The organism is Streptomyces sp. NPDC031379 (genome assembly GCF_055569615.1).
On the sequence record NZ_JBVIIT010000012.1, the window covers coordinates 115,343 to 165,240 of the forward strand.

The 49,898-nt window shown below is 71.4% G+C and carries 45 protein-coding genes and 2 pseudogenes (1 of these 47 cut by a window edge); 20 read left to right on the plus strand and 27 right to left on the minus strand.

The genetic code is table 11. The features are described from left to right. From ACZ5CW_RS19175 to ACZ5CW_RS19185, 3 genes are all read right to left on the minus strand, one after another. Positions 1-270: the 5' end (the start) of a MerR family transcriptional regulator gene (locus ACZ5CW_RS19175; RefSeq protein WP_468602742.1), read on the minus strand. 669 nt of this gene lie to the left of the window's left edge; the window shows 270 of its 939 coding nt (coding positions 1-270); its start codon is at positions 268-270; the stop codon falls past the left edge of the window. Positions 271-592: 322 nt separating this feature from the next. Further along, entirely contained in the window at positions 593-1,852 is a 1,260-nt protein-coding gene (locus tag ACZ5CW_RS19180) for an MFS transporter (RefSeq protein WP_468602744.1), read from the minus strand. Between the two features lie 68 nt (positions 1,853-1,920). Beyond that, positions 1,921-2,679, minus strand: a complete 759-nt coding sequence (locus tag ACZ5CW_RS19185) for a GntR family transcriptional regulator (protein ID WP_468602746.1) — start codon at positions 2,677-2,679, stop codon at positions 1,921-1,923. Positions 2,680-3,091: 412 nt separating this feature from the next. Between ACZ5CW_RS19185 and ACZ5CW_RS19190 the strand changes: the two genes are divergently transcribed. Beyond that, positions 3,092-3,637 carry an AAA family ATPase gene (locus ACZ5CW_RS19190; protein WP_468602748.1) on the plus strand — a complete coding sequence of 182 codons (546 nt, stop codon included), beginning with the start codon at positions 3,092-3,094 and terminating at the stop codon, positions 3,635-3,637. Between the two features lie 96 nt (positions 3,638-3,733). Here the strand turns inward: ACZ5CW_RS19190 and ACZ5CW_RS19195 are convergent, their stop codons facing one another. Next, the gene (locus tag ACZ5CW_RS19195) at positions 3,734-4,078 is read right to left on the minus strand and encodes a hypothetical protein (protein WP_468602750.1); all 345 of its coding nucleotides are present in this window, start codon (positions 4,076-4,078) and stop codon (positions 3,734-3,736) included. 579 nt (positions 4,079-4,657) lie between these two features. Here ACZ5CW_RS19195 and ACZ5CW_RS19200 point away from each other — a divergent pair. Further along, positions 4,658-4,948 carry a DUF6355 family natural product biosynthesis protein gene (locus ACZ5CW_RS19200; RefSeq protein ID WP_468602751.1) on the plus strand — a complete coding sequence of 97 codons (291 nt, stop codon included), beginning with the start codon at positions 4,658-4,660 and terminating at the stop codon, positions 4,946-4,948. Positions 4,949-5,039: 91 nt separating this feature from the next. On the opposite strand, the pseudogene ACZ5CW_RS19205 reads toward ACZ5CW_RS19200, so the two are convergent. Continuing rightward, positions 5,040-6,108: pseudogene (locus tag ACZ5CW_RS19205) on the minus strand (glycoside hydrolase family 43 protein). Positions 6,109-6,643: 535 nt separating this feature from the next. Here ACZ5CW_RS19205 and ACZ5CW_RS19210 point away from each other — a divergent pair. The 3 genes from ACZ5CW_RS19210 (at position 6,644) to ACZ5CW_RS19220 (ending at position 10,873) form a co-directional block, all read left to right on the plus strand. Continuing rightward, a complete protein-coding gene (locus ACZ5CW_RS19210) occupies positions 6,644-9,919 on the plus strand; it encodes a LamG-like jellyroll fold domain-containing protein (RefSeq protein WP_468602753.1) in 3,276 nt (1,091 codons plus the stop codon). 525 nt (positions 9,920-10,444) lie between these two features. Continuing rightward, positions 10,445-10,612: a hypothetical protein gene (locus ACZ5CW_RS19215; RefSeq protein WP_468602755.1), complete on the plus strand. Its 168-nt coding sequence runs from the start codon at positions 10,445-10,447 to the stop codon at positions 10,610-10,612. 45 nt (positions 10,613-10,657) lie between these two features. Then, positions 10,658-10,873, plus strand: coding sequence for a substrate-binding domain-containing protein (locus ACZ5CW_RS19220; protein ID WP_468602757.1), 216 nt, complete (start codon positions 10,658-10,660; stop codon positions 10,871-10,873). A gap of 134 nt (positions 10,874-11,007) precedes the next feature. Here the strand turns inward: ACZ5CW_RS19220 and ACZ5CW_RS19225 are convergent, their stop codons facing one another. The 9 genes from ACZ5CW_RS19225 to ACZ5CW_RS19265 all read right to left on the minus strand — a co-directional run bounded on the left by ACZ5CW_RS19225 (position 11,008) and on the right by ACZ5CW_RS19265 (position 22,318). Next, complete coding sequence (locus tag ACZ5CW_RS19225; protein ID WP_468602759.1) at positions 11,008-11,715, minus strand: lysoplasmalogenase family protein; 708 nt, start codon at positions 11,713-11,715, stop codon at positions 11,008-11,010. Between the two features lies 1 nt (position 11,716). After that, positions 11,717-12,538 carry a sterol desaturase family protein gene (locus tag ACZ5CW_RS19230; protein ID WP_468602761.1) on the minus strand — a complete coding sequence of 274 codons (822 nt, stop codon included), beginning with the start codon at positions 12,536-12,538 and terminating at the stop codon, positions 11,717-11,719. A gap of 13 nt (positions 12,539-12,551) precedes the next feature. Continuing rightward, on the minus strand, positions 12,552-13,265 hold the full coding sequence (locus ACZ5CW_RS19235) for a FadR/GntR family transcriptional regulator (RefSeq protein ID WP_468602763.1): 714 nt from the start codon (positions 13,263-13,265) through the stop codon (positions 12,552-12,554). A 214-nt stretch (positions 13,266-13,479) separates the two neighbouring features. Continuing rightward, positions 13,480-15,843 (minus strand): AbfB domain-containing protein, encoded by a 2,364-nt coding sequence (locus ACZ5CW_RS19240; protein ID WP_468602765.1) that lies wholly within the window; start codon positions 15,841-15,843, stop codon positions 13,480-13,482. Positions 15,844-15,981: 138 nt separating this feature from the next. After that, positions 15,982-17,016 (minus strand): ABC transporter permease, encoded by a 1,035-nt coding sequence (locus tag ACZ5CW_RS19245; protein ID WP_468602767.1) that lies wholly within the window; start codon positions 17,014-17,016, stop codon positions 15,982-15,984. Then, positions 17,013-17,975 (minus strand): ABC transporter permease, encoded by a 963-nt coding sequence (locus tag ACZ5CW_RS19250; RefSeq protein WP_468602769.1) that lies wholly within the window; start codon positions 17,973-17,975, stop codon positions 17,013-17,015. Before ACZ5CW_RS19250 ends, ACZ5CW_RS19245 begins: the two co-directional genes overlap by 4 nt. Continuing rightward, positions 17,968-19,527 (minus strand): sugar ABC transporter ATP-binding protein, encoded by a 1,560-nt coding sequence (locus ACZ5CW_RS19255; protein WP_468602770.1) that lies wholly within the window; start codon positions 19,525-19,527, stop codon positions 17,968-17,970. Before ACZ5CW_RS19255 ends, ACZ5CW_RS19250 begins: the two co-directional genes overlap by 8 nt. A 66-nt stretch (positions 19,528-19,593) precedes the next feature. Continuing rightward, complete coding sequence (locus tag ACZ5CW_RS19260; protein WP_468602772.1) at positions 19,594-20,691, minus strand: ABC transporter substrate-binding protein; 1,098 nt, start codon at positions 20,689-20,691, stop codon at positions 19,594-19,596. A gap of 604 nt (positions 20,692-21,295) precedes the next feature. Next, on the minus strand, positions 21,296-22,318 hold the full coding sequence (locus ACZ5CW_RS19265) for a LacI family DNA-binding transcriptional regulator (RefSeq protein WP_468602774.1): 1,023 nt from the start codon (positions 22,316-22,318) through the stop codon (positions 21,296-21,298). 493 nt (positions 22,319-22,811) lie between these two features. Here ACZ5CW_RS19265 and ACZ5CW_RS19270 point away from each other — a divergent pair, with 493 nt between their 5' ends. Then, complete coding sequence (locus tag ACZ5CW_RS19270; RefSeq protein WP_468602776.1) at positions 22,812-23,786, plus strand: ArsR/SmtB family transcription factor; 975 nt, start codon at positions 22,812-22,814, stop codon at positions 23,784-23,786. Between the two features lie 106 nt (positions 23,787-23,892). Continuing rightward, entirely contained in the window at positions 23,893-24,393 is a 501-nt protein-coding gene (locus tag ACZ5CW_RS19275; RefSeq protein ID WP_468602778.1) for a DUF6174 domain-containing protein, read from the plus strand. A gap of 227 nt (positions 24,394-24,620) precedes the next feature. On the opposite strand, the gene ACZ5CW_RS19280 is transcribed toward ACZ5CW_RS19275, so the two are convergent. Both ACZ5CW_RS19280 and ACZ5CW_RS19285 read right to left on the minus strand, forming a co-directional pair. Beyond that, positions 24,621-25,169, minus strand: a complete 549-nt coding sequence (locus tag ACZ5CW_RS19280; RefSeq protein WP_468602780.1) for a DUF1062 domain-containing protein — start codon at positions 25,167-25,169, stop codon at positions 24,621-24,623. 89 nt (positions 25,170-25,258) lie between these two features. Further along, complete coding sequence (locus ACZ5CW_RS19285) at positions 25,259-25,669, minus strand: hypothetical protein (RefSeq protein WP_468602782.1); 411 nt, start codon at positions 25,667-25,669, stop codon at positions 25,259-25,261. 81 nt (positions 25,670-25,750) lie between these two features. Here ACZ5CW_RS19285 and ACZ5CW_RS19290 point away from each other — a divergent pair, with 81 nt between their 5' ends. Continuing rightward, positions 25,751-26,194 carry a CBS domain-containing protein gene (locus ACZ5CW_RS19290; protein ID WP_468602784.1) on the plus strand — a complete coding sequence of 148 codons (444 nt, stop codon included), beginning with the start codon at positions 25,751-25,753 and terminating at the stop codon, positions 26,192-26,194. A 154-nt stretch (positions 26,195-26,348) separates the two neighbouring features. On the opposite strand, the gene ACZ5CW_RS19295 is transcribed toward ACZ5CW_RS19290, so the two are convergent. Next, positions 26,349-26,636, minus strand: coding sequence for an SHOCT domain-containing protein (locus tag ACZ5CW_RS19295; RefSeq protein WP_468602786.1), 288 nt, complete (start codon positions 26,634-26,636; stop codon positions 26,349-26,351). Between the two features lie 248 nt (positions 26,637-26,884). Between ACZ5CW_RS19295 and ACZ5CW_RS19300 the strand changes: the two genes are divergently transcribed. Together ACZ5CW_RS19300 and ACZ5CW_RS19305 are read left to right on the plus strand one after the other, a co-directional pair. Beyond that, a complete protein-coding gene (locus ACZ5CW_RS19300) occupies positions 26,885-27,343 on the plus strand; it encodes a cyclic nucleotide-binding domain-containing protein (RefSeq protein ID WP_468602788.1) in 459 nt (152 codons plus the stop codon). Between the two features lie 74 nt (positions 27,344-27,417). After that, the gene (locus ACZ5CW_RS19305; protein ID WP_468602790.1) at positions 27,418-28,038 is read left to right on the plus strand and encodes a CBS domain-containing protein; all 621 of its coding nucleotides are present in this window, start codon (positions 27,418-27,420) and stop codon (positions 28,036-28,038) included. Between the two features lie 72 nt (positions 28,039-28,110). Here ACZ5CW_RS19305 and ACZ5CW_RS19310 read toward each other — a convergent pair whose 3' ends face one another. Then, the gene (locus tag ACZ5CW_RS19310) at positions 28,111-28,809 is read right to left on the minus strand and encodes a CBS domain-containing protein (protein WP_468602792.1); all 699 of its coding nucleotides are present in this window, start codon (positions 28,807-28,809) and stop codon (positions 28,111-28,113) included. Between the two features lie 265 nt (positions 28,810-29,074). On the opposite strand from ACZ5CW_RS19310, the pseudogene ACZ5CW_RS19315 reads away from it, so the two are divergent. Beyond that, positions 29,075-30,471: pseudogene (locus ACZ5CW_RS19315) on the plus strand (PEP/pyruvate-binding domain-containing protein). Positions 30,472-30,644: 173 nt separating this feature from the next. Then, positions 30,645-31,109 (plus strand): pyridoxamine 5'-phosphate oxidase family protein, encoded by a 465-nt coding sequence (locus tag ACZ5CW_RS19320; RefSeq protein WP_468602794.1) that lies wholly within the window; start codon positions 30,645-30,647, stop codon positions 31,107-31,109. A 98-nt stretch (positions 31,110-31,207) separates the two neighbouring features. Here the strand turns inward: ACZ5CW_RS19320 and ACZ5CW_RS19325 are convergent, their stop codons facing one another. Next, on the minus strand, positions 31,208-31,882 hold the full coding sequence (locus tag ACZ5CW_RS19325) for a helix-turn-helix domain-containing protein (protein ID WP_468602796.1): 675 nt from the start codon (positions 31,880-31,882) through the stop codon (positions 31,208-31,210). 21 nt (positions 31,883-31,903) lie between these two features. Further along, positions 31,904-32,974 (minus strand): zinc-dependent alcohol dehydrogenase family protein, encoded by a 1,071-nt coding sequence (locus tag ACZ5CW_RS19330; RefSeq protein ID WP_468602798.1) that lies wholly within the window; start codon positions 32,972-32,974, stop codon positions 31,904-31,906. A gap of 307 nt (positions 32,975-33,281) precedes the next feature. Between ACZ5CW_RS19330 and ACZ5CW_RS19335 the strand changes: the two genes are divergently transcribed. Next, the gene (locus ACZ5CW_RS19335; protein WP_468602800.1) at positions 33,282-33,854 is read left to right on the plus strand and encodes an Rv1733c family protein; all 573 of its coding nucleotides are present in this window, start codon (positions 33,282-33,284) and stop codon (positions 33,852-33,854) included. A gap of 163 nt (positions 33,855-34,017) precedes the next feature. On the opposite strand, the gene ACZ5CW_RS19340 is transcribed toward ACZ5CW_RS19335, so the two are convergent. Further along, entirely contained in the window at positions 34,018-34,926 is a 909-nt protein-coding gene (locus ACZ5CW_RS19340; RefSeq protein WP_468602802.1) for a universal stress protein, read from the minus strand. 24 nt (positions 34,927-34,950) lie between these two features. Beyond that, on the minus strand, positions 34,951-35,850 hold the full coding sequence (locus tag ACZ5CW_RS19345) for a universal stress protein (RefSeq protein ID WP_468602804.1): 900 nt from the start codon (positions 35,848-35,850) through the stop codon (positions 34,951-34,953). A 218-nt stretch (positions 35,851-36,068) separates the two neighbouring features. Here ACZ5CW_RS19345 and ACZ5CW_RS19350 point away from each other — a divergent pair, with 218 nt between their 5' ends. The 3 genes from ACZ5CW_RS19350 to ACZ5CW_RS19360 all read left to right on the plus strand — a co-directional run bounded on the left by ACZ5CW_RS19350 (position 36,069) and on the right by ACZ5CW_RS19360 (position 38,849). Further along, entirely contained in the window at positions 36,069-36,725 is a 657-nt protein-coding gene (locus ACZ5CW_RS19350; RefSeq protein WP_468602806.1) for a CBS domain-containing protein, read from the plus strand. 204 nt (positions 36,726-36,929) lie between these two features. After that, positions 36,930-37,829, plus strand: coding sequence for a universal stress protein (locus tag ACZ5CW_RS19355; RefSeq protein WP_468602808.1), 900 nt, complete (start codon positions 36,930-36,932; stop codon positions 37,827-37,829). Between the two features lie 30 nt (positions 37,830-37,859). Further along, a complete protein-coding gene (locus ACZ5CW_RS19360; RefSeq protein WP_468602810.1) occupies positions 37,860-38,849 on the plus strand; it encodes an Acg family FMN-binding oxidoreductase in 990 nt (329 codons plus the stop codon). A 33-nt stretch (positions 38,850-38,882) separates the two neighbouring features. On the opposite strand, the gene ACZ5CW_RS19365 is transcribed toward ACZ5CW_RS19360, so the two are convergent. The 3 genes from ACZ5CW_RS19365 to ACZ5CW_RS19375 form a co-directional block, all read right to left on the minus strand. Further along, the gene (locus tag ACZ5CW_RS19365) at positions 38,883-39,767 is read right to left on the minus strand and encodes a universal stress protein (RefSeq protein WP_468602812.1); all 885 of its coding nucleotides are present in this window, start codon (positions 39,765-39,767) and stop codon (positions 38,883-38,885) included. Between the two features lie 972 nt (positions 39,768-40,739). Continuing rightward, the gene (locus ACZ5CW_RS19370; protein ID WP_468602814.1) at positions 40,740-41,768 is read right to left on the minus strand and encodes an alcohol dehydrogenase catalytic domain-containing protein; all 1,029 of its coding nucleotides are present in this window, start codon (positions 41,766-41,768) and stop codon (positions 40,740-40,742) included. Positions 41,769-41,842: 74 nt separating this feature from the next. Continuing rightward, a complete protein-coding gene (locus tag ACZ5CW_RS19375) occupies positions 41,843-43,318 on the minus strand; it encodes a bifunctional aminoglycoside phosphotransferase/ATP-binding protein (protein ID WP_468602971.1) in 1,476 nt (491 codons plus the stop codon). Between the two features lie 422 nt (positions 43,319-43,740). On the opposite strand from ACZ5CW_RS19375, the gene ACZ5CW_RS19380 reads away from it, so the two are divergent. Further along, a complete protein-coding gene (locus tag ACZ5CW_RS19380; protein ID WP_468602816.1) occupies positions 43,741-44,661 on the plus strand; it encodes a pyridoxamine 5'-phosphate oxidase family protein in 921 nt (306 codons plus the stop codon). 124 nt (positions 44,662-44,785) lie between these two features. Here the strand turns inward: ACZ5CW_RS19380 and ACZ5CW_RS19385 are convergent, their stop codons facing one another. Then, the gene (locus ACZ5CW_RS19385) at positions 44,786-45,541 is read right to left on the minus strand and encodes a metallophosphoesterase (RefSeq protein ID WP_468602818.1); all 756 of its coding nucleotides are present in this window, start codon (positions 45,539-45,541) and stop codon (positions 44,786-44,788) included. 84 nt (positions 45,542-45,625) lie between these two features. Here ACZ5CW_RS19385 and pdxR point away from each other — a divergent pair, with 84 nt between their 5' ends. After that, a complete protein-coding gene (gene pdxR, locus ACZ5CW_RS19390) occupies positions 45,626-47,041 on the plus strand; it encodes a MocR-like pyridoxine biosynthesis transcription factor PdxR (RefSeq protein ID WP_468602820.1) in 1,416 nt (471 codons plus the stop codon). A gap of 301 nt (positions 47,042-47,342) precedes the next feature. Continuing rightward, positions 47,343-47,696 carry a hypothetical protein gene (locus tag ACZ5CW_RS19395; RefSeq protein WP_468602822.1) on the plus strand — a complete coding sequence of 118 codons (354 nt, stop codon included), beginning with the start codon at positions 47,343-47,345 and terminating at the stop codon, positions 47,694-47,696. A 187-nt stretch (positions 47,697-47,883) separates the two neighbouring features. Here ACZ5CW_RS19395 and ACZ5CW_RS19400 read toward each other — a convergent pair whose 3' ends face one another. Continuing rightward, positions 47,884-48,819 carry a LysR family transcriptional regulator gene (locus ACZ5CW_RS19400; protein WP_468602824.1) on the minus strand — a complete coding sequence of 312 codons (936 nt, stop codon included), beginning with the start codon at positions 48,817-48,819 and terminating at the stop codon, positions 47,884-47,886. Between the two features lie 71 nt (positions 48,820-48,890). On the opposite strand from ACZ5CW_RS19400, the gene ACZ5CW_RS19405 reads away from it, so the two are divergent. After that, positions 48,891-49,778 (plus strand): SDR family NAD(P)-dependent oxidoreductase, encoded by an 888-nt coding sequence (locus ACZ5CW_RS19405; RefSeq protein ID WP_468602826.1) that lies wholly within the window; start codon positions 48,891-48,893, stop codon positions 49,776-49,778. Positions 49,779-49,898 lie beyond the last annotated feature (120 nt).

The window sequence follows — 49,898 nt, forward strand, 5'->3', positions numbered from 1 at the left end:
CAGCGCTTCGGCGTGCGCCGCGGCGGCCTCCGGAAGCGAGAGTTCCCGGTCCATGATCTTGCGGATCGCAGGAAGGTCGATTCCCAGTTCGCGCAGAGTCCGCACGAGTTCAAGGCGCGCGAGGGCGGCAGTGTCGTAGAGCCGGTAGCCGGCCGGGCTGCGTTCTGTCGGCGCCACGATTCCGCGGTCGGAGTAGAACCGAATGGTCTTGACCGTGAGACCGGTTCGCCGAGCGAGTTCACCGATCGAGTAGAGCGTGTCGCCGTCCATGCCTCCACCTTTGCGTCTCCCCCTACTGGAGACTCAACCCACGATGCCTGCCGGTAGCAACCACCCCCTCGCCCACAAACCTGAAGCGCGTCCACTTCCTGGCCCCAGGAGCGCGTCGTGTCCGGGCACCGCCGTCGCGGTGCGGTGTACTCGACGGGCATGCCCGACCCCGGTGGCGCCCCAACTGCGTTCGGCCGCGAGCGCGAGCATCGCTGGGACCAGGGTCGCGAGCAGCGCCGCGTGCGTGGATGTCCGTCAGACCGGCGGCCACGGTGATCCGCCGGGTGGCGGACAACTGGGTCAAGACCTGATCGCCCTAGCCTCAGTGCGCGAAGTCGGGAGCCTTCTCTGTGGGCAGCGTGCGCATTGATCGAAGCGGTGACAGCAAGTTGGGGAGGACGCTCAGCGTCATACCGGCGGCACCGATCCACAAGGTGCCCGTCGCTCCGAGCGCAGAGCCCGAGGCTCCCCCCAAAAGGCCACCGAGGGGAATGCCACCCCAGGCCACGAACCGAGCCGTTGCACTCATCCGGCCCAGAAGCCGGTCCGGTGTCAGGGCCTGTTGGACGCTTGACTGAGCCACAACGCGGACGACTCCGCCCAGCGAAAGAGCCGCGAGCCCGATCGCAGCCACGTACACGCTCCAGCCTGGTCGCGCCAGCGGCATGAGGGCGGTCAGCGGGCAGGTGACCAGGGAGGCGAGCCACATGACCGGGCCTTGCCCGACCCGTTTCGAGAATGCTGTTGCCGACAGAGCGCCCAGCAAGGCACCACATCCCATTCCTGACAGAATGAGGCCGATACCAGAGGGCTCAAGACCTATCTCCCGCTCAAGGAAGACCAGCAACATGGTCTGATACATGACCAGGAAGAGATTGAATACGGCGTCTCCCAGCATGATGGCACGCAGGGTGGGGTGTGTGAGGACGAACTGCAATCCATCCTTTATTTCGCGTCCCAGCTGCGGACGTTCACTCGATTCCGGCTTGTGTTCGCGTGTGCGGATCGTGCTCGCGAGCAGCCCCGACATAGCCATCCCGACCGAACTCGCCACAAGCGTCGCAGGCGCTCCGACCAGGCCGACCAGCGGCCCTGCCACCGTCGGCCCGCTGATACTGGTCACCGAGCGTATCGCCGACAGTTTTGAGTTCCCCTCCACGAGATTGCCGCGCCCCACCAGGTGTGGAAGACAGCTGACGTACGCGACGTCGAAGAAAACCGTCAACACTCCGTGGGCCAAGGCGACTGCGTAGAGCCACCAGATGGTGAGAAAGTCTCCCCACCACGCCGTTGGTATCGTCAAGAGGACCAGTGCGCGAGCGAGATCAGTGCTGATCATCACCGATCGCTTCCGCATGCGGTCCACCCACGCCCCTGCCGGCAGCCCGACCAAGAGGGATCCTGCCGTAGTCATCGCGGCCAGCAATCCGACCTGGAACTCGTCGGCGTGCAATGCCGTGAGGGCGACCAGAGGCAGCGCCAGAAAAATGATGCGGTCGCCCAGCTGGCCGAGCGCGGTGGCGGCAAACAGTCGCCCGAAGTCTCGATCGCGCAAGAGGCCGAGCCGGAATAACTTTGACATTCGACACCTACAGTAAATTACAGTCGATTACGGTCGAATTTGCGATGACCTTCTGACGACTTCAACGACTACGGACGGTCGACTCCGAACTCGTAGACCACTTCCCGGCACGCGTCCGGAATGACCATGTCAGCCGTTTCCACCGGACGTCCGTTCGTGTCGTAGATTGTCCGCTCGATCTGAAGCACCAGGTCCCCCGCGTTGATCCCCAGGAGATTCGCCTGTGCCTGGGTGGCACGAGCCGGACGTGGCACCTCCACCACACGGGAGACGACCACACCGATGGAGCGCATGCGCTCGACCACACCCTTTCCCGCCAGGGGACCCATCTCGGGAAGCACGATCGGTGTTCCGTCCGTGATAGCCATCGGCTCCCAGGATTCGGACAGCTGGACGGGCTGCCCGTCGGCGAGAAACTCGTAATGCGTAGTGACACAGAGGTCCTGCGGACGGATGGCAAGCCGCTCGGCGACGGCCTCGGGGGCGGGAACGCGCACCTGACTGTGTGCATCCCAGGCGTCGGCCCTGCCCCGCTCCCTCCGGTCCGACCAGGGAAGAGAGCCTTCCCGGCGTTCGCGATGCCGTGAGCGGACCAGCCGCAGGCGCTCACGTGGCGTGCGGACGTAGGTACCCGAGCCGGCGCGTCCTTCGAGAAGACCGTCGATGATCAGACGATCCATGGCCCTTTGCACGACGTTGCGCCCGACCCCGTAGTCCTCGGCGAGCCGTGCCCGGGACGGCAGGCGCTGCCCGACCCCCCACTCCCCCGCGAGAATCCGTGCGCGCAGCGCGTCGGCCACGGCGAGGTACGGAGCCTCTCGGGGCATGGGTGATCCTCCGGTTGTCCTGCTCTGCGGCAGCTGGTCGTTCACAGGGGGCGTTGGCAAGTTACTGCACCCGAGAAAATCTGCTGGAGTAGAAATACGCTGCGCGCTCATGCGCCTGCGCAAAACCGTGGCGCCTGACCGCACAGCTGTCTGTCGGAACTGAAGACGGGGTGGCTCTGCCGGGGCCATCCCCGGACGCGCGGGGAGCACCTGGGCTCCGACGGTCCACCGACCAGGACTCGCCCGGCCGGATGGCGCAGCCGGGCGGCGCGGCGTCCCAAGCGACGAGCGGAAGATCGCCGCGCACGGCCGGTGAGCGGCGAGCAAGGAACTCGACGACGTGGCGCGGGACGTCGAGCGTGGCAGCATTGGTCATCAGCTTGAAGCCACTGGTGGTTATGGACGTGATCTTGTGCAGGATCTCGATTCGGCAGTCGTACTCGTCACGGGTGTCATGGCATCCGGGAAGTCCACCGTCGCACAACTGCTGGCCGAGCGTCTCCCGCGCTCCGTGCACCTGCGCGGCGACGGGTTCCGGCGGATGATCGTGTCCGGTCGTGAGGAGTTCACGCCGCAGCCGACCGCTGAGGCCACGGCGCAGTTGCGACTGCGCTACCGGGCCACAGCGGCAGTAGCAGACCTGTACGCGCAGGCGGGATGGACCGTTGTCGTCCAAGACGTCGTCCTCGGCGGGCACCTCGCCCCCTACCTCGACGCCGTTACGACCAGGCCCCTGTACCTGGTCGTCCTTGCCCCCGCACCCGAAGCGGTCGCGGCACGTGAGGCCGACCGCCCCAAGAACGGCTATAGCGACCCCTGGACAGTCGACATCCTCGACGACGCCCTACGCCAGGGGACCCCGCGCCGCGGGCTGTGGCTGGACACGTCGCACCAGACGCCGGACCAAACCGTGGACCAGATCCTCGCCGGCCTCACCACAGCCCGCATCGCCGGCTGAGACAACCCATAAGAAGATCGCTGAGAATCTCGCGGTGGACCGCCAACGCCGGTTCCCCGGGCCGGGCTTCTGCTGCTCCTCGACTCGACGATCACTTCAGTCGGCTTCCAGAGCATCAGCGCGCCGCGTCAGCTCTGCTGCGATGTCGTCCCAGTCCGGTCCGTGCAGCCACAGGTTTTGCGCAGCCTCACGCAGGATCGCCGGCTCGTCCGGCCGCTGCAGAAGCACGAGACGGTAGGCGAGGTTGCGGATCCACACCGGGAGCCGGCCGTCGACCACGTGCGGGCAAAGCTCACGCAGCATCGAGAGGATCGCGTCCGCATCAGCGAACGTCAGCTCTTCGACGAAATAGTGCTCGCGGTGCTCCTGACCGCACTCCGGCGTCGGACGGTACTCATCCCCGTACAGACACCGGGCGTGCTCGGTCAGCGTGTCGTGCATGCGCTGCAGCCTATGGCGTCATGATGCGCCGGACAGGCCCTGGGAGCGACGGCGGCATGTCACCAAGGGATCGCGTGCGCTCGCGGAAAAGAGATCATGAACCAGACGACCAGGGGGAGAAGAACGAGCAGGACGATCCCTGCCAGGACTTTCGCCCACGCGGCGGTCTTACCTCTGCTCTCGGTCGGCATGGCCATGAACCCCGTCTACGGCGCGATAGATGCTCGAGTGTATGCCCTGGTACCCGAGACGGCAGCGGAGCAGTGACGTCGAGTGGGCGGTGGCCCTGGGAACTGACGGCTCACCAGGCTTCATCGCCGGCCGCGAGCCGGGCTGAGGGCGCGCCTGGAGCGGTGCGGGTCCGATCCGGTCGCCGGCCCCTCCGCGGGCTTCGCCCCCGGTGATGAGGAAGTCATCCGGTTGGCGTAGCGAGGGAACGATTCGACGGGTGACATCGACGGGCAGGCGGCGGATGAGACCTCCACGACCCGTGATCATGGGCGCGCGGCCGGGCGACCGACCTTCCCGGCAGCAGTCTTCCTTTCCCGGCTTTCCCCGGCCCTCCACGAGGAGTTCGTCGTGCGTGTCCGTCCTCTGCTGACCAGTACCTTCACCTCCGCCGCCCTCGCACTCGCCTTCATCGGTGCCGGCGCCGTCACCGCGACCCCGGCGGCCGCCGATCCGTGCGGCTTCTACGAGACCGGATCCGACGCCTTCTACCACCACTGCACCAGCGACGGCTCCAACGTGGTGATCAAGGTCGAGGTGGCCTGGGGGCCGGACTACGAGCGGTGCGTGGGCCCGGGCAGGTCCTGGCTGGGTGGCGCCGACAGGATCCAAGGCGCCCACTACACGGGCCGTACCTGCTGACGGGTATCGCTGCTCACTCCCGTGATCGACCGGGGGCGCCCCCGTCGTCGGGGACGGCCCCGGTCCGCGGCAGTCGCCTGGCAGCAGGCGCCTACTCGAAGAACTTGAGGCTCCAGCCGGTGTCGGTGTTGGGGCCGGGGGCGTTGGCGCGGCTGTAGGTCGTGTTGCCCCACCAGCAGAACGAGCCGGTGTACCAGTACCGGTTCTCCCATGAGTACGGCGTCCCCTTGGGTACCGCGTGGAACATCAGGCGGGACTTCGGGCCGGCGGGCGGGCTGGTGCCGATGTCGCCGTCGAGCAGCACGAAGCTGTGGTGGCCGGGGCCGTCGACGTACAGCGTCGGGTCCCAGCCGGCCATCGCGGTGGCGCGGTTGGAGCCGAAGAGGCAGCCGTTGGACTGGTACCAGTCCCATACGTACGTCGGGTCGCCGCCGGGTCGGAGTCTGAGGTCGGCCAGGCAGTACCGGTCGCTCCAGCTGCCGTTGGCGGAGTACACGATGTGCAGTCGGCCGTTGGGGCCTTGATGGCCTCGGGAGCCTCGTTGATGAACGGGTTGCCGACCACCCGCTCCCGGCTCTCGCGTGGTGGGGAGATGATGTACCGCGCGCCGTCGGCGTGGTCGGGCTGCTCATCCGGGCCATGTAGAGGTTCTGCTCGACGTTGGTGTCGCCGGCCCAGCCGGACCAGACGAACCAGCGCTGCCCGTTGAAGGTGAACAGCGTGCCGTCGATGGCCCACTTGTCGTCCGGGAGGGCCAGCTTCGTCTCGGCGGTGTATCCGCTGTCCGGGCCGGCGGAGCTGATCTCGTACATCCGGTGTGCGGATCCGCGGCCCGCCGAGAAGTAGATGTGGTAGCGGCCGCCGTCCCGCACGATCTCCGGGGCCCAGACCTCGCCGAGGTTGCGGGTGTCCGACCAGACCTGCCGGGCGGGCGCCGAGGCCAGAGCCGCCGTCGACGCGGCCTGCCGCACGGCGATGCCTCCCCCGGTCGACTGCACCGAGAGGTACGTGCCGCCGACGCGGAGCACGCTCGGGTCGGCGGCTCTGAGGCCGGTCTGCTCCGCCTGAGCGGGTTCGGCGGACGACAAGGAGAGCACCGCTGCGAGGACGCCCGACAGCGCGCAGGCGGCGGCACCGGTGAGCCGACGAGCAAGCTTCATGGTCCCGTCCGTGGTCGGCCTCCGCTTCGGCGCCCGGCCGACGGAGGGGATGGCGTCCCGACTTCCACGCCACGCTTTTACATCGATGCAAGAACGTACCCACTCAGCATCGTGAGCAGCCCGGGACATGTCAATGTCAGGGAGCGAAGACATGCCGAACCGCCCGCACGGGCCAGGCCGTTCGCGGGCGCCGTGGCGCCGCGGCCATAGGGATCCGCCTCGCCACTCCCCCACGACGGTTCGGTCCAAGAGCGTGCGCGAGGTCTGGACAGTCGGCGAGCGGCGTGTTGTCATGCCGCTGCGCACAAGATTTCCAACGTTGGAAGAACCGGTTTCTTCGGAATCCGGTTTCCCCTGCCCACCGACGTACCGCCCTGAGCCGAGCAGACGGCATGACGCATCGCCCGGCGCCACTGGCTGCGTCCACCGGCTGCGTCGGGACGCACGCGGCATCCGCCGCGGGCACCCGGACCGACGCAGCCCGACTGGTCCCATCGCCCTCTGCGCAAGGAAGGATCCGATGACAAGCAGAAGGATGACGAGACGGCGTACCCGCCCACGAACGAGGGTGTGGACGCTGCTGACCGCCGCTGTTCTGATGCTGCCCACGAGTGGGCTGCTGTCCACGGCCTCGGCCGCGGAACAGGCCGGCGGCACGGTCTCCCGCGCCGCCGACAAGGCCGCGGTCGAGGTGCACGGCCTGAAGGGCGAGTACTTCAGCATGTCGGCGCCCGGTGCCCGGGACTTCGCCCGACTCGGCGGCACGCTGCTCGATCCGCAGATCAACTTCTCCGGGCTGACCAGCACCTTCCAGGAACTGACCGGCAAGACGGAACACACGACGGCTCGCTGGACCGGCCGTATCGAGGCACCGGCGACCGGTGACTACACCTTCTACGCCATCGGCGACAACGGCTTCCGGCTCTTCATCGACGGCAAGCCGGTCATCGACCACTGGGTGGGCGACTGGGACTCGGAGCAGACCAGCGCCGCGGTCCGGCTCACCGCCGGCGAGAAGCACGACTTCCGCCTGGAGATGTTCCAGGACACCGGCGGGGCCAACATGTTCCTGCGCTGGTCGACCCCGACGATGCCCAAGCAGCTCGTGCCGGAGTCGGCGTTCACACCGCCGGACGGCTTCGAGGTCTACCCGGTCGAGCTGACCGTCCCCGCGGACGGGCGACGGCTGCGGGCCCGGTTCGAGGACCGGGTGAGCGACTACGCGGCGGTCGAGGAGCACCTGAAGATCGAGGCGGACACGACCGCCATGCCGATCACATCGGTCGCGGTCGACCCGGGTGACCGCAACTCCCTGCTCGTCACCCTGGCGGAGCCGGTCCAAAAGGGTCAGCAGGTCCGGGTCACCTACGACGGTGAAGGCGGCCTCAAGGCCGGAACCGAGACCGTTCCGAAGATCGTCCGGTCCGCGCAGAACAGCTCCGGCCACCGGCTCACCACCAAGTGGGGCGACCAGCTCGACAAGAGCCACCCGCTGCCGGAATACCCCCGCCCGCAGCAGGTGCGGGCCACGTGGAAGAACCTCAACGGCCCCTGGCAGTTCAGTGCCGCCCAGGCGGGTGAGCAGCCTCGGTTCGGCAAGGATCTCGACCAGAAGATCATCGTGCCGTTCCCGGTCGAGTCCCAGCTCTCCGGGCTGGAGCGGCACGAGGACCACATGTTCTACCGCAAGCTCGTCGAGGTGCCGAAGAACTGGAAGGTCGGCCGGGACGGCAAGGGCAACCGGCTGAAGCTCAACTTCGGCGCCGTCGACTACCAGGCCCGGGTCTGGGTCAACGGCAAGCAGGTCACCGAACACACCGGCGGCTACACCGGTTTCACCGCCGACATCACCGACGCGCTCAAGGGCACCGGCCCGCAGGAGATCGTGGTCGCGGTCACCGACACCGGCGGCGCGAACCAGCCTATGGGCAAGCAGTCCACCAATCCGGGCGGCATCTTCTACACCCAGTCGTCGGGCATCTGGCAGACGGTGTGGATGGAGCCGGTCGCCGCCGCGTCCATCGATAACGTTGTCAGCACGCCGGACATCGACACGGGCAGCCTGGCGGTGACCGTCGAGTCCGACGACGCCTCTTCGAAGGCCCGGGTCGAGGCGGTCGCCCGTGACGCCCGCGGCAAGGTCGTCGGCACGGTCAGCGGGCCGGCCAACAAGCAACTGCGCCTGCCCGTGGCGAAGCAGCACCTGTGGAGTCCGGACGATCCCTACCTCTACGACCTCGACGTCAAGCTCACCGACGGCAGGTCGAGCGACAAGGTCGGCAGCTACTTCGGCATGCGGAAGGTGGGCATCGAGAAGATCGGGGGCTTCCCGAAGCTGGTGCTCAACGGAAAGCCGATCTTCTCCCTCGCCACCCTGGACCAGGGCTTCTGGCCCGACGGGCTGTACACCGCGCCCAGCGACGAGGCTCTCGCGTTCGATCTGAAGGCGCACAAGAAGCTGGGCTTCAACGCCGTCCGCAAGCACATCAAGGTGGAGTCGCCGCGCTGGTTCTACCACGCGGACCGGCTCGGTCTGCTGGTCTGGCAGGACTTCGTCTCCGGCAACATCACCGACGGGACCGGGCAGAAGGCCTTCGTCGACCAGGGCAGGGAGATGATGCGTCAGCATCACGACTCGCCCTCCGTGATCGGCTGGATCGTCTTCAACGAAGGCTGGGGCGAGTGGGACCGCGAGGCGACCGGCCGTATCGCCGAGTCCGTCAAGGCCACCGACCCCTCCCGTGTCGTCAACGCCCACACCGGTGTCAACTGCTGCAACTCCAAGGGCGACTCCGGCAAGGGCGACATCGTCGACCACCACGACTACGCCAACACCGACCCGGCCTTCCCCGACGGGAACCGGGCCGCCATGGACGGCGAACACGGAGGCTTCACCCTGCGCACCCCGGGCCACATGTGGCCGGGCGCCCCGACGGTGATCTACAGCGGTGTCGCCGACAAGGAGGCACTGACCCGCAAGTACGTCGAGAACACCGAGAAGTACTACCTCGACCAGGCCGGCGCCGAACTCTCCGGTTCGGTGTACACGCAGATCACCGACCTGGAGAACGAACTCAACGGGCTCTACACCTACGACCGCCGGGAGATCAAGGTCGACCCGGTCAAGGTCCGCGAGATCAACGAGAAGGTCATCGCAGCCGGTGCCGCCGCGGGCGAACGGAGCGACCTGCAAGGCGGCGGGCACTGGGCCCTCGACGAGGGTACGGGCAGCACCGCGAAGGACGACGGCCCGAACGGCAGGCCTCTGACCCTCGCCGAGGGCACGACCTGGGCGCCGGGTGTCAGCGGCAGCGCGCTGAAGTTCGACGGTCAGGGACAGTACGCCGAGACCGCCGGCCCGGTGCTCGACACCACCGGCAGCTACTCCGTCTCCGCCTGGGTGACACTCGACTCGCTTCCCGGCAACTACGCCACCGCGGTCAGCCAGGACACCCGGCGCCAGGCCAGCCCGTTCTATCTGCAGTACGGGCACGGCGCGTTCGCCTTCAGCACCCCCGGCGAGAAGCGCGCCCGGGTGGAGGTCACGCCCGAACCGGGCCGCTGGTACCACCTCGTCGGTGTGCGTGACGGTGCCGGCAACGAGATCAGGCTGTATGTCGACGGCGAGTTGGCCGCGACCTCGGCGGGCGGGCCCGCCTACGGGAGCACCGGTTCGCTGGCCGTCGGCCGCGCCCGGTGGGACGGCGTGAACACCGACTTCTGGGACGGCGCGGTGGACGAGGTCCACGCCTACGACAAGGCGCTCACCGCCGAGGAGGTGAGCAGCCTCTACAGCGAGGAGCGGCCGTAGCACGCGGTGACGTCGACGGTCCCGGCGGGAGGGGAAGGACATCCCGCCGGGACCGCGTTCTTGTCCGGGCTCGGTCAGGCCCGGCATCCGGTGGTGAAGCCGCTCACGGTCAGCCCGGCAGAACGCGCTGCGGGCGTCCGTGTACCGGGACAGCCTGCCGTCCGCGAACCACGTCGAGCCGGGCGGGAAGTCGAAGGTTCCGTCGGTGATGCCGTCCCAGCCGTAGCGGAAGTCGAGGTCGATGTAGGTGACGGTGGTGATGACGCCGGACAGGTCGTAGGTGCCGGACATGTCGGGGATCGGTCCCCGGTAGCCGAGCGGCCCGAAGAGCCGCTGGTTCCACAGGGCGCCGCGGACCGGTTCGAGGCCGCTGGTGTCGCCGCCGTCGGCGGTGAAGTTCACTGGGCAAGGTGCCCTCGCCGCCACCGAGTACCTCATCCAGCTCGGGCACCGCCGCATCGCCCACCTCGCCGGCCCCCGCCAGTTGCCGTGCAGCCGCGCCCGCGCGGACGGTTCCGCGCGACGATGGAGGCCGCCGGGTGCCGGTGCCCGAAGGGGCGGTCCGGTACGGACTTCAGCGACACCTCGGGCCACGCCGAGATGGGGGCGCTGCTGGACGAGGCGCGGCGGTCCGGCGGTGCGCTGCCCACGGCCGTCTTCGCCGCAAGCGACCTCCAGGCCTTCGGGGCCTAGGGTGCCCTGCGCGAGCGCGGACTGCGCATCCCGGACGACATCAGCGTGGTCGGTTTCGACGACGTACCGGTGACCCGCTGGAGCGACCCGGCGCTCACCACGGTCCGCCAGCCGCTGCAGGAGACGGCCGCGATGGCGGCCGGCACGCTCCTGCGGCTCATCGACGGGCAGGACGTGAACCCGCCCCGCGTCGAACTCGCCACCCGGCTGGTGGTCCGGGGCAGCACGGCGGCGCCGGTGGAGGCCACGGGCGCCGGGTGAGGCTGCTGCCGCAGTGGTCCGGGCCGTGTGCGCCGGGCAGGCCGGGCCACGGTCGCCGAGCGGTCCCGGCCCGAGTCGTCGGGCAGGCCGGGCCATGGTCGCCGGGTGGCGGGCGCGCCGCCCGGCCCCTCAGGTCACCGCGCGGGGCTCACCACCGATGGCGGGCTTCCCTCGGACCCGGGGGCGGTCCGCTCCGCCCCGTGCGAAGCACCGTCCGCCCGTCCCGGCCCTTCGGTGGTGAAGGCGGTGGCGAGCAGGGCGAGGGCGACCGTGTACGTCATCATGACCAGCACGCCGCGCCCGGTGAAGTCGAGCCCAGCGGCTCCCAGTCCGACGAGCAGGTCGGAGACGAGGAACACCAGCCCGCCCCAGGTCGCCCCGCGCCCCAGCACCCGCACGGTCAGCGCCATGGTGACGAGGGCCGCCGCGTAGACGGCCACCGCGGCCCCGAGGACCGGCCCCAGCGCGGGAGCGAGAGCCGCGACGGCGGCGGCCCACAGGGCGAGGTGGACGGCGCACAGCGGACGGCGGCGGCGCAGGTGGCGCAGGGCGCCCGCGCGGAGGAAGGCCGCCGTCCAGCACAGTTGGGCGCCCAGGAAGAATCCGAGTCCGACGGCGAAGGCCACCCGGCCGGGCAGCATCAGGGCCACGTCCCCGGCCGTGGCGAGGCCGAGACCCGCCAGGACGGGAACGTGCCGCGTGCCGGTCCGGCGCCACAGGTACGCGGCCAGCACGGGCGCCAGCAGAGGCTTGGCGATCCACTCCAGAGGCGGCCATCCGGCCGCCACACCGGCCACGTCGAGAACGGCCAGCGCCGCGAAGGCGACGATCAGCGGCGGCACGTCAGCCCTCCGCCCCGGGCGTCCAGCCGGGCGGCCCGAACAGGTAACCGGCACGGTCCCGCCAGCGCCGGGCCGCGCGGACGTCGCGCCAGGCGGCGGCGAACTCATGGAAGGCGACCCGCACCGGATGGTAGGTGCCGATGTTCTTCGTCAGGCCGTACTCCACGCGCTCGCCCTCGGGTTCGAAGGTACGGAAGAGCCGGTCCCACACGATGAGGATGCCGCCGTAATTGCGGTCCAGGTACACGTAGTTGGAGCCGTGGTGGACGCGGTGGTGGGAGGGCGTGTTGAAGACCCATTCCACCGGCCGCCACAGCTTGTCCACGCGCTCGGTGTGCAGGAAGAACTGGTAGACGAGGCTGACGGCCTGCTGGATGAGGATCATCCACGGCGGGATGCCGAGCAGTGCCAGGGGCAGCCAGAACGGCAGGCCCGTCATCGGCGTCCAGCTCTGGCGCAGGGCGGTGGAGAGGTTGAAGCGGACGCTGGAGTGGTGGACCACATGGCTCGCCCAGAGCACCCGCACCCGGTGGTGGGCGCGGTGGAAGGCGTAGTACGCCAGGTCGTCGGCGAAGAAGAGCAGCACCCACGTCCACGCGGAGGAGGACGACAGGTGCCAGGGGGCGACGGTGAACAGGCCCGCGTACAGCAGGATCGTCGCCGCCTTCCACGGCACCGCGACGACCTGGCTTCCCGCGCCCATCGACATGCTGGTCACGGTGTCGCGCAGTTCGTAGCCGCGTTCGTCGTCGTCGGGAAGGAAGCGGTAGGACAGTGCCTCGACGACGACCAGGAGCACGAACGCCGGTATCGCGTAGACCACGGCCGGGATCATCTCAGCGCACCGCCTTCCGGGGCGTCGCGGGGACGCTGCGGGACAGCAGTTCGCGCGCCAGCCGCTCGGCCGCCTCCGCCTCCCGGGCCTCGATGTGGGCGGCGAGCCGCAGATGCGTCTCGACGTCGAGGAGTTCGGCGGTCCGCAGCTCGTCGGGCACGTCGGCGACCGGGAGCGTACCGTCCAGCAGGCTGTTGAAGGCGAGCAGGTAGGCGACGTTCCCGGAGCCCTCCACGATCAGCCGCCACCAGGCGATGTCCGCCTCGCCCAGTTCGGTCAGGTCGGGCCCGCTGCGCGCATAGTGGCCGGCGGCCTCGACGATCCGTGCGGCGGCGTCCTCGGAGCAGCGCAGCGCGCACAACCGGGCCGCGTCGGCGCCGATGCACGCCCGCATCTCCAGGGCGTCCCTCGCGAGATCCTCCACCGAGGGCCCGCTGTCGGCCGCGGCGATCCCCACCGCGAGGTCGAGCCCGGCACTGCGCCGCCAGTCCAGGACGAGCGTGCGGCCACCGTGGCTGACCTCGACCAGCCGTGCCTGCTGGAGCCGTTTGACCGCTTCCCGGACGGCGTGCCGGTTCACCCCGAACTCGGCGGCCAGTTCCCGTTCGGCGGTGAGCGGTGAGCCGGGCGCCGGCTCCCCGCCGAGGATCCTGTCGCGCAGTACGGCGAAGAGCTGGTCCGAGACCGCCTCACGCCGGATGGGTCGCTGGGTCATGGCGAACAGGGTGGACGGCGACGGCCGACTGGTCAACTGGTTGGACCAGATGGGCAGCCGCCCTTTTGCAGCGCGGCTTCGGGACTCGGTGTGGTCGTCGGTCGTGGTGTCCGCGCATCGGCCGTCGTCGGTACGACGGCCGATGCGCGGACGGGGGTGGGCTGCGGGGCCCCTCACCGCCGCCGCCCACCCGGCATGGGGGCCTAGGTGTCGGTCACGGCGCCCAGGGTGCCTCCACGGCCCAGGTGGTGTCCTCCGTGAAGAGGGCGGGGTTGTCCCAGGTGTGGGTGCCGCCGGGGGTGGCCAGCCACAGCTGGGCGTCGTAGTGGCGCAGGTACTGCTCGGGGAAGTTGTAGGCGGACAGCCGCACTCCCCCGTTCGCGCCCCGGACCGGGCAGAACGTGGCGTCGGCCCGGTACAGGTCGCCGCCGCCCGGTTCCTTGTAGACGCGGAACTCTCGGTGGCGCAGGTACTCGCCGGGGTAGTTGCGCGATTCGAAGGAGTAGCAGGCGCCGTCGGCGAGGCCGGGGACGATCTTCCAGGTGGCGTCGTTCTTCAGCAGGGCGTCGCTGCCGCTGCCGACGACCTCGGTGTGGACGACGCCGTCCTTGTGACGGACGTACCGGTCGGTGTAGCCGGGTGTCGTGACGCGGAGGGACTTGTACTGGTTGCCGGGCAGGGTGAGCGGGGCCGTCGATCCGCGTGAGGCGTCGATGAGGGCGCGGTTGGCGGCCCGGACGCGGGCCTCGTCGACCTTGACGATCTGCCGGTCGTAGGTGAGCAGGCCGTTGGCCTCGTTCTCGACGTCGGTGATCTCGGTGTAGACCGAGGCGGACAGGCCGCGCGGCATGCGCACCTCGCGGATGGCGTCGAGCAGGCCGACGAAGCGGTTGTTCAGGTGGGCGGTGTCCGACTGGTCCTCGTAGCTGAACCCGCCGCCGGGGTACCACTCGTGGCCGGCGACCTTGTAGCCGAGTCCGCCGTACTCGCCGAGCACGGCGGCGCGGGTGGCGCTGGGCACGGTGTTGCCGGGGCCGACGTAGACGTGGTGGTCGACGACGTCGCCGTTGCCGCCGTCCACGGAGCCGCAGCAGTTGACGCCGCTCATGTTGTCGGCCAGGCGGGAGGGGTCGTACGCCTTGACGTGGTCGGCGATGCGGGCCTGGTCGTACTGGCCCCAGCCCTCGTTCTCGTCCACCCACATCACCAGGGACGGCGAGCTGCGGTGCTGGTCGATGACGCGGTCGTACTCGGCCTCCCACTGGGTGCGGGCTGCGGAGTCGGGGGTGCGCAGGTCCATGGCGGGCATGTCCTGCCAGACCAGCAGTCCGAGCCGGTCCGCCCAGTAGAACCAGCGCTGCGGTTCGACCTTGATGTGCTTGCGGACCATGTTGAAGCCGAGGTCCTTGTGCTTCTGCAGGTCGTACCTGAGCGCGGCGTCGGTGGGTGCGGTGTAGATGCCGTCCGGCCAGTAGCCCTGGTCCAGTGTGCCGGTCTGGAAGACGAACTGCCCGTTGAGGACGGGTCGCAGGACGCCGTCGACGCGCGCCAGGCCGATGGAGCGCATGCCGGTGTAGCCGCCCACGGAGTCGACGGCCGTCGTGCCGGAGAGCAGGTCGGCCTTCACGTCGTAGAGGAAGGGGTCGTCGGGGGTCCACAGGTGCGGGCTGGGCACGGACACGGTGAACTCGCCGCCGACCGGTCCGGTGGCGGTGCCCGCCGTGGTGCCCCCGGCGGAGACGGTGACGCGTGCCTGCCGGCCGTTCGTCCCGGCGCCGCGCACGGTGACCTTCAGGCGGTTGTTCGCCGGGTCGGGCACCATGTCGAGGCGGGTGATGTGCGCGGTGGCCGTGGGCTCCAGCCACACCGTCTGCCAGATGCCGGACGCGGCGGTGTAGAAGATGCCGCCCCCGGAGTGCGGGGTGACGTCGTTGATGCGCTGCTTGCCGACGGCCTGGCCGCCGGTCTGGGTGGGGTCCCAGACGGAGACGACGAGGGTGTTGGTGCCGCCGCCCAGCAGGTCGGTGATGTCGTAGGAGAAGGCGTCGTAGCCGCCGCTGTGGACGGCGCCGGCCTGGCGGCCGTTGACCCACACGGTCGTACGCCAGTCGCTGGCACCGAAGTTGAGCTGGACGCGGCGGCCGTTCCAGTCCGAGGGCACGGTGAAGCTGCGTTTGTACCAGAGCTTGTCGTTCTGCGTGATCTTCCGCTGGATGCCGGAGAGCGCGGACTCGGCGACGAAGGGGACCCGGATCTGTTCGGTGAACGACGCGGGCTGGCCGGCGTCCGCGGAGGTGACGGCGAAGTCCCAGATGCCGTTGAGGTTGGCCCAGTCGGGCCGGGTCAGCTGGGGGCGGGGATACTCCGGGAGCGGTTTGTCGGTGGGGACCTGGTTGGTCCAGGGGGTGGTCATGGGCGCCGGCTCGGGGGCCCAGGCCTGCGCGGCGGCGCTCGCGGTGCCGGACGCGGTGAGGGCCGTGCCGCCGAGGAGTGTCAGCGCGGCCAGCGCGGTGGTGGCCCACCGCGCCTGTCGTCTGAACCAGGGAAGCGGTGAACGCAGTGCGGGTGACGGACGCATCGTGGCTCCTTGACTGGTGGGGGTGGGAGACGTGCGTGTGCGAAGGCGGCACGGTCGGCGGGGAATCCCGGTCCGGTCGCCCGGTACCGGATGCGGCGGCCGCGGTCGGAGGAGGCACGGCTGCCGCGTCCGGGGCTCTCACATCAGTTGCCGCCGGCGGCCCAGCCAGGTCTGGGAGACGACGACGACGGCCAGGAAGCCACCGCTGACGACCTGCTGGTAGGAGGAGTCGAGGGAGCCGATCTGGTTGATCACGTTCTGGATCACCTTCAGCAGCAGGACGCCGGCCAGGGATCCGCCGGCGTAGCCGAGTCCACCGGTCAGCAGGGTGCCGCCGATGACGACGGCGGAGATGGCGTCCAGCTCCATGCCGCTGCCGAGGATGGTCACGCCGGAGGCCAGCCAGGCTGCGTTGAGCGCCCCGGCCAGGCCGGCCAGCAGCCCGGACAGGGTGTAGACGAGGATCTTGGTGCGGGCCACCGGGGCACCCATCAGGGCCGCGGCGTCCTCGTTGCCGCCGACCGCGTACACGTGCTGTCCGAACCGGGTGCGGCGCAGCACCAGCGCGCCCACGACGAACAGCGCCAGGGTGATCCACACCGGATTGCCGAGGCCGAGGGTGGTGCCCTGGCCGAGTTCGGCGAGGAAGGAGCCCTTGCCGATCAGGTAGGTGTCGGCGCCCTCGTCGGTGAGGGTCAGCATCAGACCGCGTGCGCCCAGCATGGCTGCCAGGGTCACGATGAAGGGCGCGAGCCGGGAGCGGGCCACCAGCAGGCCGTTGACGACGCCGATCAGCGCGCACACCGCGAGGGGCAGGAGCAGGGCCACCAGCGTGCCGTGGCGTGACCCCCAGGCCGCCAGGACGCCCCCGAGGGCGAACAGGGAGCCGACCGAGAGGTCGATCCCGCCGGTGATGATGACGAAGGTCATGCCGAGGGCGACGATCGCGAGGAACGCCGAACTGGTCGCCATGTTGGTGACGTTGTCCCCGGTGGCGAAGGAGTCGAAGCTGAACGACGCCACCACGGAGACGATCACCAGGACGGCGAGCGCGCCGTGCTGCTGGACGAGGGCGCTGAGCCGCTCGGAGCGGGCGGAGCCCACCGGCTCGGAGCTGCCGGCCGGTGCGCCGCTCGGGCTGGTCGCGGGCGTGTCCGTCTTGGTGGCGGTCATCGCTTCCCCCGTCCCCGTGCCGCGTAGACCGCGGCGACGATCACTATGGCCTGGGCGATCTGGGTCCAGGAGGGCGGCAGATCGTGCTTGATGAGGGTGGCGGTGAGCAGCTGGATGAGGACGGCTCCCGCCACGGTGCCGCCGATGTTGACCCGGCCACCGGTCAGCGGGGTGCCGCCGACGACGACGGCGGTGATGGCGGACAGCTCCATCAGGTTGCCCAGCGAGGTCGGGTCGCTGGCCTGGAGGCGGGCCGTGGCCAGCACCCCGGCCACGGCGGCGAGCAGCGCGGAGACGATGTAGACGACGATGAGCACGCGGCGCACCGGCAGGCCGGCGAGCTGGGCCGCGGGACGGCTGTCGCCGATGGCGAGGAGCTGCCGGCCGAAGGTGGTGCGGCGGACCGTGAAGGCCACCAGGAGGGCCAGGGCGGCGGCGATCAGGATCAGATACGGGACGCCCACGACGTCGCCCGAGCCGAGGGACGCGAGGGAGTCGTTGTGCAGGTCCTTCAGCTGCGGCAGCAGGACCAGGGCGACGCCCCGGCCGCCGACCATGAGGGCCAGGGTGGCCACGATCGGCTGCACGCCGACGAACGCGACCAGCGCCCCGTTGGCCAGTCCCACCGCGGCGGCGAAGAGGGCCACGATCAGCAGCGACGGCAGGAGGCCGTAGCCGAGGTAGAGGGCGGTGACGGAGGCCGCCAGCGCCATCACGGCACCGACCGACAGGTCGACGCCCTCGGTCCCGATGACCAGGGCCATGCCCAGCGCGACGATGACGACGGGGGCGACCTGCACGGCCTGGGTGCGGAAGTTCTCCGCGGACAGGAAGTGCGGGGTGATGGCGATGTTGACGATCAGCAGCAGTGCCACGCCCGCGTAGACGCCGTAGGTCTGCAGCCACTGCAGGACACGGGCCTTGTCCAGCGGGGTGGCGCGCAGGGTGGCTTCAGCCATCGGTGACCGCCTCCCCCACCGCGTCCCGCGCCGGAAAGTCACCGGCGATGGTCCGCATCAGCCTGTCCTCGGTGACCTCGTCGCCGGTCAGCTCGCCGACGACGGCACCGTCCTTCAGTACGACCACGCGGTCGGACCCTTCGATCAGTTCCTCCAGGTCGGAGGAGATGAGCAGGACGCCCAGGCCGTCGGCGGCGAGTTCGTCCACGAGTTTCTGCACCTCGGCCTTGGCGCCGACGTCGATGCCGCGGGTGGGCTCGTCGAGGAGCAGCACCTTGGGGTTCATCGCGAGCCAGCGCGCCAGGAGCACCTTCTGCTGGTTGCCGCCGGAGAGTTCGCCGACCTTCTGCCGCGGCGAGGACGCCTTGATGCGCAGCCGCTCGACGAAGGTGTCGACGATGCTGTCGACGCGGGCCTCGGAGACCAGGCCGAAGCGGGAGAGCCGGGGCAGGACGGCGAGCGCGATGTTCTCCCGGACCGACAGGCCGGGGACGATGCCCTCGCTCTTGCGGTCCTCGGGCAGCAGGCTGATGCCCGCCCGGATGGCGGCGGGGGTCGAGCCGCCGCGCAGCGGGACCCCGGCGACCGTCACGCTGCCCGAACGCAGTGCCAGGGCACCGGAGATGGCCTTCGCCGTCTCGGTGCGGCCGGAGCCGAGCAGCCCGCCCAGTCCTACGACCTCTCCGGGCCGGATGCTGACGGAGACGCCGTGCAGTTTGTGCGGGACCGTCAGTTCCCGTGCGTCGAGGACCGGTTGGGCGTCGGCCGCGTGGTGGTCCCCGGTGAACTTGGTCAGGCCCTCCTTGCGGACCTCGCCCAGTTCCCGGCCGAGCATGGTGGACACCAGCGTGAGGCGGTCGAGGTCGGCGAGGCGGCCGTGGTGGACGCGCCGGCCGTCGCGCAGCACGGTGACCGTGTCGCACACGGCGTACAGCTCGTCGAGGCGGTGGCTCACGTAGACGACCGCGATGCCGTCGTCACGCAGGCGACGGATCACCGAGAAGAGGGTCTCCACCTCGCGTGGTTCGAGGGAGGAGGTCGGCTCGTCCATGATGACGATCCGCGCGTCGGTCGCCACCGCCCGGGCGAGGGCCACCATCTGCTGGGCGCCGACACCGAGGGTGCGCAGCGGCTGCCTGACGTCCACCCGGACGCCGTAGGCGCGCAGTGTCTGCTCGGCCTCCCGGTGCATCCGGCCGAAGTCGAGCAGTCCGAACCGGTTGCGCGGTTCGCGGCCCAGGAAGAGGTTGCGGGCCACGCTCATCAGCGGGATGAGGTTGACCTCCTGGTAGATGGTCGAGATCCCCGCTTTCTGCGCCTCCAGCGGCGTACCGAAGGAGACCGCGCGGCCCTGGAAGGTGATGTCCCCGGCGTCGGGGCGGTGGACGCCGGTCAGCAGTTTGATGAGGGTCGACTTGCCGGCGCCGTTCTCGCCGATCAGGGCGTGGACCTCGCCGGCGTGCAGGGTGAGGTCCACGTCGTCCAGGGCCCGGACGCCGGGGAAGGTCTTGCTCAGTCCGCGGACGGCGAGGACTTCGGCGGGGGGTGCCACCTGTGCCTCCAGGAGAGAAGGGGTCGTGGGAGGACGGCGGGGCCCGGGTGTACGGGCCCCCGGGGGTCAGTACGCCTTGCCGATCTCCTGCTCGGCGTTGGCGGCGTCGTACGCGTTGTCCTGGATGATGACGTCCTGGGGGACTTCCTTGCCCTGGGTGAAGGTGTCGAGCGTCTGGAACGCCAGCGGACCGAACCGGGGGTTGGACTCGATGACACCGCTGATCCAGCCGTCCACGATGCCCTGGACCGCGTTGCGCGTGCCGTCCACGGTGACGATCTTGACGCTGCCGGGCTTCTTGCCCGCTCCCTTCAGCGCGGCGACCGCGCCGAGGCCCATCTCGTCGTTCTCCGCGTAGACGCCCTTGATGCCCGGCTTGGACTGGATCAGCTGCTCGGTGACCTGCTGGCCCTTCTCGCGGGTGAAGTCACCGGTCTGTTCGAAGACCACCTTCAGGTCGGGGGCCCTCTCGGCCATGCGGTCCTTGAAGCCCTTGGTGCGCTCGATGGTGACGTTGTTTCCGGCCGCGCCGAGCAGGATCGCGACCTCGCCCTTGCCACCGGTCGCCTTGATCATCTCGTCGGCGGCGCGCTTGCCCTGCTCGACGAAGTCCGAGGCGATGAAGGAGACGTAGTCCTTGCAGGCCGTGGCGTTGATCTTGCGGTCGATCGTGACGATCGGGACCTTCTTCGCGGCGGCGGCCTGCAGCACCGGGTCCCAGCCGTCGGAGTTGAGCGGTGCGATGACCAGCAGGTCGGCGCCCTTGGCGAGCAGGTCCTGAACGTCGCTGATCTGCTTGGAGAACTGTGACTGGGCGTTGGCCGTCAGCAGTTTGACGCCCCGCTTCTTCGCCTCGTCCTTGATGGACTGCGTCTCGGCGATGCGGAACGGGTTGGCCTCCTTCTCCGACTGGGAGAAGCCGATGGTGGCGCCCTTGAGGTCGAGCTTCTTGCCGCCGTAGGCGTCGATGGCGCAGGTCTTGCTGCCCGGCTTCGGCGTGACGGCCTTCTGCTCGCCGCCGGCGGCGGCCGTCGAGGACTGCTGGGTGTCCGACGCGTCGTCCTCCGACTTGGTGCAGGCGGTGGCGGCCAGGGCCACCGCTGCGGCCAGGGCCACGGCCACGGGACGGGCGAGGAGGTGCGGACGGCGAGTGGTGCGCTGCATGGTGACCCCGATCCGGGTGACGCTGAAAGGGAGTTGGGGAGGTGGGTGGCGAGTTCAGACGGTGCTTCTCCCCTGGCGGGAATCGTTGTCAGGCCCGCCGCAGGAAGGTTTTTACATCGTTGGAAGAACGCTGTAAACCCCTTGTGCAACACCTGCGAGCACGACACCGAGGCCGAGGGGTCGAACGGGGAGCGAACGGGGATCGATCCGGGATCACCCAGCCGCCCTCCGGAGGGGCATGCAAGGCGCCGCTCCAGCGGCCGCGACCAGCACCGACAGGCATGTCAGTGGGGCATGGGTGTTCCCGACTGCGACGCCGACCGTCGTCTTCCGGTACGTTGCCGGAGGGACACGGCCGGACGCCGGAACGGGCCGACGCTCTTGACGGACCCTCATGGATAGTCCATTGGGCGGCATCTGACTGCCAGTCCCATGAGAAGAAGTACGGCTGGCCGGACGACTTCGCCATGCCGAACGTACAGCCGAGGCGGACCGTCATCGGTTCGCTGTCGGGAAGGGAGCAATCCGGTGAGCCATGGGACGAGGGCCGCCGGTGCCGGGCGGCGGCGTCAGCGATGCCCGGGCGAGCGGCGTCAGCGGTCCTTCACGCCGCGCCCGCCGGTCCCCGCCCCACCGTGCTCTCCCGCTCGACCAGGCGGTAGTCCGCCCGGATCCGCCGGGGTTCGGGCGGGCTACCGCCGAGCCGTGCGAGCACCGACTCCACCGCGAGCCGGCCGATGGCCTCCTTGTCCGGTGACACGGAAGTGAGGGTCACGACACCGAAACGCCCCTCGACCACGTCGTCGAACCCCACCACCGCGATGTCCTCCGGCACCCGCAGTCCCCGCTCGTGGAGCACCCGCATCGCCCCGATGGCCATCGGGTCGTTGTAGGCGAAGACCGCGTCGGGGCGCCGTCCGGTGTCCAGGATGCGGTTCATGGCCGCCGCGCCGTCGGCGTGCCCCCAGCCGTCGGTGGCGGCGACGAGTCCGTCGTCGGCCGACAGTCCGGCGGAGACCAACTCCTCGCGCCAGCCGCGCACTCGCAGTTGGGCGGGCTCGCTACGGCCGCGCCGGGCGCCGATGAACGCCACCTCCCGGCGGCCCAGGCCGACCAGGTGCCGGACGGCGGCGCGGGCGGCGGCGACGTTGTCGATGGCGATGTGGTCGTACGGAAGGTCGTACTCCCGCTCGCCGAGCAGGACCAGCGGCACGTTCTCCGCCCGGTCGCGCAGGTCCTCGGTCTCCAGCTCGATGGGGCTGAGGATCAGTCCGTCGATGACCCGTGCCCGGAAGCCCTGGCTGACCAGGATCTCCTGTTCTCGGCGCCCTCCGGTGTGGTCCAGGAGCACGATGTAGTCGTGCTCGGCGGCCGTGTCGATGACGGCTGCGGCGAGTTCGGCGAAGTAGGGGTTGCCCAGTTCGGGCAGGGCGAGCGCGATGATGCCGGTGCGCCCCTTGCGCAGGTGCCGGGCGGCCAGGTTGGGCCGGTAGCCGAGCGCGTCGATGGAACGCTGGACCCGTTCACGCATGGCGGGCGTGACGTGCTGGTAGTTGTTCACCACGTTGGAGACGGTCTTGATGGAGACCCCCGCGTGCGCGGCGACGTCTTTCAGGCTGACCCGCACGACGATCCCTTTCCAGAACGGCCCGACTCGGATGGTCGGTGCGGGTCCGGTGTCGTCATCGTGAGCCGATCGCCGAGCCCCAGCGTCGGGGTTTACAACGTTATACATGCGCACTGCCGCACTGACAAGGCGCCGGAAAACGCCTGCCCCGCCGGTCGCCGGTCGGCGTCGGGCGGGCCGGATGAGAGCGCGTTGCGGCTACGGCTGCGGCCGCACCATCGGGATATCGGATTTCGGGCGAGGTGTCACGCGGGCGCCCGTCGCCTGTCTGCCGGTCTGCCGGTCACGACGCCCCCTGGCCGCCCGGTACGCATCCACCTACCAGGGGGGACTGCGCCGGCATCACGCTCGGCACAGCCCCCCCCTCCCCCGATATTCAATGAGGTCCCCGGTTGTGGTCGGGCCTGTGAGAAAGAGACTGCCTTCGGAGGATTCCGGTCGCGATGCCTTTCATGTGTGGCCAAAAGGGTGCGGTGACCAGACGATGGGACGCATGCTGCGCGTCCACTTCACCGAGGCCGACCTGCGTCAGATCTCCGTCGCCCCCGTCCCCAACGCGTTACTGGAAGCCGCGCTCAGCGTGCGCTTCTTACGCACGGGACCGACCGGCATGGTCCGGCCGCGTCCCGGCCTGTCGGAATGGCGAAGAAGGATCATCCGCAGCGTGGTCCCTCGGGCCGGGGTCCTGCTGGACCTGGATCCCCGGGAAGGCGGCTTGCTCGACTTCTTCATCCACCCGTCGACGCCCGAGATCACCGCCGGTGTCGAAGTGGCCGCGAGGACACCGGTCGACGAGTTGGCGGCCGAGATCGCCGTCCTCGACCGCCGTGCACGCGAGAGCCCTCGGTTGCGCGAACTCGCCGAGGGCACCGCCAAGGGCCGGCAGATCCTGGCGCAGGACACACTGCGCTACTTCGGCTCCACCCTCGCCCCGCTGTGGCCGCAGCTGCAGGCCAGCGCGGCCGCCGACCGGGCCCTGCGCGCAGAGACACTTCTGCGGGGCGGCGTCGACGCCATGCTGGCCACCCTCGTCCCCGGCTGGCACTGGCACTCACCGACCTGGATCGTCCCCTCCCCGTGCGACCCCACCGACCTGCACCTGGCCGGCCACGGCCTGATGCTCGTCCCGTCCTACTTCGCCCAGGGCCCGATGTACGGGCGCGTCCCCGGCGAGCCCTGGACCCTGATCTACCCCCTGCACGCCGACGAGCAGCCCACCCATGCCGCCGACACCCTCGGCCCCCTGCTCGGGCGCACCCGCGCCGCCGTCCTGGCCAGCCTCCGGCACCCGGCGACCACCACCGAGACAGCCGACCGGGTCGGCATCTCGCTGCCCTCGGCCAGCCAGCACACCACCGTCCTGCGCAACGCGGGACTCATCACCACCACGCGCACCGGCACCGCGGTCCTCCACACCCTCACCCCGCTCGGAACGGCCCTCCTCCACAGCGACACCGCCACCCCATAGCTCCTACGGGCGGCCTGCCCCGGCCCGGAGGGTGTCCCGGCAGGGCCCCTGAACGTTTTCGGGTCCACCGGCGTCACCTTGGTGACCGACCCGAAGGGGGGCCATCATGATTGCCGGACATTCCCGTGCCCGTGTCCTGTCCGCCGGCGCGCTGATCGCGACCTCGCTGTGCCTGACCACCGCATGTGGTGCGGAGAGTTCGACGTCCTCCCCGAGCGCCGAGGGCAGTGTCCTCAAGGGCGCCGAGGCGCAGGGCACAGCCACCTCCTGGAAGGAGCCTGCCTCGTACGTCTACACGCTGACGTCGACCACGGACGTCCTGGCGGGGACCTTCCGGGTCGAGGTCCGCAAAGGGTCGGTGACGAAGGTGGCCGGGCTCGACGAGGACAGCCGGCGGCAGGTACGGGAACAGCACGTCGAAGTGCCCACCATCGGCGGGCTGTTGAAGCGGCTGGAACAGGCCCGCGGTGACAACGCGGAGACGGCGGAGGCGGAGTACGCGGCGGACGGGCACCCCGTGCGGATCTCACTGGACTGGGACAAGAACGCCATCGACGACGAAGCTCTCTACGTCATCAGCGCCTACGAACCGGCCTCCGCCGGCTAGGGGGTTTCGTTCGGATCAGGTCGGATCAGGCCGCGGCGTCCGGTGCGGTGCATCGCATGGCGGAGGATCACCCGCGTACCGGGCGTACTCGGGTGGTCCGACAACGCGGCGAGGTGCCGTGCCGGGCGTCGCGGACCCGGGCTGATCCGAACGAAGCCCCCTAGGTGCACGGACCACGGGCCGGTCCGGCGGATCATGCCGGACAGGCCCGTGGTCCCGAGGGGGGCTCAGCGCTTGAGGGTGAAGGTGAAGTCGCCGGAGAGCTTGCCGCTCAGCCGGACTGCCGAAACGAGCTTCCCCTCTATGATGAGTCGCTCGACCTCGGCCCGCGAGAGACCGCAACCGTCGGCGATCAGCCGGACCGGCCGGACAGGGATCCGCGCCGCGAAGCGGACCGATACGTCGATCACCTCGCGGTCCAGGTGGTCCGATCCGCCGGTGTCGAGGCGCCAGGCGTTGTCCCAGTCGAGGGCGATGCGATTACGGCGCTGCACGACCGGATCCCGGAGCAGCTCAGCTGCCAGGCCAGGGTCGTTGTCGTGCATCCGGTCCAGCAGCTCAGGTCGTACGGAGCGCACGTTCATCCGCTCCAGGACCGTGAGCTTCGCCGTGTCCCCGCAAGCGGTGCACAGCACGAGGAGCCAGGCGTCGAGGAGCTTGTGGTTTGCGTTGACGCGAAACTTGCCGTTCGCCTGGAAGCGCTCGGTCGCGCACGCGTGGCAGCGGCGGAGAACGGTCGGCAGGCAGGTGGGCATGACCACCCAGTTGTTGAGCACAGAAGTACACCGGTTTCAGTGAGAAGTCCGCAGCAAGAAGCAGCGCGGCGCACATGTGCGACGCGCGACAGATCAGCGCTCGGGAGGTCTCACAGGGTGTACAACGGCATGTCCTTGACTGGGCGACTTGGTTCGGCAGCACGGTAATGGCGCACAGCGGCGCTGCTCCACTGGTTTTCGAGCGCCTCACCGCCAGGTTCCATCCGGCGGATCATGGACGAGGCCGGAGCCGGATCGCGGCGACGGTGACGGTGACGGTGACGTGGAACGGCCCGGCTCGCCCGCTCCAACGCCCGCCCCGCCGACCCGCCTTGGGCAGATGTGGCTTCAGCCGGGCCCATCAGGATGCCCAGGAAGAAGACGGCGTCCCTCCGGTCGGGCCGCCGGGTCCGCCGAGGCGCCTCCACGGTGAGCGATGTCCGGTGACCGGGCGGCAACCGGGCGTGTTCCGTGACCTTGCCCTTCTGCGTGGGCAGCGGGTCGTGCAGCGTGGCAGCCACCAGACATCCGTGTTGCGATGGAAGGACGTGGAAGTCCGGCCCCAGTGCACAACTGTGCGGCCCCTGACGGATGGAGCGATCATGGCACGGAACAAGCCGCTCAAGGCCCGCGACATCATGACGGCGGGCGCGAAGTGCGTCGGTCAGCACGAATCCCTGCAGGACGCAGCGAGGCTGATGCGCGAGATGCAGGTGGGCGCGCTGCCGATCTGCGGTGACGACGACCGGCTGCAGGGCATGATCACCGACCGGGACATCGTCATCCGCTGTGTGGCCGACGGGGACGACCCGGCCCAGGTCGAGTGCGGTTCGCTCGGCGGCGACCTGCACTGGATCGACGCGGACGCGTCGGCGACGGACGCCCTGCATCTCATGGAACAGCACCAGGTGAAGCGGCTGCCGGTGATCGACGTGCAGAACGGCCACCGCCTCTGCGGGATGATCTCGGAGGCCAACCTCGCGCAGAACCTCACCGACAGGCAGATCGCCGAGTTCGCGAGCCGCGTGTACGCGGGCGCCCACTGAGGTACCGCGAACCGGGGTCCACGGAACGTCGGCCTACGGAAACGGAGCGTCGAATCCCCGGTGGACAGTGACCGTGCGGCGCCCGTGCACGAGACGGCGTCTCGCCCCTCAGGGCGCCGACGGTGAGCGCCTCGTCCGCGGTGCCTCCCCGCGATCAGCGCCGACCGGGCCCGGGGACGTCACCGGTGGTTTCCCCGAGCACGGTCAGGCGGCGGCGGTACTCGTCCTCGTCCATCTCGCCTCGGGCGAAGCGTTCGGCGAGAAGCTGCTGGGGAGTGGGTCCGGGCGCCCGGGCGTCGGTACGGTCGCTGCTCCCTGCCGGCTTTGCGAGGGCGCGGTACAGGAGGACGGCCAGTGCGATGATCAGGGCCCAGAAGAGGATCATGCCGACGGACATGGCGAACCAGCCCCAGCCGCCGACGTCGTGGTCGTACCAGAACATCACGGTGACTCATCTCCTCCAGAACTCCAGGCGCCCGGCCCGGTGTCTGTGGCCTTCGAAGCATCCGCTACCCACGCTCGCCCGGGTTGCGGGGCTCGTCATGAGCCGGTGAGGCCAAGGCGAAGGGCCGATGGGTCCCTGTGCCCTGTGGGGGCCCAAGGTCCCTGGGCTGGACCGGGCGGCCCGTGGTGGAAGACCGGTGGCGCGCGCACGCTGGGATCAGGAACACCACGAAGGGAGCCGGAGCGATGACCTCCGCCACCACCACGAACACGGCGCTCCCTGCCGAGCACCGGGAACGGCTGATGTGCCTCGCCCGCGAGGTCTCCTTCGAGGCCGGGACCCGCCTGTTCGAGGAGGGCCGGCGCGCCGACCGCTTCTGGATCGTCCGCACCGGCACGGTCGCCCTGGACCTGCGCGTGCCCGGCCGCCGTCCCGCCGTGATCGAATCCCTCGGGCACGGCCAGCTGGTCGGCTGGTCCTGGCACTTCCCGCCGTACGTCCGGCACCTGGCCGCCGAGGCGACGAGCCCGGTGCGGGCCTGGGAGTTCGACGCCGAGGCGGTCCGGGCGCTGTGCGAGAAGGACGCCGAGTTCGGCCGGGCGATCGCGGTCTGGGTCGGGCGGGTCGTCGTTCAGCGGCTGCACGCCTCCCGGCTCCGCCTGCTCGACCTCTACGCGCCGTACGGCAGCGGGGGCCTGACATGACCGCCGTCTCCCGGCCTCGTCGGCGTTTCGAGGAGGAGGGCTTGGCCGGCGGTCCGCACCGTGTGGGAGACGTGATGACGCGTGCCGTCGTCGCGGTGGGCCGCAAGGCCGTGTTCAAGGACGTCGTCGAACGCATGGAGCAGTGGGAGGTGAGCGCCCTGCCCGTGCTGGAGGGCGACGGCCGGGTGATCGGGGTGGTGTCGGAGGCCGATCTGCTGCACAAGGAAGAGGTCCGTGACAGCGATCCGGACCGGATCCCCCGGACGCTCCGGATGTCCGATCCGGCCAAGGCCGGGGCGGTGTGTGCCGAGGAGTTGATGAGCACCCCGGCCGTCACCGTCCACGCCGATGCCACGCTCGCCGAGGCGGCCCGCATCATGGCGCTGCGCCACGTCAAGCGGCTGCCGGTCGTGAACGCCGAGGGCGTCCTCGAAGGCGTGGTCAGCCGCGGGGATCTGCTGAAGGTGTTCCTGCGCCCGGACGACGACCTCGCCGACGAGATCCGGCGTGACATCGTCGACGTCCTCTTCCCCGCGCCGATCGAGCCCGTGCACATCATGGTCACCGACGGCGTCGCGACCCTGACCGGACGCGTCGAGGACGCCGCCCGGATTCCGCTGGCCGTCCGGCTGGTCCAGGGCGTGGAGGGGGTCGTGGGCGTGGACTGCCGGCTCACCGCGGGCGACGCCGAGTGATCCGTGGGACGCCGAGTGATCCGTGGTCACGGGATCCGTGGTCTCGGGATCAGGCGGGTGGGTCACGTCTGATCAGGCGGGTGCCGGCCGCTGCGGGGCCGACAGGTCGGGGTCGAGGTCCGGGTGGCGGCGCGGTCCGGCCAGGGCGCAGTGGACATCGACGACGCCCGGTACGGCCCGTGCCAGCAGCGTGGCGACCGGTACGAGCGCCGTGTCGTCGACGCGGCCGGTGAGGGTGACGACTCCGTCGTGCACCGCCACGCCCACGGGTGCCATGCACGTGCCGAAGAGGCGTACGACGACCTCCCGCCGTACTTCCTCGGCGATGTCCTCGTCGTCGCGCAGGAAGACCTTCAGCAGGTCGGAGCGGCTGACGATACCCTTCAGCGCCCCGTCGTGGCCGACGACCGGCAGCCGTTTGACCCTGCCGCGGGCCATGAGGCGGGCGGCGTGGGCGAGCGGGGCCTCGGGAGCCACGGTGACGGCCGGGGCGGTCATCAGCTGCTCGGCGGTCACCGCCTCCGCCTTGCGGACGTCGGCGGGGTGCCGTACGCCGCCGTAGTGGCCCAGGTCGCTCTCCCGGTACTCCTCCTTGGGCAGTAGATCGGCCTCCGAGACGACGCCCACGACGTACCCCGCGCCGTCCAGCACCGGAAGGGCGCTGACGCGCCACTCCTGCATGACCTTCACGATGTCCTTGAACGACGCGCCCGTGCGCAGGGCGACGACCGTCCGGGTCATCACGTCGTTCACGGTCGGAGTGCCGTCCATGGCGTCCTCCAGTGGCTCGGATGCCGTGCTTCGACCTCTTCAGGCTGCGGCCACGGACCCGTTCGCGACCATGGGCCGAGTGGCCCGTCCACGGGACCGGGCGGGGCCGGCCGGCGATTTCCGGCCCACTGGCGGCACGGCGTCCACGCCCCGGGGCACGTGAGGGCCGGTCGGCCCGTCCGGCGGGACCGAGAGGGCCTGTCCCGGCGACCGGCTCCGTTCCAGGCTGGGAGGTACGGAGACCGGCGAGCCGAGGAGTGGCGTCATGGTCCGCTCTGTGTACGACTTCCAGGACGGCAGCCGTGACCTGGCCGGTCTGCTCGGCGGCAAGGGCGCGAACCTGGCCGAGATGGCTCGGCTGGGTCTGCCGGTGCCTCCGGGTTTCATCGTCACCACCGAGGCCTGCCGGGCCTTCCTGGCCACCGGTGAGGAGCCGGAAGGCATGTCGGCGGAGGTGTCCCGGCACCTGTCGGCGCTGGAGACGACCGCCGGGCGGCGGCTGGGGCAGGCGGACGGTCCGCTGCTGCTCTCCGTCCGCTCCGGTGCCCGTTTCTCCATGCCCGGCATGGTGGAGACCGTCCTGGACATCGGTCTCGACGACGCCTCCGTGCTCGGCCTCGCCAAGGCGTCCGGCAACGAGCGATTCGCCTGGGATTCGTACCGTCAGCTCGTCCAGATGTTCGGCACCACGGTGATGGGCGTCGACCCCGTCCGGTTCGACGAGGCCATGACCCGGCTGAAGGAGTCCCGCGAAGCCCCCGAAGACCTCCATCTGGACGCGGGCGACCTGGCCTGGCTCGTGGAGACGTACAAGAGGGTGATCCACGACGACACGGGCCGCGCCTTCCCCCAGTCCCCCGCTCAGCAGCTGCGGGAGGCGACTCTCGCCGTGTTCCGGTCCTGGAACACCGAGCGCGCCCGTGTGTACCGGCGGCGCGAGCACATCCCGGACGACCTGGGCACCGCCGTCACCGTGCAGCGCATGGTGTTCGGCAACCTCGGCCCCGACTCCGGCAGCGGCGTCGCCTTCACCCGTGACCCGGCCACCGGCCGCCCCGGTCTGTACGGCGACTACCTGCCGAACGCCCAGGGCGAGGACGTCGTGTCGGGCGCCCGGGACGCCGTGCCGCTGACCGAGCTGAAGCGGCTGGACCCACGCCCGTACCTGCGGCTGCGCGATCACGCGTCCTGGCCGAGGTCGGTGCGGAGACCGGCACCCCCGTCCGCTGCCCCATCGGTACGATGATCGAGCTGCCGCGGACCGCGCTCACGGCCGGCCGGATCGCCGCGGAGGCGGAATTCTTCTCGTTCGGCACCAACGATCTCACCCAGACCACCTGGGGCTTCTCCCGCGACGACGTGGAGGCCGCGTTCTTCTCGGCCTACCTCGACAAGGGCGTCTTCGTCACCTCGCCGTTCGAGACGCTCGACCGCGAGGGGGTGGGCCGACTGGTCCGGATCGCCGTCGAGGAGGGTCGTGCGGTCCGCCCGGATCTGGAGACCGGTGTCTGCGGGGAGCACGGCGGCGATCCGGAGTCGATCCACTTCTTCCACGGCGCCGGCCTGGACTACGTCTCCTGCTCGCCGTTCCGGGTGCCGGTGGCCCGTCTTGAGGCCGGCCGGGCGGCGCTGAGCGGCGTGGACGCCGGTGACAGCCGGTGACAGGGACTTCCGGCCCCTCGGTGGGGCCCGACCGGCCGTGGAGGGCACGCGTGTCGTGGACGACAGTGAGAACAGGAGCGGCACCGACTCCCCTCGGTGTCGCTCCCGACCACGGCATCGGCGGAGCGACCGCAGCCGCCGTCGAGAGTGACGCATCCGAGAAGAAGTCAGCCATGATCCCCAGCGACGTCCCGGCACCCCGGCGCCTCGATCTCGGCCATGCCGAGGCGTTGCGGCTGCTGGGCAGCGTGTCGCTGGGCCGGATCGTCTTCACCCGGCAGGCCCTGCCCACCGTCCGCCCGGTCAACCACGTCCTGGACGACGGGGACATCGTCATCCGTACCCACGAGGGCGGCGCCCTGACGTCTCACGCCCGGCAGACCCACGGCACGGGTGTCGTCGTCGCGTACGAGGCCGACGCCATCGACCCGGACACCCACCTGGGCTGGAGCGTGGTCGTCACGGGGTACGCCCAGCTGGTGACCGACCCGGCCGAACTCGCCCGCATTCGCCGCATGTTGCAGCCGTGGGCACCTGTGGAGGGCATGGACCAGACCGTGCGCATCCACCCGGAGCTGGTCACCGGTGTCCTGCTCACGGAAACGAGCGGCACGGCGACGACATCCGGCCGACCGTGACGACATCCGGCCGACCGGGTACGGGAACGGCGGGAACGGTGGAGGCGGTACGCGTACCGAAGTGCGCGTACCCTCCCCTGTGCTGCCGCGGCGGCCGCTCACACGGTGATCCGGCGTCCCGTGACGGCGCCGGGATCGATCCGCACCCACAGCACCCGCGCGCCGCCCGCCCATGGCTCGCTGTACGCCCGTTCCGCGTATCCGCGCCGCTCCTGCGGATCCGTCACCGTCCGCGCGAGGCCGCGCACCAGGACGCTCCAGCCCTGGCTGAACGCGTCGTCGATGCGGTCGACTTCGAAGGCGACGCGGCAGCCGTTCGCGAGCGCCGGTGTCGCGCCGTGCGCGGTGCGGAACACGATCGCGCCGTCCACGACGCTGTAGTTGACCGGCGTGATCACCGGGCCCGTGGGCGTGGGGACCGCCAGCCTGCCCACTCCGTGCGACCCGAGCAGGGCCCGGCACTCTCCGGCGTTCAGTTCGGTGAAACGGGGCTCACGTACGGCGCGTCCCCGGCCGGGCGGCAGGTCGACAGCGCCGCCGGTCAGTTCGGCCACGGTCGTCTCCAGGGCATCGGCCAGGCTGGTCAGCGGGCCGATGCCCGGGGCGGCGCCGGGATGCTCCTCCAGATAGCCCAGGTAACTGGACGCCATGTCGGCGCGCGCCGCCACCTCCCCTCGAGTCAGACCGAGCTGTGCTCGTCGGGCGGCCGGCCGGCGACCCAGGTCGCCCATTGGCGCCTGCGCCGCGACGTTCGCTCCCGCCTGTCCGGTCATGGCCGACGCGTCCGTTCTCCGTCAGGCCGCGGGAACGGCCACTTCCGCGTGCGGCTTCCCGCCGAGCACCACCTTGAGCGCGCCGGTCTCACCGGCCCGGGAGAAGACCTCGTACGCCTCCTCCATCTGCTCCAGCGCGAAGGTGTGGGTGACCAGTTGCCCGGTCGGGAACCGGCCGGCCGCGGCCATCCGCAGCAGGGTGGGCGTCGAGCGGGTGTCCACCAGGCCTGTCGTGATGGTGACGTTCTTGATCCACAGGTCTTCGAGGTGCAGCGTGGCCGGTCTGCCGTGCACGCCGATGTTGGCGACGTGCCCGCAGGGGCGGACCATGCGGGTGCACAGCTCGAAGCTCTCCGGTACTCCGACCGCTTCCATGACCACGTCCGCGCCGAGTCCGTCGGTCAGGTCGGCGACGAGTTGGCCGGGTTCCTCACGGACGTCCGCGACCGCGTCGGCGCCGAGCCGGTGGGCGGCCTCCAGCCGCGCCGGGGCCAGGTCGACGGCGATGATGCGCTCGGGGGCGAACAGGCGTGCCGTGGCGATCGCCGCGAGGCCGATGGGCCCGGCGCCGACGACGGCGACGGTGTCGCCGGGGCGTACCTGCCCGTTGAGGACGCCGACCTCGTAGGCCGTGGGGAAGATGTCGGCGAGCAGGACGGCGTCCTCGCTGCGCAGGGTGCCGGGCAGCGGGTGCACGGACAGGTCGGCGTAGGGCACGCGCACGTACTCGGCCTGGGTGCCGTCGATGAGGTGGCCGAGGACCCAGCCTCCGCCGCCCCGGCACTGGCCGTAGGAGCCGTCCCGGCAGAACCGGCAGCGTCCGCACGAGGTGATGCAGGAGATCAGCACGCGGTCCCCGGGCCGTACGGTGCGCACGTCGCTGCCGGCCTCGACGATCTCACCGACCGCCTCGTGGCCGAGCACCGTTCCGGAGCGGATCTCGGGGACATCGCCCTTGAGGATGTGCAGGTCCGTTCCGCAGATGGTCACGGCGCCGACCTTCACGACGGCGTCGGTGGGCTCCTTGATCGACGGGTCCGGGACGTCCTGCCAGGAAGCCTGTCCGGGGCCGTGGAAGACGAAGCCTTTCATGACAGTCCTCATCCTCTTCCGTCTTGTCGCGGGACCCGGTTCCGGCACGGCACCAGGGGACGCGGGCCGGGCTCCGGCCCGATGCCGGAAATGCCCCGCTCCTTCAGGCTGGACCGTGCGCGCGGAGCCGCGCTTGGGCCGTCCGGCCCTCGTGCACCGCCGAACGGCGACCATCGGCTCACCGGGCCTCCCGGCCCGGAAGCGGGGCCCGGGCGGCCTGTCGGCGAGGCCCGTCGGCCCCTGTGGACCCAGGCCCGCCGGAGCGACCGTCGTAGTAGTCGCCCCCGGACGAGGAGGTGTTCGGCCCATGAGCACCACACGGCGGCTGTGGCGGTGGCGGAGCAATCCGCTGCGGCGGCACGAGGACATCGTCGAGGCCTGGATCGTGCTGGCCGTCTGGACGATCGCCCTGGTCGGCGGTGCCCTCGCCGGACTGGTGACGGTCCGCGCCGCCGAGCACGGGTTCGCGGAACAGCGCGCCCACCGGCATGCGGTTCGCGCGGTCCTGCTCGCCGACGCGCCGCACGGCGTCACCGCCGACCGGCCGGCGAACGGCCGCGTCCGGGGCGCGGTGCGCTGGGCGGCTCCCGACGGCACCTCCCGTACCGGGCCCACGCCGGTGAACGCCGGTCTGGAGGCCGGAGCCCACGTGCCGGTCCGGCAGGACGACCAGGGCAGGCTCGCGGACGCACCTCCGACGGGTCGTGCCCAGGGGCACGTCGAGGCCGCCCTCTTCGGTGCCGCGGCCGGCCTGGCTGTCGCAGCACCGGCCGTCGGCGCGGGGGCCTTCGCACGAGCCCGGCTCGACCGGCGGCGCATGACCCGCTGGGGTCAGCAGTGGGACCTGGTGGGACCCCGCTGGGGCCCGAAGACGGGTTGATGCGTGGCGGGGAGGGCGGCCTCCCTCGTACCCGCCGAGCGGACGGCCGGACGCGGATGGTTCCGTCGCCGTGATGGTTCAGTCGCCGTCCGCGGGGGCGAACCGGTCTCTTCCGCATGCGGTCGCAGGTGGTGCGGTCGCGGGGTGGCCGCAGCCCGCGGGCTCAGACAGGCTCGGGTACGACGGCCACCGGGCAGGCCGCGTGGTGGAGCACGCCGTGGGCGACGCGGCCGAGTTGGAGCCCGAAGTGGCCCTTGCGGCGCCGCGCGCCGACGACGAGCAGGTCGGCTTCGCGGGACGCGGCCAGCAGGGCGTCGCGGGCGAAGCCCTCGATCGTCCGGCGTTGCACCCGCAGGTCGCTCGGGACGTCGCGCAGCGCCTCCGCCACCCTTTCCGCGGCCTGCCGCTCTTCGAGGTGGGCCGGTTCTCCGACGGCCGGCGGATGCGCTCGGGGTTCGTGCAACGGCCGGCGCCAGGCCCGTACAGCATCCAGCGGGACCCCGCGCAGCAGGGCCTCCTCGACCGCGAACCGTACGGCGGCCGAGTCCGCGGGCTTCTCACCCACCCCCAGGAGGATCCGGCCGTGTGTCCCCGAGCGGGCCTGGTCGTCGTGGCTTGCGCGCAGCACGACCACCGGACAGTGTGCGTGTCCGGCCACCGTGACACCGACCGAGCCGAGCAGTGCCTCGGCCAGACCGCTGCGGCCGCGGCACCCCAGGACCATCACGAGAGCACCGCGGCTCTCCCGTGTCAGGACGTACTCGGCCTCCTCCGGCACGACGTCGGTGGTGACCTTCACGCCCGGCTGCCGATGACGGGCGTTCCGCTCGGCGGTCCTGACGATGTCCTCGGCCATCACCTCCTCCGACGGTCTCCCGAGGTCTTGTGCCAGGGACGCGCCTTCGTGGCGCTCCCAGAGCGAGGCGTGCACCAGCCGGAGCGACGCCCCGCGCAGGGCTGCCTCGTCGGCCGCCCACTGCACAGCCCTCAGGCTCGGTTCGGAGCCGTCGACACCGACGACGATCGGGAGAGCGACGGGCTCGCCGAAGGCCCGCTCTGCCGATGCCTCCATGGGTCTCCTCCTCGTGGTGGCGGCTCAGCTGTGCGCGACGACCGCGACGGGGGCGGCGATGTGGTGCAGGGCGGACTGGGTGACATGGCCGATGCGGGCCCTGAGCAAGCCGGTGCGGATGCGCCGGCCCACGACCACCAGGGAGGCGTCACGGGAATCGTCGACGAGCACCTGCGCGGCGCTGCCGCAGCGGCTCGCCTCCCTCACCTCGACGTCCGGGAACTTCTCCCGCCAGGGACGCAGTACCTTGCTCAAAAGCGAGGCCTGCCCGCGTTCGAGGGAGTCGTGGAGTTCCGTGTCACCGGGGAAGCGGGAGGTCGGCGGCCCGGGCCAGCCGTGCACGACCCGCAAGGGGGCGGCGCGGCGCGCGGCGGCGTCGAAGGCGAACTCCAGCAGGGTGTCGTCCGGGGCACCGATGTCGAGGCCGAGCACCACGGGCCGGAAGGGCGCCGCGGCGGACGGTACGCCCGCCGGATCCATCCCGTGCTCGTCGGCGGCCTGCTCCCCCGCCCGCACCAGCACCACCGGGCGCTCGGCGCGGGCCACGACGGCCAGGCTCGCCGAGCCGACCATGAACCCGCCGAGCCCGCCGAGGCCGCGCGAGCCCAGGACCAGCAGGTCGGCGAAGCCCGCCGCCTCGCACAGGACGTCGGCAACGGTGCCCGTCAGCTGCTCCGTGGTCACTTCGACGCCCGGGTGGCGAAGCCGGATGCCGTCCGCGGACTCGCGTACCAGCCGCTCGGCCCAGTGCCGGTAGCCGTCGAGGTCCAGCAACGGGGTCGGGGCCACGTACCACGGCGTCGGCTCCTGGACGTGCACGATCTTCAGCGGCAGGTTACGCAGCAGCGCTTCGCGCGCCGCCCACTCGGCTGCGGCCCGGCTCTCGGGCGAGTCGTCGAGGCCTACGGTGACGGTGCGGGACACGGTCTCCACCTCCCGGTGTGAAGGTTCCGGCAACAGCGTGGCGGGTCGGCGCCCGGCCGGATCAGGGGCCACACGGCCCGCGCGGGGACCGACCGGCCCTCTGCGACGCGAAAGCCGTACGGGCCGTACGGGGGCCGGACGGCCCCTGGCCGGTCCCCGGCCGCACGGCACACCCTGGAGGAGTCCGGACACCCCGTCGAGGCGCTCACGGAGTCACCATGTACGGCACCTCGCTCATCGTCAGCGATGTCATGACCCAGACGGTCGCCGCCGTCGGCCGACGGGCCCCCTTCAAGGAGATCGTGCGGCTGATGCAGGACTGGCGGGTGAGCGCCCTGCCCGTGATCGAGGGCGAGGGCCGGGTGGTGGGTGTCGTCTCCGAGGCCGACCTGCTGCCCAAGGAGGAACTCCGCGACGACCCCGACGCGGCCTACCTCCAGCTGCGTCAGCCCGTCGACGTGGCGAAGGCCGGCGCCCTCACCGCGGGAGACCTGATGTCCTCCCCCGCCGTCACCGTCCGGGCGGGCACCACCGTCGCCGAGGCCGCGCGCATCATGACGCTCGAGGGGGTCAAGAGGCTGCCGGTGGTGGACGACGCCGGCCTGCTGGCGGGCGTCGTCAGCCGCGCCGACCTGCTCAAGGTGTTCCTGCGCGGGGACGAGGACATCGCCGAGGAGGTCCGGCGCGACATCGCCTCGTACCTCTTCCCGCCACCGTCGTCAGCCGTCCAGGTGGAGGTGCACGATGGTGTCGTGACAGTCGTGGGCCGGGTCCGCGACACCGCCCTCGTTCCGGTGACGGCGCGCCTGATCAGGGCCGTGGAAGGGGTGGTGGACGTGGAGTTCGACCTCGCGCATGACGGTCCGGGACGCTAGCCGGAGGGAGCGTCGCCGACGCCTCCGGTGCAGCGTGCACGGGCCCGTACCGCTGGGGCCGGCAGGCCTGCCGAGGGGACCAACGGCCCCTGGCAGGCCGACGGTGCCGAAGCCTTCCATGGAATCGGCGGCGGCGGCCCTGCGCGCCACCGCATAAGGAGGCGAGGGCGATGCCGGCTCCCGCACCGGTGGAGAAGGACCAGCATGCGCAGACCGGAGGCGACCGTGTCCCGGCCCGGTGAGCGCCGGCCGATCGTGGTGGGCGTCGATCCCGAACCGATCCATCGGATGGCACTGGCCTGGGCGGCCGACGCGGCCGCCCGGCGGCGGTTGCCGTTGCGCCTGGTCCACATCGAGGGCGTGCCCACCAGGGGCTACCGGAGGCGGGAGGTCCCGCCGTCGTGGGAGGAATGGAACGAGGCGCTGCACACGGCCGGCAACCGGGTACTGGACGAGGTCACGGACTTCGTGGCGGCCCGGCACCCGCAGCTCGAGGTGGACGCCCTGCTCGCCGAGGGCGACCCGGTGTGGGTGCTGCGCGAGCAGAGTCGCGACGCCACCGCCGTCGTGCTGGGCTCGCGGCGCCTGAGCCGGAAGCAGGAGCTGTTCGGCTCCGCGTCGGTCGCCCTGCCGGTCATGGCCCACACCCGCTGCCCCCTGGTGGTCGTCCCGGAGCCGGAACACATCACCCAGGAACCCGCGTACTACGTCGTCGGCGTCGACGGCAGCGAACACTCCGCCGCCGCGGTCGACGTGGCGTTCGAAGAGGCGGCCCTGCGCGGCGCGGAGCTGCGGGCCCTGCTCGTCTGGGAGCCCGGGCCGCTGAGGCTCTTCGACGAGTACGAGCCACAGCAGGAGTGCCGCCGCCTGCTGTCCGAGGTCGTGGCGGGACGCCTCGCCCGCTTCCCCGAGGTGGACCTGCGTCACGAAGTGGTCTCCGGGCATCCCGTCAAGGTGCTCACCGACGCGTCGGCCCATGCGCTGGGCCTGGTGGTGGGGACCCGGGGCCGTGGAGGCTTCGCCGGCATGCTGCTGGGCTCGGTGAGCCAGGGCGTGCTGCACCACGCCGCCTGCCCCGTCATCGCCGTTCCGACGCGCGGGTGAGCGGCCGGACCGGCAGGAAGGAAGACCGCCGTGACCGTACGGATTCCTGACCTGGACGCCGTCACCGGGCTCGTCGCGGACGCCGCCGCTGCGCCCTCGCTGCACAACGCGCAACCCTGGACCTTCCGCTACCTGCGGGACAGCGGTGTCCTGCGTCTGTACGCCGACCTGGGGCGCGCCCTGCCGCGAACCGACCCGGACCATCGAGGCCTGCACATCGGTTGCGGCGCCGCGCTGCTCAACCTGCGTGTCTCCGCCGCGGCGGCGGGTCTGGCCCCGCTCGTCCGGTTGCTGCCGGACCCGGCCTGCCCCGAGTTCCTCGCCGCAGTGGATCTGTGCGGCACCGGACCACCCGACGAAGCGCTCGCCCGGCTGAACCCGGCGATCCCCCGCCGTCACTCCAGCCGCCTGCCCTTCCGCGACGAGGCGATCCCCGCCGCGGAGAGGGAGATGCTGTCCGAGGCGGCTCGTGCCGAGGCCGCACAGCTGTTGTTCCCGGGCGCCTGGCACGTGCAGTCGATCCTTGAGCTGGTGCGGGACGCCGAAGGCAGGGAGGCGGTCGACGCGGAGGTGCGCGGGGAGACGGCGCGGTGGACGCGCACGGAGCCGTCGGGTGTCGCCGGCGTGGCCGACGGCATCCCTGGCGAGGCGTTCGGTCCTCGCCAACGCGGTGCCTCGGCGCCCGTGCGTGACTTCGCCGTCGGCCGTCCGATGCCCGACCGCGGTTGGGCGCCCTTCGAGAAGAACCCGGACATCGCCCTGCTGGGTACGGCCCGCGACGGGCCTGAGGACTGGCTCCGTGCGGGTCAGGCACTGGAACGGGTCCTGCTCCGGGCCACCGCCGACGGCCTCGTCGCCTCGATCACCTCCCAGCCCCTGGAGTGGCCCGAGATCCGGTGGGCCGTCCGCGACCCCGCCTCGGCCATGGCGCACGTCCAGATGGTGATCCGGCTCGGCTACGGCCCCGAAGGCCCCGCGAGCCCACGGCGGCCGGTGGCCGATCTGCTCGAGGTCCTCTGACCGGGATCACCGTCCTGTGCGCCCTCGAAGCACTCACGGATCTCCGGGCACGACCGCGACCGGGCACTGGGCATGGTGCAGGAGTGCGTGGCTCACGGAGCCGAGCTGGAATCCGAGGTGGCCCGTTCTGTGCGATGCCCCGATGATCACGAGGTCCGCGGCGGCCGACCGGTCCACGAGGACCTTGCCGGCCCGTCCCTCGAGTGTCGCCGGGCGCGTCGGGACATGCGGGTGCTCGGCGGCCGCGGCGGCGAGCAGAGCCTCGACCACGGCACCGGCGCGCTCTTCGTACGTGTCCTCCGGTCCTCCGGCCTGTACCCGGTCGCCGTGCCTGTCGTAGGCGGGCCTGCGCCAGGCGTGCACCACGTCCAGGACACAGCCGCGCAGCTCGGCCTCCCGGAAGGCGAACCGGACGGCCTCGGTGCTCGTGCCGGCTCCGCCCAGGCCGAGCAGGATGCGCTCATGCGTACCCGCCAGGCCCGCCCGATCGCCCCGGACCACGACCACCGGGCAGTGCGCTCGGGCCGACACGGCCAGACCGACCGACCCGAGAAGCATCCCCTTGAACTCGCCACGGCCACGCGAACCCGTCACCAGCGCGAAGGCGTCGTGCCCCGCGCGGACCAGAGCGGCCACCGGGTCTTCCGGGACGATGTCGGTGGTGACCTTGACATTCGGGTCGCGCCGTTCGGCGCGGTCGGCCGCCGAGGCCACGATGTGCTCGGCCGGCACCTGCTCCGCGGGGCGCCCCACGCCCACCGACGGGAGGCCGGGCTCATAGTGCTCCCAGAGTGAGGCGTACACCAGCCTGAGCGGGACACCGTGGCGGACCGCCTCGTCCACGGCCCAGTCGACCGCCAGCAGACTGCAGCCCGACCCGTCGACGCCCACTACCAGAGGGAGTGTCATCGTCCCCACCGCCTTTCATGGGCCGCCACGGCGTGCGGCACAGGGGGGGCGACTTCACCGTCGCACCACCGTGTCCGCGGTCGCGAGGGTGCTTCGGCCCGCACCGCAGGACCATCGGCCCCCTACTGTCCGTGGTTTCGTCCTCTGCCAGGGCGATGCACTCCCCGAGGCCGAGGCCGAGGGCGTGGGTCCTGGCCGTACCCGCTGTCCATCGATCCCGACCGGGCACCACACGATGCAACGTCCGCACCCCACGCAGCCGGACGAGCCGTCGTACCAGGTGCCGAGTCTGTGGGCAGGTCAGACACCGCCCGGCGACGTCGTCCCAGCGGGGCGCGTCGAACGTGCCGGCCATCAGCTCCCGCAGGTCGGCCTCGGGCATGGTCCGTCCCATGCGGTCCGCGGCGGCCGTGACGTCAGCGCGAGCCGTCTCCCGGGTGCCGGCGTCGGCGGGTCGAGCGGGCAGTTCGGCCAGGATCTCAGCGCCTTCCCGGCTGCCGCTGCGGATCCAGAAGCGGTGCCCGTCCTCGTCGACCACTTCGGTCATCACCAGGTCGTATCCGGGACCGGCGGCGGGTCCGGTCCCCATCGAGACACAGAAGCACGTGGCGCCTGGCTCTGTGCACTCGACCACGATCAGCAGTGCCCCGGAGCGCCGCCCTTCGTACACGGGGTCGCGGTACGCCCCCCGGTCAGTACCCGGTCCTGGACGGCGATGGCCAGCAGATCGCAGGGGCGCACGCCGAGGGAGGCGTACCGAGGGGGTACGGCCTGGTCAGCCGTGACGGTCAGTCGGCCCTCCACCCGGTCGGCGCTCCACTGCCCTACCCGCGCGGATGCAGGAACGGCTTCCCCGACTGGGGGGCCCGCCGCGTTGGCGAAAGCCGCGCCGTCCGACCGCTCCGCGGGGGGCCTGCCGTCCCCTCGAACCGACGATCGCAGCATTTCGAGTACGGCGTCGCGCCGGCAGAGCCACGTGGTTCACTCGCGATGCAGCACGACTTTGATGGCGCCCGTGCTCGTGCCCTGGGCGAACACCTCGTACGCGTCCTCCACCCGGTCGAGTGCGAAGGTGTGGGTGACCAACCGGGAGACGGGCAGGCGCCGGAACCTCATCAGTTCGAGCAGCCGCGGTGTGGAGGATGTGTCCACCTGGCCCGTGCTGATCGTCACGTTCTTGCGCCACAGGGATTCGAGATGCAGTGTCGCCGGCCTGCCGTGCGCGCCGATGTTGGCGATGTGCCCTCCCGTGCGGACGGCGCGGGTGCACAGCACGAAGCCGTCCGGCTCCCCCGACGCCTCGATGACCACGTCGGCGCCCGGTCCCTCGGACAGCTCGGCGATCAGCTCCCCTGGTGATTCCGCGGCGTCGGCTCCCACTCGCAGGGCGGTCTCCAGCCGGGCACCTGCCAGATCCACGACGATGATCCGGCGAGGCGAGTAGAGCCGCGCGACGACAACCGTGGCAAGACCGACGGGGCCGGCACCCACCACGACGACGGTGTCTCCAGGAGACACATGGCCATTGCGCACCCCGACCTCGTAGGCGGTCGGGAGGAGTTCGGCGAGCAGCACCGCGTCGTCGAGGGGGACCTCGGAGGGGCACCGGGTGGTGGAGCGGTCGGCGAAGGGAACGCGCACCAGCTCCGCCTGCGTCCCGTCGATGAGACTCCCGAGGATCCATCCACCGCCCCCGCCGCACTGGCCGTACATGGCGTCACGGCACGCCGTGCACTGGCCGCAGGCCGAGACGGACGAGACGATCACCTGGTCACCCGGGGCCAGGTGGTGGACTTCGCGGCCGACGTCCATGATCTCGCCGACCGCCTCGTGACCGAGAACTGTTCCCGGCTTCACCTCAGGGAGGTCGCCCCGGAGGATGTGGAGATCACTCCCGCAGACGGTCGTGGCGTCGACGCGCACGATCGCATCGGTCTCCTCCTCGATCACCGGGTCCGGGACCGTGTCCCAGGAGGTGTGTGCAGGGCCGTGGTAGACGAACGCTCGCACCGGAGTCACTCCCTTGCTCCCGCTACCTCCACGGTCACCCCCGCGGCGCTTTCGGGCAACACCCGCACCTCACCTCAGTCCGGCTCCATGTAGGGGCGGCGGAAGACCGGGGCCTGACCGGTGCCCCACGGGCGTACGACGGTCAGCGCCCGGGCGACCGCGGACTCCAGGGCGCCGCTGGTGTCGACCGGGACGGCCTCGGGCCACGGCGGTTCCCTGGTGGCCATGGCGGCGGCGATGTCGGGGCCGGCGTCGGAGGTGCCGGAGCCCCGCAGGGCGAGGCGGGCCTGCGAGACATCGCCCGGCACATGGCAGTGCAGGGCCACGAGGTCGGCGCTGCAGCGTTCGGCCACGCGTTCGGCGGCTGCACGCTGTGCGGCCTCGGACCAGGTGGCGTCCAGGACGACGGATTCACCGAAGGACAGCAGGGTGGCCGCGCGGTCGAGCAGGGCGGCGTAGGCCCTGGCCGTCCACTCGGGCGTGTACAGCCCCTCGCCGTAGGCGACCGCCGCGGACTGCTCGGCGGGGATGCCCGCCAGCTCCTTGCGGACACGATCGCTGCTGAGCAGGGTGATCCCGAGCCTGTCGGCCAGCGCTCCGGAGAGGGTGGACTTCCCGCTGCCCGGCAGTCCGCCGACGACGGTGAGCCGGACGGCGGCGCTGCGCAGGTGACGCAGCGCCGTGGAGGCAAGCCGCCGTGACGCCGCTTCCGCGCCGGGTGCGCCCTGGCAGGCCTGGATCACCGAGACCTTGGCGCGGACGAAGGCGCGATAGGCGACGTAGTGGTGCCACAGCGAGGGGGGCGCGGGGTCCGCGGAGTACTCGCCGTACCGGGCCAGGAAGTACGCCGCGGCCTCCGGGGCGCCGAGCTGTTCCAGGTCCATGGCGAGGAAGGCGGCGTCGTCGAGGCCGTCGACATGGCGGAGACGGTCGTCGAACTCCAGGCAGTCCAGGACCCGGGGACCGTCGTCGAGGCAGAAGACGTCCTCGGCGAGCAGGTCACCGTGGCCGTCGACCACCCGCCCCTGCGTGATACGGGCGTCGAAGAGCCGCTCGCGACCGGCCAGATAGCGGCGTACCAGCCGCTCGGTCTCCGGCACGCACTCCGGCACGACTGCCTCCGCGGCCAGCGCGTGGAGCTGCGCGAAGCTCGCCTCCCATCGTGCCGAGAGCGCGTCGCGCGTGCCCTGTTCGTCCACGTCCGGGCCGCGGGGAGCGGCCGCGTGCCACGCCGCCAGGTGCCGGGCGACGGTGCGGAGGACGTCGTCCACCGCGGCCCCTGCCCTGACGAGGTGGGAGAGGCGGCGGTCCTCCGGCATGCGGCGCATCACCACGACGGGTTCGGGCGGCTCCGCGTCGGGGCTGTGGAACTCGCCCAGGCCCACGTAGACGTCGGGGGCGAACCGGCGGTTGAGCATGATCTCCCGCTCGCACGCGGCCCGGCGCGCCGCGACCGTGGTGTGGTCCAGGAAGCCCAGATCGACCGGCTTCTTGAGCTTGTAGGCCCGGTCGCCGACGAAGAACAACGTCGCCGTGTGGGTCTCGCACACCCCGGCGCGCGAGAGCGGCTCGCTGTCGTGCCCGCTGCCCGCTGGGTCGCGGGCGAGGCCCGCGGTGACGACTGGTTGCATGGCGGCGGCCTCCGTCTCGCAAGAAGCTGGAGGGGCGGCGACCAGGTTCCGACCGCGTGGATGGTCCGGGCTTCGCCGTCGGACCGGGCGCGATGAGCTTCTCCCCTTCGAGGATCCCCCGGTCCCTTCCGCTGCGCATACGGGATCCGTGGCGGAGGAGCCGGAGCCGTGCAATCCGGCACGTGAGGAGACGGGTGCGCCGCCGGCGCCGCGGCCGCTTCCCGCCCCGGGGCGGGAACGCCTCGCCGGTTCAGCGGTGCACGCTCCCAGGGAAACCGTGCGGCGGTGTGGCCCGCGTGGCAGGTTGGACACAGCACCACTCCGAGGAGAGGGCGGCGAGCATGCGAGCGCACCTCGGCGATCAACTCGTCATCGAAAGTCCGGCGACCGGCGCCGCCAGGCGCGACGGAGAGATCGTCGGACTCCACCACGAGGACGGAACCCCGCCGTACGACGTGCGGTGGTCGGACACGGACGAAGTGACGCTCGTGTTCCCCGGGCCCGATGCCCACATCCACCACCTCGAACACGTCGAGCCCGCGCCCGTGCGCCGAGCGGAGCCCGAGGCGCGCGAGACGGGGAGCGTGTCCGGCGTGACCCGGCCGACCGTGGCAGCCGGTGCCGGCGACATCGGTCGGCGCGTGGGCCTGGAACGCCGCAGGCGCGGGCTCAGCCGTGAAGAGGCGGCCGGCCGCGCCCGGATGTCGCCCCACTACCTGGCGTACCTGGAGGACAAACCCGCCGACCCGACTCTGGCGACTCTCATCAGGCTGGCCGACGCACTGGGCACCACGGTCGCCGCGCTGCGTGGCGGAGGCATCGATCTCCCTCCCGGCCAGGGCCGTGCCCTGCTGCATCCTCAGCTCAGAGACCTCGGTCCGGAGGAGTGCCGCACGCTGCTCTCCACGCACGGCGTGGGGCGCATCGCGGTGTCGGGGCCCGACGGTCGCCCGGCGGTCGTCCCGGTCAACTACGAGATCGTCGACGACGCCATCGTCTTCCGGACCGCGCCCGACTCGGTGGCGGCGGCGGCAGCCGAGACGGAGGTCGCCTTCGAGGTCGACCACGTGGACGACGCCCTGAGCCGGGGCTGGAGCGTGCTCGCCGTCGGCGTGGCAAGTGTGGTGACGGATCCCGAGGCCGTGCGCAGGCTCGTCCGATCGGCGCACACGGTGCCGTGGGCGGGCGGTGAGCGCGAGATGTGGGTGTCGCTCCGGCCCACGAGCCTCACGGGCCGCCGGATCACTCCGGCCGACCGGTAGGCGGCGCACGGCTCCCTCCCCCACCTTGCCGGCGGTGGCACGGCCATGCCTCGACGAGGCTCTGCGCGAGGCGGTACGCGAGCGCGCACAGGTCGAGGTCCGGGCGCCGGTGCGGCCGTCACGCTCAGGCGGGGACGTGGCGGAAGTGTGTGGTCAACCGCCCGGTGTCGTCGAGGACGTGGAAGGCGAGCGCGGGCGGATGGTCCAGGTGGACGTGGTCCTGAGGGGAGGCCCGGTGTTCCCAGGGCAGACGGAGGGTGGAGACGACTCCGGGGGCCACCAGCAGCGGGCGTCCGGCGAAGACGGTCGACGCCGCCGTGTGGGCGTGGCCGCACAGGAATGCCGCCACGTTGGGGTGGCGGTCGGCGAGGGCGGCGAGCCGCTCCGCACCGAACTGGCGGATGCCGTCGATGAACGGAACGTGCAACTGCGCCGGCGGGTGGTGGAAGCCGATCAGTACGGGCGTCCGGTCCGAGGTCCCGGCCAGCACGTCCTCCAGCCACGCCAGGGTCTCGTCGGCAAGGAAGCCCTCGTCCTTGCCGGGCACGGACGAGTCGCACAGGGCGATCAGCGCGTCGGCGCTCCGGTGCACCTGGTTGATGGGTGCCGTGGAGCCTTCCTGCGCCAGCAGGTGGGTGCGGAAGGCCTCGCGCCGGTCGTGGTTGCCGGGGCAGAACATCACCGGGTGCCGGGAGTCGAAGAGTCGGCGGGCCCGCTCGTACTCCGCCGGCAGGCCGTGGTCGGTGACATCTCCGGTGACCACGATCGCGTCGAGGTCGTGGGGCAGGTCCTCCAGGTAGTCCATGACGGCCCGGGTGCGTTCGCCGCTGCGCGCCTCGGTGTCGATGTGAGTGTCGCTGAGATGGGCGATCACGATCATCGTGGTACGTCCTGTCGCCGTGGTGTGTCGATCACTTGTAGGTGAGGCTAGGCAGGCACCGGACCCGGCATAAGATCCAGTTCCATGCCGAAATCCTGGGCCGGTTCGCGCGTCGACCTGCACATCGATCCCGTCGCCTCGGGGGGCCGCCGCTGCGGCCTGGAGTCGGCGCTGCGCGAGGCGATCCGTCAGGGTCGCCTGGCCGCCGGGACGCTCCTGCCCTCCACCAGGGGGCTGGCCGTCGAACTCGGGCTGTCGCGTGGCACGGTGACCGCCGCCTACGACCAGCTGGTCGAGGAGGGATACCTGACCACCCGGCCCGGGTCGGGCACCACCGTGGCCGACGTACCACCGGAAGCCGTGCCACCGCCATCGGCGGCACCGGCACCGGCGGGTCCCCGTCATGACCTTCGCCCAGGGCTTCCCGATGTCGGTGCCTTCCCCGCCCGGGCCTGGCTCGCGGCGACTCGCCGGGTGGTCGCCGGTCCCCGCTCGGTGGTTCTCGGCGCCGGGGATCCGCAGGGCCGGATCGAACTGCGTGCCGCGGTGGCCGACTACCTGGGGCGCACCCGCGGCGTGGTCACGACGGCCGACCGCATCGTCATCACGTCCGGCTACTACCAGGGCCTCCGCCTGCTCAGCGGGGTGCTGGCCCGGGCAGGCGCGCGGCGGGTGGCCGTCGAGGATCCCAGCCACGACGTCTTCCGCGCGGTCGTGCAGCGCGCCGGGCTCGCCACCCCGGCCGTGCCCGTCGACGCCCGCGGCGCCTGCGTGGACGCACTCGCGCACGATGTCGACGCCGTGCTGCTCACCCCCGCCCACCAGTATCCGACCGGTGTGCCTCTCCATCCCGCCCGGCGTCAGGCCGTCAGCGCGTGGGCGCGTTCGGCCGGCGGGCTGGTCATCGAGGACGACTACGACGGCGAGTACCGCTACGACCGCCAACCCGTCGGTGCCCTCCAGGGCATCGCTCCCGACCGGACCGTCTACTGCGGCACCGCCTCCAAGACCCTCGGCCCCGCCCTGCGTCTGGCCTGGATGGCGCTGCCGCCCCAGCTGGTGCGGCCGGTGGTGGAAGCCAAGGAGGAGGCCGACCTGTACACCGAGGGCCTGTCCCAGCTCGTCCTCGCCGCTCTGATCACCACCCACGCCTACGACCGTCACGTGCGCGCCACCCGGCTGCGCTACCGCAGGCGCCGGGAACTGCTCCTGGCCCGCCTGGCCGGCATCGCGGGACTGGCTGCCCACGGGGTGCCCGCCGGGCTGCACACCCTTGTGACCCTCCCCGCCGACTGGCCGCCGGAGGAGGAGGTCCTTTCCGAGTGCGCCCGGCAGGGAATAGCCCTGCGGGGCCTGTCCGGACTCCACTGCGATCCCCGTGGGCGCCCCGAAGGTCTGCTCGTCGGCTTCGCCGCACCGCCCGAACACGCCTACCGGCCCGCCCTCGACGCTCTGTCGAGGGCGCTCCTGGAGCAGTCCGCAAGGGCGCCCGGCCGGTGAAGAGGATGCCGGCCAGGCCGGCGCTCACTGCCTGCGCGTAGCCGGTCGTGCCCGCCTTCAGCGGATGGAACGACTCGCGGCTGGCGCAGAGCGGGTCGAAGGCGGGCGGGTCCAGGCAGGGATCGCCGTGCTGGAAGTCGCCTTCGCTCTCGGGGCCGATGACGATGCCGTTGAGCCATTCGTCGCTCTCGCACAGCCGGTGGCCCACGAGAGTCCGCGACGAGCGAGCGCCGTACGGGAGTGCGGCCCGGCCGGGCGAGGACCGCAGCGGCGTGCGGCCCACGGGCCGGAGGCGGCGTTCGTGCCACGGCGCCAGGTCATCGGCGTAGCGGCCGAGCGCCTGCGCACCGGCGAACCGTTGCAGCTGCGACACCTCGTCGTAGTGGTGTTCCAGAAGGCACGACAGCCGTACGAGCGCCAGTACGAGCCCCGGGTCCGCGGTCCCGTCTCCGCTCGCCACCCGCAGCTCGATCTCGGCCGCGATCCGGCAGGCCGCGCCGTACACCTCCCGCGCGGTGGCGAGCTGCCTGCGGGCGCCGTCCATCCGTACCAGCGCGGCCTGCGCAGTCAGCGCCGCCGCGTGCAGCAGGCGCGCGCTCCAGCATGGCCGTACGCCCACGGGCATCCCGAAAGCGGTCCCGGACCACCGCGTTGAGCCTGCCCAGCGAAATGACGCGCGCCCCCGACCGGTACTCGCTCCACAGCGTCCGCCCTCCGCCCAATCGGACCAGACGGAACACACCCGCGCCGCAACCGTCCACAGCTCTTCGGCCATTTGACGGGATGACAGACAGGGTGACGCGATTGCGACGGCGTCCCTTCCCCTGCCGGCCACCACCGCGTCACGGGGGCGGAGCGGGTGCGTCGACGTCGAGGGCCGCGGTGCGGAGGGCGTTCGCCACGCGGGTGACCGCCTCGGTCGGCGGCTGGGGAAGGCGCGCCAGGAGCAGGCGTCGCTGTTCCTGGGGTCCGCCGCGGACGGGGAGGACGCGGACACCCGGTGGCGCGGCGGAGGCGAGGGCGGCGGGCACGGTGGTCAGCCCGCAGCCTGCGGCGACGAGTTGGAGCTTGGCGAGCCAGTCGCGGGCGGTGTGGGCGATCTCGGGCCGCTCGTCCAGGCCCGGCCATACACCCATCAGCCGGTCCTCGCCCGAGGTGGAACCCGCGATCCAGCGCTGCCCGCGCAGGTCGGCCACGTCGACGAAGTCGCCGCGGGCCAGCGGGTGGGCGGCGGGCACGGCCAGACACAGCGCGCGTTCGGTGAGCGTCCGCAGCGCGAGCGGGGGCGACTCGGCGTCCGGCGGCCGGAACGGCGGTCCCGACGCGAGCACGGCCAGGTCGAGGCTGCCGGCCCGCAGGGCGCGCACCAGCGCCGGAGTGCTGCTGCCCTCCCGGCCGACCACGTGGAGGCCGGGGTCGGTGCGGCGCAGCGCGGCCAGGGCGCGGGGGATCAGGACGGCGCCGGCGCTGGGGAACCACCCCAGGCGGACCGTCCCGGCCTGCCCGGGCAGACCGGACAACTCCCTGGCCGTCGTGTCGATCTCGTCGAGCACGATCGTCGCGCCGCGCATGACGACGCGGCCGGCCGGGGTGAGCCGTACGCCCTCGCGCCGCCGCTCCAGCAGCTCCGCGCCGGCGGCCCGTTCGATCGCGGCGATCTGCCGGGACACCGCCGACTGGGTGTAGCCCAGCGAGGCGGCGGCCGCGGTGAAGGTTCCCTGTTCGGCCACGGCGCGCAGGACGCGCAGCGCGGTCAGCGACACATCGGTGAAGTCCATGACGATTACGCATACTAGCCGTGCGGAACTTTCGTTGGACTCATGGAAGTGCCGTTTCTAACGTGGCATGCATGAACGCCTCACGCATCGCCCTCGTCACGGGCGCCAACCAAGGACTCGGCCGCGCGCTCGCGGAAGGCCTGGCGGCCCGCATGGATCCGGACGACCTGGTCCTGCTCACCGGCCGCAGTCACCAGCGCGTGTCCGACGCCGCCCGCGAGGTCACCCGGCTGCCCTCGACCCGGGCACGGGTCGAGGGCCGGGTCCTGGACGTCACGGACACCGACGCCATCGCCCGCCTCGCCGCGGACCTCCGGGCCCGCTACGGCGGAGTCGACGTCGTCGTCTCCAACGCGGTCGCCCGCCTGCTGCCGGAGGAGTCCCAGGCGGAGCGGGCCGACGAGTTCATCGATGTCTCCAACACCGCCACGCACGCGATCCTGCGCTCCTTCGGTCCGGTCCTTCGCCCGGGCGGCCGGCTGCTCGTCGTGGCCAGCAGCCTCGGCACCCTCGGCCACCTCGACGCGCGGCTGCACCACTTGTTCGACGGCGCGAGTCTCGACCAGGTCGAGTACGCCGTCGAGTCCTGGCGCGGCGCCATCCACCACAGGACCGCGCAGGAGGCGGGCTGGCCGCTCTGGCTGAACGTGCCCTCGAAGGTGGCTCAGGTCGCCGCCGTCCGCGCGGTCGCCGCCGAGCGCCGGGACCGCGACCTCGCCACCGGCACGCTGATCGCGGCCGTGTGCCCCGGCATGGTCGACACCGCCACCTCGCGCCCCTGGTTCAGCGACTTCAGCCACGCCCAGTCGCCGGCCCAGGCCGCAGCAGCCGTACTCGACCTGATCTTCGCCGAGCGCTCCGATCCCGCGCTCTACGGCGAGCTGGTCCGCTTCGGCAAGGCCTTGAACTGGCACGACGGTGCGCCCCTGGTGGAACAGGACCGGCTGCTCACACCCTGAACGCCGTCACCCGTGCCACTGCCGCACGAGGAGTGGAGGCGGCCGGGGGGGGGGGGGGGGGGGGGGGGGGGGGGGGGGGGGGGGGGGGGGGGTGCCAGGGGTCGGCGGGGAGGCGGAGGG

Bases quoted from the DNA above. Each gene is read 5' to 3' on its own strand.
- ACZ5CW_RS19350 (WP_468602806.1), top strand. From the start codon at position 36,069: ATGTACGGCACCTCGCTCATCGTCAGCGATGTCATGACCCAGACGGTC.
- ACZ5CW_RS19215 (WP_468602755.1), top strand. From the start codon at position 10,445: ATGGAGGCCGCCGGGTGCCGGTGCCCGAAGGGGCGGTCCGGTACGGAC.
- ACZ5CW_RS19355 (WP_468602808.1), top strand. From the start codon at position 36,930: ATGCGCAGACCGGAGGCGACCGTGTCCCGGCCCGGTGAGCGCCGGCCG.
- ACZ5CW_RS19290 (WP_468602784.1), top strand. From the start codon at position 25,751: ATGGCACGGAACAAGCCGCTCAAGGCCCGCGACATCATGACGGCGGGC.
- ACZ5CW_RS19270 (WP_468602776.1), top strand. From the start codon at position 22,812: ATGCTGCGCGTCCACTTCACCGAGGCCGACCTGCGTCAGATCTCCGTC.
- ACZ5CW_RS19210 (WP_468602753.1), top strand. From the start codon at position 6,644: ATGACGAGACGGCGTACCCGCCCACGAACGAGGGTGTGGACGCTGCTG.
- ACZ5CW_RS19185 (WP_468602746.1), bottom strand. From the start codon at position 2,679: ATGCCCCGAGAGGCTCCGTACCTCGCCGTGGCCGACGCGCTGCGCGCA.
- ACZ5CW_RS19240 (WP_468602765.1), bottom strand. From the start codon at position 15,843: ATGCGTCCGTCACCCGCACTGCGTTCACCGCTTCCCTGGTTCAGACGA.
- ACZ5CW_RS19325 (WP_468602796.1), bottom strand. From the start codon at position 31,882: ATGACCGGACAGGCGGGAGCGAACGTCGCGGCGCAGGCGCCAATGGGC.
- ACZ5CW_RS19235 (WP_468602763.1), bottom strand. From the start codon at position 13,265: ATGACCCAGCGACCCATCCGGCGTGAGGCGGTCTCGGACCAGCTCTTC.
- ACZ5CW_RS19275 (WP_468602778.1), top strand. From the start codon at position 23,893: ATGATTGCCGGACATTCCCGTGCCCGTGTCCTGTCCGCCGGCGCGCTG.
- ACZ5CW_RS19300 (WP_468602788.1), top strand. From the start codon at position 26,885: ATGACCTCCGCCACCACCACGAACACGGCGCTCCCTGCCGAGCACCGG.
- ACZ5CW_RS19250 (WP_468602769.1), bottom strand. From the start codon at position 17,975: ATGGCTGAAGCCACCCTGCGCGCCACCCCGCTGGACAAGGCCCGTGTC.
- ACZ5CW_RS19305 (WP_468602790.1), top strand. From the start codon at position 27,418: ATGACGCGTGCCGTCGTCGCGGTGGGCCGCAAGGCCGTGTTCAAGGAC.
- ACZ5CW_RS19260 (WP_468602772.1), bottom strand. From the start codon at position 20,691: ATGCAGCGCACCACTCGCCGTCCGCACCTCCTCGCCCGTCCCGTGGCC.
- ACZ5CW_RS19180 (WP_468602744.1), bottom strand. From the start codon at position 1,852: ATGTCAAAGTTATTCCGGCTCGGCCTCTTGCGCGATCGAGACTTCGGG.
- ACZ5CW_RS19320 (WP_468602794.1), top strand. From the start codon at position 30,645: ATGATCCCCAGCGACGTCCCGGCACCCCGGCGCCTCGATCTCGGCCAT.
- ACZ5CW_RS19295 (WP_468602786.1), bottom strand. From the start codon at position 26,636: ATGTTCTGGTACGACCACGACGTCGGCGGCTGGGGCTGGTTCGCCATG.
- ACZ5CW_RS19380 (WP_468602816.1), top strand. From the start codon at position 43,741: ATGCGAGCGCACCTCGGCGATCAACTCGTCATCGAAAGTCCGGCGACC.
- ACZ5CW_RS19400 (WP_468602824.1), bottom strand. From the start codon at position 48,819: ATGGACTTCACCGATGTGTCGCTGACCGCGCTGCGCGTCCTGCGCGCC.
- ACZ5CW_RS19245 (WP_468602767.1), bottom strand. From the start codon at position 17,016: ATGACCGCCACCAAGACGGACACGCCCGCGACCAGCCCGAGCGGCGCA.
- ACZ5CW_RS19405 (WP_468602826.1), top strand. From the start codon at position 48,891: ATGAACGCCTCACGCATCGCCCTCGTCACGGGCGCCAACCAAGGACTC.
- pdxR (WP_468602820.1), top strand. From the start codon at position 45,626: ATGCCGAAATCCTGGGCCGGTTCGCGCGTCGACCTGCACATCGATCCC.
- ACZ5CW_RS19310 (WP_468602792.1), bottom strand. From the start codon at position 28,809: ATGGACGGCACTCCGACCGTGAACGACGTGATGACCCGGACGGTCGTC.
- ACZ5CW_RS19195 (WP_468602750.1), bottom strand. From the start codon at position 4,078: ATGCACGACACGCTGACCGAGCACGCCCGGTGTCTGTACGGGGATGAG.
- ACZ5CW_RS19335 (WP_468602800.1), top strand. From the start codon at position 33,282: ATGAGCACCACACGGCGGCTGTGGCGGTGGCGGAGCAATCCGCTGCGG.
- ACZ5CW_RS19385 (WP_468602818.1), bottom strand. From the start codon at position 45,541: ATGATCGTGATCGCCCATCTCAGCGACACTCACATCGACACCGAGGCG.
- ACZ5CW_RS19330 (WP_468602798.1), bottom strand. From the start codon at position 32,974: ATGAAAGGCTTCGTCTTCCACGGCCCCGGACAGGCTTCCTGGCAGGAC.
- ACZ5CW_RS19340 (WP_468602802.1), bottom strand. From the start codon at position 34,926: ATGGAGGCATCGGCAGAGCGGGCCTTCGGCGAGCCCGTCGCTCTCCCG.